We start from the raw sequence: 57,498 nt of genomic DNA, 5'->3' as shown, positions 1-57,498 counted from the left end.
GCACGCAGTGCATCCAGGTGGGCCCGGTCGGCGGCCAGCGTGATCAGGACGGCCCGGGCCTCGGGTGATCCGTCGGTGAGCAGCGTGGCGAGGACCTCCACGAGGACGGGCTCCGGCACGGGCAGCCCACCCGCGGCGAACCGGCCGACGTCCGTGGAACCGCCGGGCGCCGCCCGCATCTCCGCGATGAACTCCTCCGGGGTCCCGGCCCGCTCGAACTGCCAGCCGACGACGGCCTGACGCGACGGGGTGCCCATCCCCGTGGTCATGGTGTTCCGGTCCAGTCCCGCGGCGGGCCGTTCGGCCGCGAGGTAGGCGACGAGGCCGGTCCAGGTCGGCACCAGGCCACGGCGCCCGTTCTGGAAGATCCCGGTCCGCAGCAGCAATGTTGTCACCGGCTCCCGCCAGCGCCCGGGCCGGGAGCCGGGCAGCTGCTCGCCGATCCAGGCGAGGGTGCCGGTCACGACGTCCTTGCCGTCCACGGACGACTTAGCGGCGGCGACGAGCAGGTCGCGGCGGTGCCGGCTCAGCCATTCGGTGTCCGGCCCGATGTCGTGCGGGTCGGCGAACAGGGCGTCGAGGGCGGTGCGGCGGGCACCGAGCAGCAGCCCGACGAAGGCCTCCATGAGTTCGGCGGGGCGCGGCGCCGATCCGTGCATGCCGTTCTCCCAGAGCACGGCGGCGACCGTGACCAGCAGCGGGCTGCGGGCCTTCGCGGAGGCGGGATCGCTGCCCAGCCAGGCGAGGAAGGGCCCGGGGCGGGTGAGCCACTTGGCGGCCAGCGCCGTGACGTCGTCCTCGGTGAACGGCATCAGGTGGTACGCGTCGAACGTGCCGAGCGTCTCGAGCTCCCTGTCGCCGAGCGGCCGGGTGGTCACGACGAGCCGCCAGTGCTCCGGCGGTGTCCCGGCCTCCCGGGCGAGCATGTTGATCACGGCGCTGCGCTGCTGCGGGTCGACCAGCGCGTCGAGCCCGTCGACGAGGATCACCATCCGGCGGTGCGGCAGCGGCTCCTGGTCGAGCTCCGGCGCCCACGGATCGGCTGCCTCGGCGACCGCGCGCTGGAGCGTCTGGCCCACCAGCGCGGCGGCCGTCAGCCGGATCACGAGCGGGCCGTCCGGTGCGCGGCGCAGCCGGCCGGAGCTGGTCAGCCACCGCTGCGCCGACGCGGCGGCGGCCTGCCGGACCAGCGCGGTCTTGCCGCTGCCCGGAGGGCCGATCAGCAGGGCGTGCGGGCCGTCGCCGAGGACCAGCCGGTCCGTCGGCACGGCGGCAGCGGCCGGTCGTTCCCGGGGCTTGGCGGTGCGCGGCACATAGACCTTCAGCAGGGGCGGGACGTGCGCGTCGAGCGGGTAGCCGTCCTCCTCGCCGGTGTCGAACTGCGCGTTCCAGTAGCGGGTGAGGTCGCGCCACCACGATTGGCGGCTCTGCCGGTAGAAGGTGACCAGCGTGGCGACGGCGATGATCGCGGTGAGGATGCCCGACACGTCGTTCGCGACGTTGATGCCGTCGAGGAGCATCGTCATCATCCGGCCCTGTCGTAGCGCACGCCGCACCTGCCGCAGAAGCGCCCGGTCCACGTCGTGTCGTGATGCCGCCACGCCTCAATCTCGTCCGTGCCGCCGGCCGCCGCGGCTTCGGGCTTGCGCCATGCCGAGGTCTGCGGCCCGTGCGCGGTCAGCGGGGGCAGCATCCGCGGGTTCACGTCGCCGCGGATCCGGACCTTGCCCGCCGCGGCGTCGTCGATGTGGACCACCCGCGCCAGCAGGTCCAGTTTGGCGGTGGTGCCCGCGGCGTGCGCGAGGGCGGCCGCGATGCCGAACTTCCGCGCGGCCTCCTCGCGGTCACCGGACTCCAGAGCGGCCAGGCCCCGCCGGATCGCCTCGGCGAGATCCTGCTGGCTGGTGTAGTGCGCCACGGTCGGGTGCACGGCGGTGAACAGCGGGAACTCGTCCGTCCACTCCACGGTGATGCCCGCCTCGTCGATGCCCGCCTCGTCGGGGCCGGCGTCACCCGGGGAGGAGAACGCGCTGAACCAGGCGATCCGGCGGCGCTGACCGGCCGCCATCGGATCCACGTCGAGGGCCACGTGGTAGTCCCGCTTATCGCCGGGGCTCCACGCGCCGGTGGGGAACTCGGCGGCGGTGTCGCGGCCGGTGAGATCGGCGATCACCGGGTGGACCTGTTTGACGAACCGGATCCGGGCGACCTCGGCGTGGCGCACCCGCAGGCGTACGTCCCCCGCGCGGCTCGCCATCGAATGCGCCAGCACCCGGGTGAAGTCGGCGGCCAGGGTGCTGGTGTCCTCGACCGGCACCACCGGGTTGGCGCCGAGCGCGTCCGCGATGCGCAACAGCTCGTCGCCGTCCCAGTCGTGGCTGCCCTCTGCCGACCCGATGCCCCGGCAGTCGACGGTGAAAGCGCCGTCGCAGGCCTCGAGCGCGGCGCTCAGCTCCGTGGCCTGTTCGCTCTCGTTACGCCCGTCGGTGAGCAGGACGGCGTGGCCGATGGCGTCCGGCCGCTGGGCGACCAGCTCGCGGGCCAGGCGCAGCCACGTCCCGATCGCCGTGCCGCCGTGCGGGGTGGCCCGGCGCACGGCCTTGCGCGCGTCCGCCCGGGTGCTCTCGTCCGCGACGGCCGGCTCGCGCCCCGCCGGGTAGATCATCTCGGCGACGTGGCTGCCGCCGACCACGGCGAACGCGACACCGTCGGGCAGCACGTCGATCGCCGCGATCGTGGCGAGCTGGGCGGCGCGCATCTTCGTCTGCGGCGCCCCCATCGAACCCGAGCAGTCCAGCAGGATCACCTCGGCCAGCCCCATGCCGGCCGGCCCCATGCCGGCCGGCCCCATGCCGGCCGGGCCGGGGCCGGCCGCGGAGCCGTCGTCGTCGGCGCGGACGGTCACGATGATGTCGACGGTGGCGTCGCCCGCCGGAAGGTATTCGTTGTGGTGCGCGGTCACGCTGAACTTCACGTCGGCGGCCTCTCCATGAGCGATCTCACCACCACGACACCGGGCGGAGGCGGTTGGCGGCGTCGACGAGCCGGACCCGGTGACGCCGGTCCGAGGTGCGCGCCGCGAGCCGCCGGCAGCGCTGCTCGAACGCGGCGCCGAGCGCGTCGCCGGTCATCGCCACCCCGAACATGGCGCCCTCGGCGGGCAACCGGTCGCCGAAGTGCCCGAGGGTGAACCGGATGGTGTCCAGTTCGGCGGCCGTCCGGTCGTCGGAGGCGGGCAACTGCTCGACGACCCGTGCCGCCCGCCCGACGGCATCGAGCCCGTCGGCAGCCGTGGCCAGCAGGCAGCGCGCGTATCCGTACCCCGCGGCAACGACCCCGCGGTCCGCCGCCCAGACCCCGCCGTAGTGCTCGGTCGCGGTGGCCACGTCGTCGCAGAGCTCGGCCGCCACGGCGTACGCCAGCCGCGCCGACACCTCGCCCGGCACCCACCCGAACGCCTGGTCGAACTGGCGCCGCGCGTCGCCGGCGCGCCCGGCGGCGAGCGCGATCAGCCCCCGGTGCCACCACAGCGCCCAGTCCTGGTGCTCCTCGGGTCGGTCCGCCAGCAGCTCCTCGGCCTGCGCGATCTCGGCCCCGGCGCGGTGCGCGCGGATCGACGACCGGTCCGTGGACGCGGCCACGGCGACCGCGAGATGGGCGCGTACGGTGCGGAAGAAGACGCCGTCGGACGGCCCGGGCGCCTCCCGCAGCTGGGTGAGCACCTCCTCGGAGTCCGGGCCGAGCGAGGCGAGGAACGCGGCGGCGGGGTCGCTGCGGTTGACCAGCGGCATCGGCAGTTGCCGCAGCAGGCCGGTGAGGTCCAGGGCCCGGTGGTCGACGTGCAGGGCGAACGCGCAGGCCGACGGGCTGAAGACGGTGGAGCGGGCGGGTTCCGGCTCCCCGGTGGCCGCGGCCCGCAACTGACGGCGTACGCCCTGGAGCTGCTCGCGCATCTCCGCGGCCGACGCGAACCGGTGTCCGGGGTCGGGCGCCGTGGCCCGGTCCAGGAACCGCAGGTACACCTCGGAGGGCAGCTTCGCCCCGGCGACCCGGCCGAGGAGGCGCTGCCCCGCCGGGAACCGCGTCGGGAGCCCCGCCGTGTCATCGGTGAGGGTCAGGGCGAGCAGCGTACGCCCGACGGAGTAGAGGTCCGAACGCACGCCGGTGCCCCACGGCCCGCGCTGCTCGACCTCCGGGGCGACCAGGCCGGGGGTGTACCAGGGCGGGTTCACCCGGTCGTCGATCCGGCGGACCGCGCCGAAGTCGATGAGCTTGATCGGGTCCGGGTCGTGGTTCTGCACCGCGGGGACCCGCATGACGTTCTCCGGTTTGAGGTCGCAGTAGAGCAGCCCGCGCTCGTGCAGGAACTCGAACGCGTCGAGGATCTGGTCGCCGAAACCGAGCGCCTGCACGATGTTCACGGCCTTCGGCACCCGCGGCGTGCCGGGCCGGCCGCGCGCGTCCTCGAGGGTGCCGCCGGGGATGTACTCCATCACCAGGTAGGGCCCGCCGGCGGCATGCTCACCGGCGACCACGTCGAGGATGGCGACGATCCGGCGGTGGTTGTGGCTGATCAGCGTCCTGCGCTCGCCGAAGAACGCCTCGGCGGCGGCCTTGTCGTCCGGGTTGCGCAGCCCTTTGAGGACCCGCCACGCGTTGTCCATCGTCCGGTCACGGGCGAGGAAGACCCAGCCGACGCCGCCGTAGCCCAGGCAGCCCTCGATCAGGTAGCGGCCGTTGACCAGGGAGCCCGGTTCGAGCGGCGGCCAGAACGAGTAGCCGGTGCCGCAGTTCTCGCAGAAGCCCTCCGTCTCGCGTACGGGCTTCGCGCACTTCGCGCAGACCCGGGCGGACGGCGCGACCGGCCCGGGCTGCAGCGCGTCGAGGGGATCGCGCACCCGGGTCGCGGGCAGCAGCACGGCCTGCTCCCACGGGTATTCGCTGGTCCGCTCCCAATGCCTCTCCCGCTGCGGCGGCAGCTCTTCTTCCGCCTCTTTGACCAGCGGGGCGTCGGGCGTGCATTCGTGGCCCCACTTGCGGCAGAAACCGTCCCGGTCGACCACCCCGGGGCACTGCCGGGCCGCGCACCGGCCGCTCACGCTCACCGTCATGGCAGGTCACCGTTCACGGCCCGCTGATAGGCGAGCACCGCCGCGCCCGCCACCGCCAGGTCGAACCCGTCGGGTCTCAGCGCCCGCCGGGCGGCCTGGTAGAACGGATCGAGGGTGAGCAGCTCGCCCAGGCCGTCATCGGCGGCCTTCTGCCGGTACGCCGCGAGCCGCCCGGTGAGCTCCGCGTAGTACCCCTGCCGCAGCGCCCGCCGCTGGACGATCACCCCCTCGGTGGCCCGGACGACGTCCGCCTGCAGGTCGCCGGTCGGCAGCTCGCGCCAGCGACCGCTTCCGGCCGCCTTCTCCCAGAGCGCGAGCCGGTCGAGCACCGCGAGGGCCTCGGGGCTGATCTGCGGGCGGCCGTGCCCGAGCCCGGCGCTCAGGGCGTCGGCGATCAGCGTCTCCAGCTTCGCGAGTTGCTCCCGCAGCGCGACTCCCGGCCCGGCCAGGGCTTCGCCGAGCCGCACCGCACGAACCGCCAGGCGGATCTCGCGCTCCCGCTCCTGCGCCTCGGCGACGATCCGGGCGACCGGCATCGTCTCCGAGCGCGGTGGCACCCCCGTCGCCGCGGTGAACACCACCCGGCACGGCGTGGACGCGAGCCGCAGCAACTCCGCCCGCAGCGCCGGGTCGCCGCCGTGCTCCTCGATCCGCCGGTCCAGGGCCACCAGCTCGTCGACCCGGTTCTCCAGAGTCTGGGCGAGACACCCGAGCTGGTGCAGCAGGTCGAGCGCGTCCTGCGCGGCGATACCGCGCCCGGGCTGCCCGGTGACGAACCGGTCCAATTCCAGATAGGTACGCGCCACCGCGCGGCACGCCTCGCGGGTGTCCTCGTAAGCGCTGGTCATCACCATGGCCACACCGTCACACTCGGCCCCGCGGCGGGCATCCCCTCGTCCGGGTGCGTGGGCAGCCATTCGTCGTGCGCCCGTCCCCACTCCCCGGACTTGTCGGTGTCACGCATGCCCTGGAGCACGTAGTTGAAGTAGCGGACCAGCGCCTCGTCGCCGCGGCCGAACGCGAAGGAGTGCGGCTCGTCGGTGAACCAGGTGCAGTCCTTCTTCTTCGCGTTGAAGGCGCAGGACGGCTCGCGCGGCGGATCCGTGACCAGCATGGTGTCGGGCGCCATCGCCGCGAAGCCCCGCAGGATGTTCTCGTCGGTGCTGGCCGCGTCGACCTGGCCCTGGCGCAGCATCACCAGGCAGTCGATGGAGTGCTCGGTCTGCACCGGCACCAGCGCCCGGCCGGACGCCGTGCGGTAACGCCGGATCGCGGTCAGCGACGTCGTCTCCCGTGGCGCGCAGACCCGGCGCCCGCCCAGCTCCTCCATGCCCGCGAACTCGGGGCGCAAGGCGGGCGAGCCGATGCCGGGTACGCGCCTGACCAGCGCGGTCTGCCCGGAGTCCAGATAGTCGCTGGAGAAATACGCCAGCGCCGCCCGTTCACAGGTCGCCGTCAGCGACGTCGCCACCACGTCGACGTGCTGCTTGTGGAGCGGATCGAGCTGCTTGAGCGCCCCGGTGCCCGGTGGCACGGCCCGGAACGTGATCTTGCTCCGCGGGTCGGCGCCCGGCCAGAGCGAACGGGCCACGGCGAGCAGCAGGTCGATGTTGAACCCCTCGAACTGGTGCGAGGCGGCGTTCCAGTGGCTCATCGTGGTGTCGGAGAGGTCGACCCCGGCGACCAGCTTGCCCCCGGCGAGCTTCGGGGGCCGGACGTCGCTCGGCGGGAAACTCCTGCGGACCAGGCAGGACAGCGCGTCGTTGTCCTTCTCACCCGGCGGCCCCACCCCCTCGGGCCGCGCGGGAGCCGCACCCGTGGCATCGCCGGCCGCCGCACACCCGGAGAGAGCCAGCAGGACGGCCGCCGCCCACGCCGTGGTTCGTCGTAGCATCGCCGCCTCCTCTCAGTAGTACTCGCTCAGCCGTGCCCACAGCCCCGCCACCGCGGCGATCGCCGCGATGAGCAATAGCGCCGGCATCAGCAACCGGTGCTGCACCGGCGTTGCGGGCAGCCACCCCACCGCCGCGTCGACCTCCCGCTCGCCCTGGTCCTGCCGATCGGTGAGCTGCTGCGCCGCCGAGTCGAACGCCCGGGCGACGGCCCCGCTCGCCAGCACCAGGTCGACCGCGGCGTTGTAGTCGTCGGCATCGCCGCTCTGCCGTGCCGTCCACACGTTCGTCAGCGCCGTGCAGTTCACCCGCCCGGCCCCCGTACCGCAGAGATCACGGGCGAGGAAGTCGAGCCGATGCTTCTCGGGGTCGACACTGGCCCCCAGCGCCAGATACACGTCGGCCCGCCCGCTCAACAGAGAGCCGAGCTGTTCCTGGGTCACGGCCTCACTGTCCATCCGCGACGCGAGCGCCGTGAACCCCACGTCGGCCCGCGCGTAATGCGACCACGACGAGACCAGCAACCCGAGCACCACCACGACAGCCGCACCCGCGGCGACCAGCCCCGCGTTGAGCCGCCGCCGGGTCCGCCGCCACAACCACCACTGCACCGCGCCCAGCACGAGCAGCACCACCACGGGCAGACCGAGAGCGGCGACCCGCCACCGCTGCCCGTCCCGCTGCGCCCGCGCCAGCCGCGCCCGGTCGTCCGTGCCGAGCCGCATCACCGACGGCAGCACCACACCGGACATGTAGAAAGAGGCCTCCCTGGCGTACGCGGACGCGAGCACAGCCTGCTTCGCAAAGTCGTCACCCAGCCCCGCCGTCCGCCCGTCATCCACCACCCTGCGATACACCCGCACCGCATCGGCGATCGTGGTGAGCTGCGCCAGCCGAGCCGGATCGCCGTACGCCCGCACCATCGCCGCACTCAACGCCCGCTGCGCCCGATCCACGGCCGCGACGTAGGCCGTCGTCAGCTCGGTCCGCCGGACCCGGTCCGGAGCCAGGAACAGCGCACTCGCGGCCACATCGGTATCGGCAAGCCCGCCGTAGATGTCCCGCGCGCTCGCACTGTTACTAGCGGTCGCCGCCGCAGCATCCTTCCCCAGCGCCTCCGCAGCCCCCGGCGACACCACCGTGACCCCGGCCAGCGCCCCCAGCAGCAGCACCACAACGCCGACAGCCACCATCAACCGGCCCGGCGTGTCCAACCGGCCCAGCATCCCGGCCCGCCGCGACCCCGCCGGCCCGATCCCGGCATCCACCGGCCCTGTCTCCGGACGCATCCCCCCGAGCGTGGAAGCACCAGCCACGCGAAACATCCCTTTCGGACCCCGACCCGATCACACAGGACCCGTCATCATGACGCCCAGACGTTTCGCGATCACGATCAGTGTCCAAGATCTGACTCGCCGAAAGCCTGCGCTGTATGACCGCCTACCCGACTGGGGTCACGGAAGGTGAACTCGCCGCGGTGCTCGCCCGGCCCGCTTCAGAGTTGTCGACCCGTGGCTGGGCCGGGCGGCGCAGCACCCCACGCCCCCGCCCAGCAATCATCGCCGTCCCGGAACCCACCCACCACTGAATTCCGGCTACCCAATTACTCGCCATCTGCTATTCGCATTCCTATGATCTATCTCAACCCGGCAATGGCACGCTCACCCCTTCCGATCATGCCGTTCCCCGACAAGTACCAAGTAGTGCAATACATGCAGCTGGAAATTTTCACGGCAGTCGAATTGGCCTGGCTACGCGACCCCACCAAGCGCCGAAATTACTCCGCGGCAACCGAGGTGTTCCGGCGTGAACACCGGGTCCGGCGCGCTTTCGGGAAGGCACTGGGCCATACCGCCCGCCTGCGACGCGACTCTCCTGAGGCGCGGACACCGGACGGCAAGGTCATGTGGATCGAGGCGGCACGTGCATTGTTCCGTGCAGCAAACACCACGCAGGCGTGCGCCGACGCCACAGCTGAGCGTGACCGCAGGCGCGCTGCGGGTGAGCTGTTTGACTGGACCCGTTTTGCCACCCGCTGGCAGGTGACGCACGCCGCCGTCTGCTGACCCGCCGGCCCCGCACCTCCCCGGCAACACGCCGATGACGCCGCGCATTCACACAAGACTCTGCTCGAGGACCGGTCCACTCAGAGAGTGTTGTGATACCTCGATGGGATTTTTGCTGACTATGTCAGCGAAGATCACGTGTGTGTCGTTGCGTCTGCAAACCGGTGTATGAGTCCTCACGGACCGACGGGCAGTGGGCGGTCCTAGAACCGCTTTTCCCGCAACGGAATCCGTGCCGGGGCGGGCGGCCGTTGCGCTATCCACGCCGGCTGATCATCGACAGGATCCTCTACGTACTGCGCACCGGAACGGCCTGGCGGCATGTCCCGCACGACCTCGCGCCGTGGGACGCCGCCTATCGCTGGTTTCGCTGCCGGCGCGCCGATGGCACCTGGGACCGGGGCCACGACCAGTTACGTGACCTGGTCCGGGTGGCTGAGGGACGTGATCCGCAGCCGTCGGCCGCAGTGCTGGACTCGCAGACCGCGCACAGCCATGAGGGCGGTGAGGCGATCGGCTGGGACGCCGGTAAACGCACTCGCGGTCGTAAGCGCCATCTGCTCGTCAATACCAGCGGGCTCCTGCTGAAGGCCATGGTCCACGCGGCGTCGGTGCAGGAGCGGGCCGGGGCCAAACTGGTCCTTGCCGGGATCACGACCGTGTTTCCGCTGCTCGGGCTGGTCTGGGCTGATGCCGGTTACGCCAACCGTATTAATCAGGGTTTACTGGCCGGCGACGACATCGAACCGCAAGGCCCGATTGAAACCGAAGCGGCCCCACGTCTTCAGGACGAACTCAATCGGGACCCCATGTAGTCACCCGGTAACCCAACACTCTCTCACTGGACGTTTTATTAGCCCCGATGGTGTTATGGGGCATCTGAAGACAAGCGATCATGGCCCCGTCTGGCCGATATAACCGGATCACGCATTATCGGCGGCTTCACATCTGTGCAGGACGCGGCTTTTCATCCCTCGATCGTGTTTCATTTACTTTCACCACGGTATCGACGGACATGCTGTCCCCGCCACGAGCCGGCAGCACCGTAAGCCACCACTATGACCGAACGCCGCGCATACCCCTCCGACCTGTCCGATGCCTGCTGGTCCCTGATCGCGCCCCGGCTGACCGCGTGGCGTCAGGCCCGCACCGACGCCCGCACCGAGATCGGTATCAAGGGCCGTACCCCCACCCACGATCTGCGGGAGATCTTCAACGCGATCCTCTACGTCAACCGCACCGGTATCGCCTGGCGCTACCTGCCTCATGACTTTCCTCCACATGCGACGGTGTACGGCTACTTCGTCTTATGGAGTAGGGAAGGGATCTTCACCGAGCTGAATTACACCCTCACCGGACTCGTCCGTGACCACCGCGGCCGCACCACCGAACCCACCGCGTCCATCATGGACACCCAGAGCGTCAAAACCTCCACCAACGTGCCCCTCGAGACCCAGGGCATCGACGCTGGCAAGAAGATCGCCGGCCGTAAACGCGGCATCATCACCGACACCCTCGGCCTGCTGCTCGCCGTGATCGTCACCGCCGCCAGCGTCAGCGACAACGTGATCGGCAACGACCTGCTCGACCGGGCCACCACCCTGCACCCCACCCTGACCAAGACGTGGGTCGATGCCGGATTCAAGGTCAAAACCGTCGAGCACGGCGCCACCCTCGGTGTCGATGTCGAGGTCGTCACCAAGGATCCCCAGGTCAAAGGGTTCAGCGTCGTCAAACGCCGGTGGGTCGTCGAACGCACCATCGGCTGGCTCATGCACCACCGCCGCCTCGCCCGAGACTACGAAACCAGGCCCGCCAACTCCGCAGCAATGATCACCCTCGCCATGATCGACAACCTCGCCCGGCGAATCACCGACGAGACCACCCCAACCTGGCGAGACCCCCAAACCACATAACACCAAAAAATACGTTAATCAGACGTCCTCTCAGGCGAAGCAACCGAATTCTCGCCGACGGTTATTGAGCCTTTTTCATCGTGACGGTGCAGGTCACGGCCGGGTTCGAGGGCCTGGTGCCGACATAGGACGAGACTGCCGGTAAGACAGCAATCGATCAAGATCAGATGCCCCAACCGGGAGCCTCGCTGTGCTGTCTCACCCCGCCGCGATTCCGTTGTCCGCCGCAGCCTGAACCACCTCGCCGGCCTCATCCGGGCCCACCGCACCCAGCGCCGCTCCCGCTGGCGGCGCCCCGACCCCGGCCGGCAAGCCCTACTCGCCCTGGCCCACCAGCGTAACGGTGACACCCTGACCCGCCTGGCTTACGGATTCGAGATCGGCGTGGCCACCGCCTGGAGATACGTCCGCGAAGCCATCAATCTGCTCGCCGCCACCGCCGACGGCCTGAACACCGCGATGACCCGGATCCGCCGGCTCGCGTACGCGATCCTCGACGGCACCCTGATCCCGATCGACCGGGTCGCTGACCAGAAGCCTTACTACTCCGGCAAACACCACCGCCACGGCGTGAACGTGCAAGTGATCGCCGACCCGGCAGGCCGACTGGTCTGGGCCTCAGTCGCACTTCCCGGCTCCACCCACGACCTGTCCGCCGCCCGCACCCACACCATCATCAACGCCTCGACCAGCGCAAACGTGATGACCTTTGCCGACAAGGCCTCCTCACGAAGTTGCGCTGCTGCCCACGCCGCGCCACTGCGATCGTGCAGGCCATCCTCGTCCTGCACCACGTCGAAAACCCGCCCTACGCAGGACGAAAAAGGCTCATTGGCCGACCCGGTATAGAGGACATCCGGGAGGCCCTCCTTTGCCGCGATCCGCGCGCCAAGCAGCCTCACGACGAGGCGAGCGGCTGGCGCACGGATATGCCGACGCGAGGGGGTGACCTTGAGCACCTGATCAGTGCCGCGGCTCCCGGGCGCTACTGAAAAAGAGGGTGCAAAAGTCCCGCCGTGGCCATCGAAATCGATTATTGACAGCACGTTCCCCATTTATTCACGGTTGCGCCCAAAGGCGTACCGAAGGATCACACCGGTGCCGCCACCTCAAAGAATACGCCGTTGACTTCGGATGCCCGGAGAAGTCAATCCCGCTGATTTCCACCGGATTTGTGGCTTCGAGGCGATTACGGTCTGGCACTGCAGGACTTTCGGTGAGCGTGCACCGGCACATCCTGAGGGGATGCACATCTATCCGCATCGGGCTCTCCCGCCGGTATTCGCTGCGGTCATTCTTGGTGACGTAGCTGCCTTGGCCGCAGCAACGCTGAACCTCAGCCGGGAGGTTGAACGACAAGCTAGTGTCGCGTGTCTGAACTGATTTGACGGTGTGGGTGGGTGACAATGAGATATGTCGGTTGCCGCGCCGTTGGTTCTGCGTCCTGGTGATGGTGCTCGCCTTCGGGAGCTGACGCGTTCGTCGTCGGCGCCGGCGGGTCATGTGCAGCGAGCCCGGATGGTGTTGCTGGCGGCGGAAGGCTTGCCGAACGCTGAGATCGGGCGGCAGGTCGGGATGACCCGGCAGACGGTGATCGCCTGGCGGGCCCGGTACGAAACCGGCGGGATGGGTGCCCTGGCCGATCTGCCTCGATCGGGCCGGCCGCCGGTCATTGACGAGTCCTCGGTAATCACTTCGACGCTGAACCCACCACCGGACGTGCTCGGGGTGACGCATTGGTCAGCACGGCTGCTTTCGGATTACCTGACCCGCGGCGGAAAGCCAGTCAGCTTCGCCGAGGTCGCCCGGATCTGGCGGGACTGGGGCCTGCAACCGCATCGGGCCGAGACGTTCAAGTTCTCCACCGACCCGCAACTGGAAGCCAAGATCCGTGACGTCGTCGGCCTTTACCTCGATCCGCCGGCGAACGCGGTCGTCGTGTGCGTGGACGAGAAGTCGCAGATCCAGGCCCTCGACCGGACCGCACCCTTGCTGCCGATGCGGTTCGACCAGGCCGAGAAACGCACGCACGACTACAAGCGGCACGGCACCACCACCTTGTTCGCCGCCTTGGAGGTCGCCACCGGGAAAATCACGGCGGACGCCTGCTACCAGCGGCACCGCAACGGCGAATTTCTGGCTTTCCTCAAGCAGGTCGCCAAGGCTCACCAGCGCGTGAAGCTGCACGTGGTGGCCGACAACTACTCGACTCATAACCATCCGAACGTCAAAGCCTGGCTGGCCAAGAACCCGCGGATCACCATGCACTTCACCCCGACCAGCGCGTCGTGGATGAACATGGTCGAAATCTTCTTCGGCATCATCACCCGCCAAGCCATCCGCCGCGGCACCTTCACCAGCGTCAGCGACCTGATCGGCGCGATCCGCACCTTCATCGACGCCTACAACCAACGCTGCGAACCGTTCCGCTGGACCAAGACCGCCGACCAGATCCTCACCAAAGCCAACCGTCAAAAGACCTCAGACACACGACACTAGAGGTGGAAAGCGGCCGTGACGACGTCGGCGCAGGTCAAGGTGATGAGGCCGGTGGGGGGTGGGGCGATGCGGAAGGTGCCGTCGGGGTCGACGGGGACGCTGTAGGCGGCGCTGCCTTCGCGGTGGACGGTGACCTCGGTGGGGCCGGGTGGGACGAGTTGGCCGAGCAGGGCGGTGGTGGAGACGCCGAGCTCGATGGTGAGGGTGGACGATTCGAAGCTGAGGGTGCGCAGGTCGGCCTCTTCGGCGCGCAGGCCGGCCATGGCGAGTTCGTCGACCCGCGAGTCGTGGACGAGTTCGGCCAGCTCCGCCTCGATCGTGCGCCAGGTGTAGACGGCGCGCGCTGCTTCGCGTACCGATGCTGGGGTGGGGTCTGGGGTGTGGAGGGCCTGGGTCAGGACCTGGAGCAGGGCCTCGTCGCTCTCCTGCCAGTCGTTGCTGGTCATGGTCATCTCCTCACGGCGTGGCCGGCGTCGGCGATCAGGGTCTGCAGGGCCGCGCTGCGGCGCAGGCGGTCCAGGCAGCGGGAGCGGGTGGGGCCGATCGCCCCGCAGGGCATGGCGAGCCGGGTGCTGATCTCGGTGTACGCCGCCGGCGGATCGGTCATCAGCAGGCTGAACAGGGTGCGGCAGCGCTCCGGCAGCTCCGCGAACGCGACCCGCATCGCGGCGTGGAGCTCGTCGCGGATCAGGCCCGCGTCGATCGGGTCGGTGTCGTCGGCGGGGGTGCGGTCGAGGAGTGTGGTCAGGTCGTCGGGGCGTTCGCGCCGGCGGGATCGGTAGAAGCGGGTGCACTCGTGGGCCGCGGTGGTCATCAGCCAGCCGGGCAGCGCCTTCGGTTCGCGCAGTTTCGGCAGGTTCTCGACCAGGCGCAGCCAGACCGTCTGGCTCACGTCGGCCGCGTCGGCGGCGTCCAGGCGCCAGCGGCGGCACGTCGCGTAGACCAGTGGGGCGTACCGCTCCACCAGTGCGTTCCATGCCTGCGTGTCGCCGCCCGCCGCGGCGGTCACGAGGGCGGTGGGGTCGCCGTCGGCCATTGTCAGTTCCTCTCGCCAAAAACCATATTTTAGTAGGGCGAAACGGTCAGTCTCGGTGTTTGGGGAGCAGCGCCGACGTGGCGCCGTGCCGGGCGTCGTGCAGCAACCGGCGCAGGGCGGCGGGCGCGTCGGCCCCGCCCCGGCGCACGCGCGCGGCGATCAGACCCGACACCCAGGCCGAGGCGAAGGAGGTCCCGCTCCAGGCAGCAACCCCTTCATAGGTACGCGAGGAGCGCGCGTCCCCCGGATCGGTGATCGTCACACCGGGGCCGAAGTAGTTGCTGACCACGTTGACGCCGGGCGCGAGCAGATCGACCCACGGGGCGTCCGGGCTGAACGCGGCGGGCGTACCCGTGGCAGTGACCGCGCCGACCGCGAGCACCTCGTCGGAGGCAGCCGGCCAGAGCGGGCGCCGCGGGCCGTGATCGTCCTCGCCGTGGTTACCGGCTGAGGCCACCACGACCGTGCCCGGGCCGACGCGCTGCAGCGCGGTGCTGACCGCGAGCGACGGCTGGTTGTCGCCGGTGAAGTAGCCCGCCGACACGTTGATCACGTCGGCGCCGCGGGCCGCGCACTCCACCAGGTCGTTGGCGAGCTGCCACGTGGTGCCGCGGGCCCGGTCGTCCAGCGTGGCGCAGGCGAGGACGGCCGCGCCGGGAGCGTTGCGCAGGATGGTGCCGGTGATGAAGGTGGCGTGTCCCGCGGTGAACGGCAGCCCCTCCGGTCCGGGGGAGGGGTGCAGGGCGGACGGAGTGGCGAGGTACGCGCCGGCGAGCTCGCCGTGGTCCCACAGCCGGGTGTCGCAGACGGCGACGGTCGCACCCCGGCCGAGCGTGCCGTGCGGGCGGGGCAGGCCGCCGTCGAGCGCGTACCGCCCGCCTGGGGTGCCCTCGGGCGCGGGCAGTACGTACGTGTCCTCGGACAGTGACCGGCCGCCCCACCCGCCGTGCAGGATGTCGATCTCGCCGTCCACGCTCGCGGGCATCGCGCTCGTGCCGCCGCCGCTGATCACGTGCGCGCCGCCGACGGTCTCGACCTCGCGGTTCTTGCCGAGCACGGGCGTCCAGCCGTCGTAGTCGCGCCGGAAGTAGGCGCGCAGGTCCGCGAGCAGCGCGTCGACGGGGGAGTCCCCGCCGTCGACCGCGGTCCTGGAGTCCGTGGCGCGGCCCGTCAGCTCCAGCAGGGCGAGGCCGAGCGCGGGGCTGCGGCGCGGGTCGCGGACCGGCTCGATGCCGAGGACGCCCAGGCGGTCGAGGACCAGGTCGAGGTGTGCGAGCGTGACGATCAGTTCGTTGACCCGGTGCGCCGCGCCGCGCCCGGTGGTGGCCGTGCTCATGGTTCCCCCTTTCGATCGGGCCCTTCCCGATCCATGTTGCGGAGGGAGTACGGGCGGATTTGATACATAATGTGCCTGAGAGATCGGGCCGGGAGGGCGGATGACGCGGGACACCACCGCTCGCACGCTCGGCACCGGGGCGCTGGCCATCGCCGACGCCCAGCCACGCCGGGCCTGGGGCCTGGCCGGGCAGGCCCTGGAGCTGGCCCGCGTGGCGCACGACCCGGAGTCCGCCGCGATCGCCGAGCGGGCGCGCGGGCTCGCCGCCCTGCACCTCGCCGACCTGGACACCGCGCTGCGGTGCGAACGCGCGGCCGTGCGCCTGGCCCGCCGTGCCCGCAACCCCACGCTCGCCGCCGAGGCCCGGATGACCCTCGCGTACGTGCTGAGCTGCCGCGGCCGTCCGGGCCGTGCCATCGGCGTCATCGACCGGGCGTGCGCCGACCTCGACGGCCTCCAGCGGTTGCGGGCCGACGCCCAGCGCGGCGCGATCCTGCAGCAACTCGGGCGGCTCGGGGAGGCCCTCGACGCGTACCGGGACGTACTGCCCCGGCTGCGCGCCGCCGGCGACTGGGTGTGGACGTGGCGGGTGCTCAACAACCGCGGCGTGCTGCAGGTCTTCCGCTATCACTTCGCCGAGGCGCTCACCGATCTGCGCGAGGCCGAGCAGCTCAGCGAGCGCGAAGGACTCGGCCTGCTCGCCGCGCAGGTGCAGGAGAACCTCGGCTTCGCCCACAGCCGCCAGGGGGCGATCCCCGAGGCGCTGCGCCATTTCCAGGAGGCCGAGCGGCGCTACCGGGTGCTCGGCGTGGGCGTCAGCTCGCTGCTGCTCGACCGGGCCGAGACGCTGCTGTCGGTACGGCTCGCCCGCGAGGCCCGGGCAACCGCCGAGCAGGCCGTCGAGGAGCTGACCCGCACGCGCGGCGGTTTCAAGCTGCCCGAGGGCCATCTGCTGGTGGCGACCGCGGCCCTGCTCGCCGGCGACTGCGGCACCGCGCTGCCGGCCGCCCGCCAGGCCGCTACCGCGTTCACCCGCCAGCACCGCGGCGGCTGGAGTGCCCTCGCGCGGCTGGTCGGGCTGCGCTGCCGGCTCGGTCAGAACCTGCCCGTCGCGGTGTCGGAGGTGGTGCGCATCGCCGCGGCACTGGACGCCGCCGGCTGGCGGCTGCCCGCCCTCGACGCCCGGATCATCGCGGCCCGCCTCGCCCTGTCCCGCGGCCGTCCCGCGCAGGCCAGGACGCTGCTCGCCGACGGAATCCCCAGAACCGGCCCGGCCGAGCTGCGGATCCGGGCCTGCCAGGCGGTCGCGCTACGGCACCTGATCGACGGCCACCGCCGGGCTGCCAGCGCGGCGATCACGGCCGGCCTGCGCATCGCCGAGCAGTACCGCGCCACACTCGGCGCCCCCGACCTGCTGGCACACGTCTCCGGCCAGCGCACGGAACTGGCGGAGATGGGACTGCGAATGGCGATCGAGGCCCGCTCGGCCCGCCGGGTCCTCGCCTGGGCCGAACGCGGCCGGGCCAGCCACCTGCTGCTCACCCGCGCCCGCCCACCCGCGGACCCGGCCCTGGCCACCGCCCTGACCGAGGTACGCGCCGTGGTCGCCGAACTGGCGGACGCCCGCCGCGCGGGCCGCCCCGTCGCCGCCCTGGAACGCCGCCAGACGACCCTGGAGAACCGGGTCCGCGACCACCTGCACTCCCGCCGCGGCGACTACGCGGACGTAGCGGCACCCGCCACGGTGGACCAGCTCACCGCAGCGCTCGGCGACGCCGTCCTGCTCGAATACGTCGAGAGCGACAACCACCTCTACGTCCTGCTGGTCGCCGACGGCCGCGTACGCCTGCGCCCCCTGGGCCCGGTGGCCGCGATGACCGGCCTCCTGGAACACCTGCCGTTCGCCATGCGCCGGGCCGCGGCCGGGACAGGCCGCAGCGCGGAAGCAGCCGGCACGCTGCTCGTCTCACTCGGCACAAAACTCGACAACCTCTTGATCCGCCCGGTACGCCCGGACCTCGCCGGCCGCCCCCTCGTCGTAGTCCCCACCGGCCCGCTCCAGTCCCTGCCCTGGGCACTGCTCCCCTCCTGCACCGACCGCCCGGTCACGGTCTCCCCCTCCGCCACCCTCTGGCACCAGGCCGCCCACTCCCAGGCCGCCCGCTCCCAGGCCGCCCACTCCCAGGCCGTCGGCGGTACGGCCGCCGCATCGCCCGGTGCTGCTGGTGCTGCCGGTTCGGCGCAAACCGGTTCGGCTCAGCTCGGTTCGGCTCAGCTCGGCTCGGTTCAGGCCGGCTCGGTTCAGGCCGGATCTGATCAGGCCGGATCTGATCAGGCCGGATCTGATCGGGCCGGTTCGGTGCGGGCCGGTGGCATACGGAGCGCGAGGTGGCTTGCGGTGGCTGGGCCGGATCTGCCCGGGGCCGGGGCGGAGATCGAGGCCCTGCGCCGGCTGAACCCCGAGGCCGGGGTGCTCACCGGCGAGGCTGCGACGGCGGGTGCGGTGCTGGCGGCGCTGCCCGGCGCGGGGCTGGCTCATCTGGCAGCGCACGGCACGTTCCGGCGGGACAACCCGTTGTTCTCGTCGCTGCGGCTCGCGGACGGGCCGCTGACCGTCCATGATCTGCAGACGCTCGACGGCGTACCCGAGGTGGTGATTCTCGCGGCCTGCGACAGTGGGCTGTCGCTGGTCTGCCCGGGCGACGAACTCCTGGGGTTCTCCGCCGCGCTGCTGGCCATGGGCTCCCGAGCCCTGATCGCCGCGATGCTGCCGGTCCCCGACGGGCCGTCGGCGGTCCTGATGACGACCCTGCACCGGGAGCTCGCGGCCGGGGCCCCTCCGGCGACGGCCCTCACGACCGCCCGCCGCGACCTTCTCACCGACGGCGGCCCCGCCGAGCGCGTAGCCGCCGCCGGCTTCGTCTGCATCGGCGCCGGCCTCACCTGATCAAGCCGCAAGCCCGTGCAGAACCGGCACCACCGCACCCGGCCCGGCAGCACCCGGCACCGCCGCACCCAGCTCGGCAGCAGCAGGTACAGCAGCGGTGGCAGCGGGCACCCTGGGCCGGGTGCCGGTGGCGAAGCGGCTTTCGGGCGCGAGCAACAGTTCCAGGCGCTCGAGGTCGGCGCACGCGCGGGCGGCGGCGACCCGTTCGAGATGCTCCTGGAAATGCGCGACCATCCGGATCTGCCCGGCGGCGAGCGTGTGATGGCCTCCCGAGACCAGCCGATCGGCCCAGCTCAGCAGTGGATGCGACGTATCGCAGGGCAGCGCCGTCACCTGCGAGACCTCGTCGAGCAACCGCCGCAGCGCACCCAGGTCGCGCCTTTCCGGGGCGCTGAGCACGGCGAACAGGTCCATCCGGTGGACGTCGTCCCAGGCGGTGAGCGTGCCCTCGAACCACATCCGGTCCAACCGGCTCAGCGCGAGGGCGGCCCGCCCGAGGATCGAGGTTTCCGCCAGGTCGCGTTCGGCGAGGATGCCCGCGATGTTCTCCTCCAGGAACGGGCCGTGGAAGCCGGTGTCGGGGTCCATGTAGCGCAGGATCTGCGCGCCGCCGACCCCGACGCCGTCGACACCGGTGCAGACGGCGCCGGCGAGGTTGTGCAGGCGGAAACCCGCGGAGAAGTACGTCAGCAGCCCCCGTTCGTGCGCCCGGTGCACGAGCGTGACGGCTTCGGCGTACGACAGCTGCTCCAGCACGCACCTGCTCGGGTACGTGTTCGCCGTGCCGTCCCAGGTGACCTTGTCGAAGCCGCCCGCGCGGGTCAGGGCGATGCCGAGCAGCCCGATCTCGAGCCGGTCGACGATCATCCGGCCGTCGAGCAGGCCCCCGGCGCGGTCGTCGAAGAACGGCGTGTTCACGTTGAACGCGGCGGACAGCACCTGCGTGAAGCGGTCCCGGGTGACGCCGGCACGAACCGCTCGCATGAACCGGACGGCCTGCCGCGCGGTCATCCCCTCGATGGCGATCTTGCATTCGGCGATGCCCTGCGCGAACAGCGCCGAACAGGCCGCGGCGACGGTCCGGCTGGTCTTCAGCATCGACGGCTCGACGGGACCCTCGAAGACGGGCCGCCCCACGTACGACGAGACCGGCGCGTCGTCACCGACCAGCAGACGTACCTGCGCCACCGTCCGCGGGTCCGGGATCCGGTACGGCTCGACGTGCGTGCGGTCCTGGTGCCCGCCGCGTTCGAGATGTTCGATGTGGACGATGACGCCGTCGAGGTTGCCGAGCGCGCGCACCGTACCGTCGAGATGGCCTTCACCCGGGTCGGTGACCGACATGTACGTCTGGTGGTCCCGGAACCCCGAGGTGCCCCACGTGCGCGCCGATCCGGCACCCCGGGCCAGCGTCTCGAAGGCGAACCGCTCCGCGACGAGGTGCTCGGCGGTGGGCCGGTGCCCGTCCCGGCGGGCCGTCGCGGTGAGGTCCCGGAGCGAGTCCAGCAGGGAGGCGCCGCCGAGCCGCAGCTCCAGGGCGCCGTCCACCGCCGTGATGAGCGAGCCGGCCCCGCCCGGCCCGAGCCGCAGCGTGTCGGCGAGCGCGGTCAGCACCGCCGAGTAGGCCGCCCAGACCTCGGCGACCGTGGCGGACGGATCCAGCACGACGCCGAGCCCGCGCACCACCTCGGCGAGGGCACCGCCCCGGCCGGGGAACTCGTCTGCCAGCCGCCGGCCCTGCTCGACCAGCTCCGCGTAGCTCTCGTCCAGGCTCATCGCCTCGGCGAGCGCCGCCCCCTGCAACTGCCGGTACTCCGCGTCGACCGGGACCGTCGCCTTGACCCACCGTGCGCCGGCCTGGCGCAGCAGGTCCCTCGCGTGGGCCACGGCCACGGCCCGCACGGTCCCGTCAGGAATGCGGAAAACATCCATCAGTCTTTCCCCCGTTGTGCGGCCGGCGAAGGTGCCGGCTGGTTGCTCGTTACGCAGATCGGAGCAGCCCACCGGCACCTTGATACGGCGGGATTCGCCACACTGTCAGTGCTCGTGCCCGCCGGGCATGCCGGGGACACCGGCGGGCATCACGAGGAACGGCCGCATCATCCCGGCGTCCTCGTGCTCGAGGAGGTGGCAGTGGTAGACGTAGCGCCCGCTGTGCCCGGTGAAGCGCGCGGCGACCACGGCCATCTCGTTCGGGTTGACGCGAACGGTGTCCTTCCAGCCCTGCTCCAGCGGCGGGGTCTCGATCGTGCGCAGATATCGGACAGCCGGGTTCGCCTCGCCGGTGGCCGGGTCGAAGCCGCTCGCGTCGTACACCTCGCGCCGCAGGATCTGGAACTGCACGAGATGCAGGTGGATGGGGTGCATCTGGCCGCTGAGGTTGAGCACCCGCCAGATCTCCCACGAGTCCTGGACGACGTGGATCGTCGCGGCGTCGGCCCAGGTCCCGGCCGCCACCCGGTATCCGGTGCTCGCCCCGCTGACATCGCTCACCTGCACGATGCCGGGACCGGCGGCGGACTCCTGCATCTCGCGCAGGGGCTTCGTGGATTTGACCAGCATGATCATGCGATGCCCGTGCTCGTGGGGGAGGTCGTCGTGGGTGAGGCGGCGGAAGGTCGGTGACAGCGCACCTGGTACGCGTACCCGCGGGATCGGACCTTGGGCACGCTCGACCCGCAGCTGCATGACCTGGGGGAACGCCAGTCGGTGCGCGGCATCGGGTTGTCCCGGCGGCACCTCCGCGGGCCTGCCCAGATAGGGTGCCGCCGCCGTGTTCACCAGGGTCAGGGTCCGGCCCGCCTGCGCCTGCAGGTCGATCAGGACGTCGGCGCGTTCCGCGGGTGCCAGGACCAGGCCTTCCACGGGTACGGGCACCGGGGCCCCGAGCAGACCGCCGTCCGTCCCGATCACGTGCAGCACATCGGGAACGGGATCGCCGCACTCGTCGAGCAGCACCAGCCGGTACGTGCGGGCGTTCGACGCGTTGACCAGCCGCAACCGGTGCAGCGCGGGCCGCATCCTCGCGTAGGGCCAGATCCGCCCGTTGACGCACGTGTACGGCCCGAAGAACTCGTTCGCCCCGGTCTCCGTCTTGTGCAGCAGCCGCCCGGTGAACAGCCCGTCCTCGTCCAGGTCGAGGTTCACGTCCCGGATCGTCAGCGCCAGCTCGCGCCGTCCCGACGGCAGGTGCAGCCCGGCCTCCTCCTCGTCGCGGATCAGATACTGCCCGGCGAGCCCGGCGTACACCTGGTAGGCCGTGAGGTTCATGGCGTGGTCGTGATACCACAGCCCGCTCGCGCGCTGCCGGTTCGGATACGTGTAGATCGACCGCTCTCCCGGCGAGACGCCGTTTTCGGGCCACCCGTCGCTGTCGCCCCCGACCGCCGCCCCGTGCACATGCACCGCGGTCCAGGCAGGGACGTCGGACAGATCCTTGGGTACGCCACCCGAGCGGCCCGGCTCGTTCTGGCTCCCGGGCGGCGCGGCGACCGACGCGAACGGCAGCGGTCCGGTCAGCTCGTTGATCCAGTGCACGCGCAGGGTCTGATCGCGCGACACCTCGATGGTCGGGCCGGGCAGATGGCCCTCGTACGCCCACACCGGGGTCAGCGGTAACGCCCGGTGCAGGCTCACCTCGGCGGAGCGGGCGCGGATCTTCAGGACGCCGGCGCGCCGTCCGGTCCGCGGTGGTCGTAGCACCGGTGCGACCGGCAGCTCGTCGACGAACGGGGTCAGCGTGGCGCCGGTGCGGACGGGTGCGGGTGTGCTCATGGTCATGGTCATGGAACACATTGTGGCGACCTTGGATGCAACAAACCTGCAAATCCAATTCATTGACTGATGTATATCTCTGGTGGGACATTCGGCTAGCGGCATTCAGTCACATTCCCGACAAGGAGAAATTGCTATGGCGCCATCTTTGCGGGCCCGCACACTGCGCCGGGCGGCCGGCGCCGGAGGGCTGATAGCCCTGGTGACAGCGGGTCTGGTGATATCGGTGGCGACCGCGCAGGCGGCTACGGTCTTCACCGCAGACTTCGAATCGGGCAGCACCAGCGCGTGGTCGAAATCGGGCGGCACATGGTCGATCGTCGCCGATGGATCACCGACTCTCCGGCAGACCGTCGCCACCGGTGAGAATGCCCGGGAATTCGCCGGCGACACCGCCTGGACCGACTACACGGTCTCGGCGCGGGTCAAGCCGCTCTCGTTCGCGTCGAACGGATTCGCCGGACTGCTGGCGCGGGCCGGCAGCGCGACCACGTTCTACCGGCTGGCGCTGCTGCCCGGCAACCAGGCGCAGCTGCAGGCCGTCAACAGTGGCGCGGTCACCGTCCTCGGCACGGCGTCCCGCACCGTCGCCACGGGCACCTGGTACACGCTGAGTCTCACCGTCTCCGGCTCCACGATCACCGGCAGCGTCGACGGCGCCGCGGTCGGGTCCGCCACGAACTCGTCCGTCTCCGCGGGGCGGATCGGGCTGCAGACGGCGTACGCGACAGCCGGTTTCGACGACGTCACGGTGAACACCACCGGCGGGTCCACCCCCTCGTCCCCGGCGACTACCAGCCCAACCCCCAGCACGACGCCCACGACGCCTCCGCCCACCGGTGACGCGATCTACGCGTCGCCAACAGGAAGTGCGAGCGCTGCTGGCACGATCTCCGCGCCCACGACCCTCGTCTCGGCGCTCACCCGGGTCGCGGCCGGCGGCACGATCTACCTGCGCGGCGGCACCTACAGCTCCACGGCGACCGTCACGATCGCGGCCGGGAACAACGGCACGTCGAGCGCCCGCAAGACGCTCTCGGCGTACCCGGGCGAAACTCCGGTCTTGAACTTCTCCGCGCAGACCGAGGACCCGGCCAACCGCGGCCTGGCACTCAACGGCAACTACTGGCGCCTCTACGGCCTGGTCGTCGAACGCGCCGGGGACAACGGGATCTTCGTCGGCGGCAGCAACAACATCGTCGAGCGGACCATCACCCGCTACAACCGCGACTCCGGCCTGCAGCTGTCCCGGATCGCGTCGGACACCCCGAACAGCCAGTGGCCGGCGAACAACCTGGTCCTGAGCGCCGAATCGCACGACAACGCCGACTCGGACGGCGAGGACGCGGACGGTTTCGCCGCGAAGCTCACCATCGGCACCGGCAACGTCTTCCGCTACGACGTGTCGCACAACAACATCGACGACGGGTGGGACCTCTACACGAAGACCGACACCGGCGCGATCGGCCCGGTGACGATCGAGGACTCGCTGTCCTACACCAACGGCACGCTGAGCAACGGCACGGTCAACGCGAACGGCGACCGCAACGGCTACAAGCTCGGCGGCGACGACATCGCGGTCAACCACATCGTCCGGCGCAACGTGGCGTACAACAACGGCCACCACGGGTTCACGTACAACAGCAACCCCGGCACGATGACGATCTCGAACAACGTCGGCGTCAACAACGCCGAGCGCAACTTCTCGTTCGACGCGGGCACCTCGGTCTTCCGCAACAACACGTCGTGCCGCAGCAGCAGCGGCTCCAACGACAAGACGGTCGGCGACGCGGACAGCTCCAACCAGTTCTGGACCGGCACCAACGGCTCCCGCTGCGCGAACCTCACCGGCGCCCTCGGCTGGTCGTTCGCCTCCGACGGCAGGCTGGTCGTCACCTTCGGCGGAAAGGTCGTCACCCCATGATCGCTCCACTGCTGCTCGTCGCCTCGCTGTTCGTCGCGCCCACCTCCCTGGCCGCCACGATCACCGTCGCGGCGGACGGCTCCGGCAACTACACCACCATCCAGGCGGCGATCAGCGCCGCGACCACCGGCACGATCATCACCGTCAAGCCCGGCACCTATCAGGGTCAGGTGCAGATCCCGGCCAGCAAATCGGGCATCACCATCCAGGGCTCGACCGGCACGTCCGGCGACATCGTCATCACGGGCAACAAACCCCAGTCCACCGCGGGTACGGCCGGGAGCGCGACGGTCTACAACCTCGCCGCGAACACCACCATCAAGGGCCTGACGATGCAGAACACGTACGGCGAGGGCAGCCAGGCCCTCGCGCTGTACGCCGCCGGCGACCGTCAGACGTACCGCAACGTCCAGATGAAGGGCTACCAGGACACGTTCCTGTCCTGGGGCGGCACGGGCAGTTCCCAGATCCGCCAGTACGTCTACAAGTCCTACATCGAGGGTGCCGTCGACTTCATCTACGGCAACGGCGCGGTCGTCATCGACTCCACGACCATCAAGTCCCTCGACCGCAACAGCACCAACAACGGCTACATCACCGCCGCGGCGACCAACGCCTCCAACGCGTACGGCATCCTCATCACCCGCTCGACCCTGCAGGGCCCGTCCGCCACGCAGACCGTCGCCCTGGGCCGCTGCTGGCACGCGGGCGGCGCGGCCGACGCCATCGGTCAGGTCCTGGTCCGCGAGTCCACCCTCGGCGGCCACATCCGCCAGGCCGGCGCGTGGCAGGACATGAGCGGCTTCTCCTGGAAGACCTGCAGATTCAACGAGTACGCGAACACGGGCTCGGGTGCTTCCACCGGCACCAGCGACCGCCCGCAGATGTCCGCCTCCACCGCGGCGAACTACACCTCCCAGAAGTACCTGGCCGGCTCCGACGGCTGGAACCCCGTCGTTTCGTAAAGAGGCTCTGTGAAAACCTCCGTCCGTACGATCATCGTCCTGCTCGTCGCCGCGCTCACCGCTCTGATCGGGGCACCGGCCCAGGCAGCCGTCTGGTCGTCCACCGACCGCTGGGGCACCTGGACCAGCAACGGCTACACGCTCTACAACAACGTCTGGGGCTCCGGCTACGGCCCGCAGACCATCTGGGCCAACTCGGCGTCGAACTGGGGCGTCTGGGCGAACCACCCGAACACCGGCGGCATCAAGAGCTACCCCAACGCCACGAAGTACGTCGGTAAGAAGGTCAGCGCCCTCGGTACCACCACGAGCAGCTTCAACGTCACGGTGCCGACCAGCGGGGTCGCGTTCACCACGGCGTACGACATCTGGAGCTCCGACAACGCCCACGAGATCATGCTCTGGATGAACAAGTACGGCGCGGTCGGCCCGCTCGGCACGCTGCAGACCACCACGTCGGTGGGCGGCCACACGTGGGCCATCTACCGCGGCTCCAACGGGAGCAACCAGGTGTACTCGTTCGTGCGTACCAGCAACACGAGCTCCGGCACGGTCGACATCCGAGCCATCGCCCAGTGGATCCGCACCCAGGGCTGGTTCGGCGACGTCACCATCGGCAACGTCCAGCTCGGCTACGAGATCACGTCGTCGGCGGGCGGGAAGGACTTCGTCACGAACTCCTTCTCAGTGACTGCTTCATAAGTACGGCCGGCACAGCTTCGTTCAACATCTTCTTCCTGACCGTACGCAACAGACGCGACATGAAGAACCCACCGGCACCCGAGAACCCTGTGTGCTCCCAGGTGAACCGGGTGCCGGTCGGCGTCGCCTCCAACCGGTACGCCACGAACGACGGCGCCTCACCCTCATCCCCGACCCACGTGTACCGCAGCAGCCGAGGCTCCTCGACCTCCAGAACCTCGCAGTCGACGATCCCGCGCCACCCCATCACGGGCTTCGCGACCAGCCGGAACCGCGTCCCCGCCACGGCCGCGAACCCCTCCGGCCGCCCACCCTGCCCGGTCACGGTCCACTGCGCGACCAGCTCGGGCTCGGTCAGCACCCGCCAGACCTCCTCGATCGGGTACGCGTACTCACACACGATCCGGAACTCACTCATGAGATCTCCTTTTACGGTCGCCAGAAATTTACAGTAGCAGTAATTTTCCTGGCACCATACTAAGCTCGTCCTCATGACCGAAGGCCTCCGCGAACGCAAGAAGCGCGAGATGCGCCGCCAGCTGTCCGACGCGGCGGCGCGCATGTTTCTGGAGAAGGGCTTCGACGCCTTCCGCGTGGCCGACGTCGCGGAAGCCTGCGGCGTCTCGGAAAAAACGGTCTTCAACTACTTCCCGACCAAGGAATCCCTGGTCCTGGACCGCCTGGAAACCACGATGTCAGCGCTACGCACCGGCCTGGCCGACTCCTCGGTGCCCCCGGTCCAAGCGGCCCTCCGCATCCTCGCCGAAGAACTCACGGGGATGACCTCAGCCCTGACGGACCCCGAGGCCATCGCCGGCCACCGCCGCTTCGGCGCCCTGATCGGCTCCACCCCGTCCCTCCGCGCCTACCAGAGCAACACCATGGACCGCTTCGTCACGGTGGCCGCCGAGCTGCTCGCCGCCCGCACCGGCCTCGCCCCCACCGATCCGGAACCCACCATCGCCGCCACGGCCCTCCTGGGCCTCTGGCGAGTCCAATACCAATCCCTCCACCGCCACCTGACCACCACATCGGACCCCGTCACGCTCCAGACCGAGGTGACGGCCGACGTCCACCGCGCCGCCCACCTGCTCGAAACCGGCCTCACCCACTGGCCGTCCCCGTGACCTCGGGTTATCTCCTGGAGTCGCCGGTCGCCCTGTCGGCCCGAGCCGTCCGCTTCCTGCGCTCCGGATCGCACCGGGTAACGGTCGACCGAGGCCTCACCGGCGACCGCCTGCGCCGCGAGATCAACCGGGTCCACGGCCGCCCGGACGACGACATCGTGACCCTCCTGGCCCAACTTCAGACGCGCTACAGCGGACTGACCTACACCAGCGGCTTCTTCCAATCAAAGGTGACATTCGCCCCCGTCTGCGAACCCGAGCACCCCGACGAAGAGCTGGAGATCCTCTACGCCGTGGAGACCGGCAGCATCGCCGGCGCTTCCGTGAAGCCCACCGGCCAGGTCGAGATCGGCATCGACGCGCTGTCCACCATCGAGTTCGGCAATCTCGACGCCCTGATCGAATGCGACGCCCTGTACGCCGAAGCCTCCCGCAGCGGGCCCGAGCGCCGCAGCTACTCAACCCCCGGTGCAGTGGGGGAGCTGCTCGACCACCTGATGTCCGACCCCTCCCTCAGCCTCCGCCCGGCCCCCGAAGCAACCGGCCACCACACCCACTGGCTCACTGCCGACGACACCATGGTCGCGCTCGAAGGCGCGTGGTCCGAGGTCAGCACGATGCCCCCGATGATCCGTTCCTGGCCCCGCCACGACCACGCAGCCTCCCGCCTCGACGCTGTCCTGCGGAGCTTTCGCGCTGAGCGAGTGGGGGATCGCTGATGGACATCATCCTGGACCCGCCGCGCGGGGCCGCGGGTATCCACCTCGGCGTCCCTGTCGCCGAGGCGGAGCGGGTGCTGGCAAACCTCCCAGGATTCCTGGGGCCCGGGGTGGCCAGGGGCGTCCGGGGAGCCGCGCATTTCTCGGGTGGCCTGACGATCCGGGCCCACGAGGACGGAGCCGGCCGAGTGGACGCGGTGGAGGTGTACCGCCCCTCCGACCCGTCCTTGAACGTCATCTATAAAGGAGTGTCGATATTCGGCGACGGCGCCGAGAGGGTGGAAGCCGCTCTCGCGCGGCACCTTCGTCTGGAAACCGTCGATGACAGGCTGACCGTCGTAGCTCCGGATGCATTCCTGGCATTGGGAAAGTCCCTGTCCGTTTACGGCAATGCGATTGATTCGGGGTTCTTCGAGTCAGTCGTCGTCGCAGCGCCCGGCTATTACGACGATGTCAAGCAGTCGCAGTCGCCAGTTGTCTGCGGTGGGCCGGTCGCCGCCCCTGACCCAGACGGACAGGGGGCCCTGTTCTGAGGTCAGATAATGTGGAGCGCGACTTCAGGAGGGTCTCGGCCATGAAATACTCTGATTGGGGCGGCCTTGGATTACGCCAGTTCCAACTGGTGCAATGCAGGGTCTCCGGCCATCGTGGACGATTTGGTGTGGAAGTAATAATCGAGCGTCCCGTGCCGGGTGTTCCTGCCTTCATCGACTTCGTCCTGCTCTCGGACAACGGACAGGTCGGCCCGGACGACTACCCCGCCGTCGGACAGCTCCTCGACGCGGTGACCATCGACATCATGCCGAACGACGAGCTGAGGCTCTCCTCCAGCCCATCCTCGGTGGCGAGAGCCCAAAGGCTGGCCGACGACGAGAAAGATGCCGGCTCCGATGGTCTTGGATGATCGGGACACTCGTCGGAACAGGCAGGTCCTGGGCCCCTGACGTATCTGATGTTCTGCGATTATGAATACAATTTCAACGGCTTTGTCGAGGTCGGTATGAGCGTCGAGGAAGTCGCTGCTGTCGCCGATGTGGCGCTGAACTGAGGTTGCGTGGAGTATCTCGATCTTTCGCCGTACGAATACATGCCGCATCCGCTCCCGCTGGTCAACATCGGGTGGCTGGGGTCGGAGCGCGGGTTGCAGAGCGTCACAGGCTCAGCACCGCTGACGGATGAGGACATCGAGCGGGTTCGGGCTGCCTCGCCGCGGGTGGGGAGCATGCATCTCGGGTTTCATGACTGCGAGTTCTGTACGGACTATGCGCCGTTCGATGGCAACGGTGAGTATCGGTACTACGCCGGCAACGGGGTGGTCTATGCCGCGCCGGTGATGATCCTGCATTACATGGAGGTGCATCGGTATCGGCCGCCGCAGGTGTTTCTGGATCAGCTGCCGACGGGTGACGTGCTGGCCTGGGACGGCCGGGCCGAGCGGCTGGTCGAGGTGGCCCGTGACCCGGCCGGGGATCTGGAGGATCGGGTCCTGGCGGTGGTCGATCTGGCCAACTGGAAGGATCCCCGCGCCCTGGAGGTGATCATGGTCGCGGCCCACGACGAGGAGATCGCCGATTGTGCCGGCGACAAAGTCGGCAAGTCGCTCGCGGCTTACCTGGACAGCGGCCTGGCGATCGACGACCTTCACCCCATGGTCCGGTACGGCATCGAGGACTCCCGCGTCGTCTGGCCCAGCGTGCTCCGGGAGAGGCAGGTCCGGCGGTGGCTCAAGGAGACCTGGGATCGCGCCCGGAAGGTGGTCATCGCGGACGGCGGGGAGGATGGGCAACCGGTTGCCGGGCGGGAGGTGCTTGCCACCGTTGAGGACGAGACCGCGTTGCGGCAGTTGCGGGAATGGACCACGTCCGGGAATTTGCGGGGTGATGTCTGCCGGTGTCCCGGGGATCTGACGGTGGCGGTCTATGACGCTGAGGACGTGCTGCTCGGGTCGGGGACCCTGCATCCGGGGAGGGTTTCCTGGGAGCGGGAACGGTTCCGGAATGATCTGCTCGTCGACGACATCGGCCTTCGGCTTTTCCTGTCCGGGCTTGGCGTCGGTGGAAGCTCGAGCGCTTTGCTGAGCGATCTTCTGACCAAGCTGGACCTGGTCGACGACGGAGCTGAATGCCGGCAGGCCGGGGACGTCGCCGCCCTTGAGGCGAGTCGCGTGCCGCCCGTGTTGTTCGACCATCTGCGAGACCACTCGGGGCTGGAGGCGGCCGGGTTCGGGGCGGACACGATCGGGGTGATGGTCGGGGACCTCGTGAGGTCGGCGGGGCAGAGAGGCGCGGTGCGGCAGGTGCTGGCATGGCTCGGGTCCGTGGTGTGGCCGACCGAGGCGCTCGGTGGGGATGGGCAGGTCGCCAAGCGGATGCTGGAGAGCCTGGGCGGCGTGGAGCGCGAGCTGGCCGGGCTCACCGAGCCGGCGGAGGTCATGGGTGCCGTGGTCTGGGCGATTTTCCGGGGTGGGGACGACACCGACGTCATGAACGCGGTGGGGCCGGCCGTCGGGCGGGTGCTCAGATCAGGGACAGGCCGCTGATCGCGGCTTTCTGGGACGTTTTCGAGGCGAAGGCGCTGACGGACGAGCCCTGCGCGGAGACCTGCACCGAGATCCAGCCCGCCTCGAAAAGCAGCGTGGTGGTTGACGAGCCCTGCTGGTTGACGCAGCTGGTCGCGTAGCCCGCGCCGTCCGGTGGGGACGGGAGGTCGGTGGTGCAGTCGCCGGTGCGGCGTTTTACCTGGTCGAGCATGGACGCCGGGGTGTCGGTGCCGGGGCGGCGGAGCAGGTAGGTGACCTGGATCAGCGCCGGCGGCGTGGACGCGGTCGAGGAGGCTTCGCCCGAGCACTGGTGGATGCCGGGTTCTGCCCGGTCGGCGGGGCCTTGGCTCAGCTTCCAGGGGGCGTCCGTCGCGGTGGCCATCAGGGCGATGACGTCCGTGCAGGTCTGCTCGACCGGCTGCAGCGACGGCTCAGGCGACGATGAGGGCGAGGGCGCAACCGAAGGTGCCGGCTTGGCGACGGGTGAGGAGCTGGTGCAGCCACCGGAAAGAAAGACCAAGGCGAAAAAGGGCGCTGCTGTGCGTACGGTGAAAGGTGTCATGCGGTCATCCTGATGTCATCGACCTTGACGTTGACGTTCTCGACGTGCAGGCCGTAGTTCTCCACCGCCTCGATGACCGCGGTCCGGACGGCGACCGTGACGTCGGAGACGACCTCGCCCGCCGCGATGACCAGGACCACCGTGATCGCGACCTTGGTGCCCTCGACGCGGGCCGAGACGCCGCGGGTGGCGTCGCCGACCTCGTCGAGGCCGATCTTGTCGAGGACGGAGTTCATGAAGCGGGCGACGTCACCGCCGAGCTCGGCGACGCCCGGGACCGATCGGGCCGCCGCGCCGGCGATCTTCTCGACCACCTCGCGGCCGACCGAGGTGCTGCCGCGGTAGGCGGGGACCTCGACCACGCCGGCGCCGCCCTGGTCGGGGATCGGGGCCTGGATGACGGCCGGGAGGAACATCTCCAGCGTACGGTCGCCGGGGGCGGTGGCCTCGTCGCTCAATTTTCTACCCTCGATAGTTCCACTGGCGGAAAGTCGTGCGCGGCGAGACTACTAGCCAAAGGCGTGCAACCGTTCGGCGGTCCGGCTCCGTGCTTAACGGGACCGAACGGATAGGGGTGGGGATGAGCGATCGCGATGTGGCGTTCGCCGAGTACTTCGCGGCCCGGTCAGGGGCCATGCGGGGAACGGCGTTTCTGCTCTGCGGTGACTGGCACCGGGCGGAGGACCTGGTGCAGACCGCGTTCACCAAGCTCTACAGGCACTGGAACCGGGTCTCACACCACGAGGCGCTGGATCCGTACGTGCGGCAGGTGCTGATCCGCACCTACATCGACGACGGGCGCCGGGGGTGGTGGCGGCGTGAACGGCCGTCCGACACGCCCGCGGACCGGCCCGCGCCGGCGGCGTCCTCCGACGATCGGCTGGTGCTGTTGCAGGCGCTGGCCGAGGTGCCGCCCCGGCAGCGGGCGGTGCTGGTCCTGCGCTACTGGGAGGACATGACGGTCGACGAGACCGCGGCCGCCCTGGGGTGCTCGGCCGGCACCGTCAAGAGCCAGGCGTCGCGTGGCCTGGACGCCCTGCGGGCGCTGATGACCCCACCCGTCACTGTGGAACGAGGAGCAACCCGATGAACGAGAACGACTTCCGCGCGGCCCTGCGCGACACCATGACCCTCAGCCCCCCGCCCCCGATGGACTCGGCCACGGCGGTCGGTGCGGGACGCCGGTCCGTACGCCGCCGCAACTCGGCGGTCGGCGCCGGCGCGGCCGCCGTCCTCGTCGCCGCGACCGCCCTCGCGGTGAATCCCGGGATATGGTTGAGCAGCGAAAACGCCCCGGCGGCCCCGGCGGCGGCGGTGCCCTCGGTGCTGGCGAGCCCGGCCGCGGCCGGGGACAAGACCGAGCCCGCGTGGCCGACCGACGGCGACGGAAAGCCGCAGACCGACGCCACCAGCCGCTCCGGTCCGCGCTACGAGAAGGGCAAGGCGCTGCTGGCCGGGCTCCTCGCCGTCGTCCCCGACGGCTGGACCGCCCCGACCGGCAACGTCGGCGAGGATGACGATGCCATTCCGCTGCAGTACCACCAGGCCGCCGTCGACGACATCAAGAAGGACATCTGGACCTACAGCGCCAACGCGGCGGTGGCCAAGGACGGCAGGACCGGGCAGCTGGCCGTGGAGGTGCACACGGCGAACAGCGGCCTCCCGCAGGATCCGTGCCAGCTCGCCAAGTCCCTCTGGGGCCTGGGCGGCAACTGCACGGTGGTCACGGTCGGCGGGCTGAAGGTCGGCACGGCGACCCCGGGGCCTGGCGACGGAGGCCCGGAGCAGTGGGCGGCCTACCGCCACCCGGACGGCGTCGCGGTCTTCGTCATGCAGCAGCGCACGGCCACCAACGGCTCGGACAACCCGCCGGCGCTCAAGGACCTGCCGCTGCCGGTGGCCGGGCTCGCGGCCCTCGCCGTCGACGAGCGTTTCCACGTCACCGATAACTGAGACCGGTCACCGATAAATGAGATCATATTTACCTGATCAAATATCTGCCATTGTGCGCGGCCGTGCTGCTCTGTAACACTGTGGACCGGGGACAGTTATAAATACAATGTGATCTCAGGGTACGGAATGGGGTCGTGAGTTGGCGCGGAAACGATCGATATCGGCCGTCGACGCGTCCGGCACAGATCGATTCCCACGATGGCGCCATAACCGCCCCGCCGTCCCGGCCGCCTGAGGTGGAGCCGTCGTCAGCAGGCCGCCATGAGCGACCGGCCGTGCCCGAAGGTGATGTCTGGTCCGATGTGACGATCGGGATCATCGCCGCGAAATCGGTCGAGGGGGCCGCGATGCGAGCCTTGATGACCGGCCCGCGGGTCGCGCGTCTCGAGAGCGACCCTAACGAATACCGGGTCGGGCATCTCGACAGCCTGGAACCGGGCCGGCCGCACCGGGTCGTGCTGGTCACCCTGCCCGAGGACAACAACCGCAACGCCGCCTCGACCTGCACCGACATGCTGCGCAGCTTCCCCCGGATCCGCTGCGTCGTCATGGCCGGGATCGCGGGCGGCGTGCCGGCCCCCGAGGACCCGCCCCGGCACGTACGCCTCGGCGACGTCGTCGTCGCGCTCGAGGGCATCGTCGACTACGGGCACCTGCGGCAAGGCCCTGAGGGCGCCGAGCCACGCCGCCCGATCAGCGGCATCTCGATGCACCTCAAGCGGGCCGCCCAGCACCTGGAACAGGGCCAGATGCTGGGGGAGGCGCTCCCCTGGCCGGGCCTGCTCGCGCCGCCCGGGGAGCGCCCGATGGCGGTCTTCGCCCGGCCGTCCGACGAGGCCGACCAGCTGCACCGGGGGCGCCGGGAGATCCCGCACCCGGACCGGGCGCTCTCCGGCCATCCCGACGGCGTCCCGAAGGTCCATTTCGGTGCCGTGGGCTGCGCCGACGTGCTGCTCAAGGATGCCGAGCTGCGTGACCAGCTCGCGGCCCGGCACGGGATCATCGCCTTCGAGATGGAGGCCGCGGGGGTGGCCACAGGGGTCGCCAACCGGGGCCTGAGCTGGTTCGTCGTCCGCGGGATCGTCGACTACTGCGACGGCTGGAAGAACGACCGCTGGCACGCGTACGCAGCCCTGGCCGCCGCCGGTTGCCTGCGCGCCGTGCTGGCCCAGTGCCCGCCGTTCCCGGTCGCCTGGCGGATGGCGCCCACCGGAGTGCGTACCCTGCTGCCGGAATGGGAGATGGACCGCCTGCACGCCCTGCTGGACCAGGCCCGGGGTGTCGACGGCAGAGCGGTGTGGCCGGCCGCCACCGGTGGCCTGATACCCCTGCCGGTCAGCCCCGCGACGCTGAACGAGCTCGCCGTCCTGCTGGCCCGGCAGAACGCCCGCCCGGACCTCGTTCCACCGCTGCTGGCCTTCGCGGAGCACGTCGCCGCCCGGGTCCCGCACCGCCTCGCGGGGGAGTTGCGGGCCTGGACCGACCTGGTCGCCGAGCAGATCCTGCACCTCGACGACCGGATGCGCGCCTACCGTCAGCGGCTCGAGGAGTCGCGCGGCCACGAGCTCCCGGCCGGGACCCGCGCCGTGCCGATCCGGCCCTGCCTGCTGATCCAGATCGAACGGGACGACATCGACAGCGAGCGGTGCGAGGTCCGCTACTGGATTCAGCGCCGCAGCGACCGGTGGCAGCCGGAGCCGAGCAACCCCGGGCAGACCACGTTCCGCCAGATCGAACGCGTGTTGCAGGGCGCGATCCAGCACGCGGAGACGAGCTGGCGTGACTCCGCCGACGGTGAACCGGTCGAGATCGAGCTCCTGCTCCCCGGCGACCTGCTGCGCCAGGCCGTCGAATGGTGGAACACGGAGCTGGAGGCGCCGGCACCCACACCGCTGTGCCTCGACTACCCGGTCGTGGTGCGCAGCCTGGACCGGATGCGCGCGCCGTACAGGCACCGGATCTGGAACCAGCGGTGGCGTGCGATGTGGCAGCAACCGGCCCGGCACCAGGTCTACCGGGGCCGCGAGGACCCGGTCAAGGAGGAGCTGGGGCCCTGGAACGCGCGCCTGCGGGAACGCCGCGACGTCACGACCGTCGTGCTCGGCAGTTCCCCGGATCACGAGTCCGGCAGCCACGAGCTGGAGTCGGCGCTCAACGCCGGGATCCCGGTGATTCTCTGGGACCGCCGGCCGGGCTCGCCGGCCCCGGAGATCGCCGAGCTGCTGACCGAGGCCACCGACGGATCCCCCGCAGACCTGCTCGCGAGCATCCGGACCCTGCGGGTGCAGGCGGCCCTGCTGCCGGAGGGCCCGGACACCCGCGAGCGGCATCCCGGCCGGCATCTGGCCCTGCTCTGGGACGACCCCGACCGCAACGTCTACGAACCAGGGGAGCAGCCATGACGAGCGCCGCAGTGGGAGCGGGTACGACCGGTGACCAGCCGCCGCCCTGGTGGTTGTACCGCGGCGACGGCATCCCGGCGGGCGACGACTCGCGCCGCCGGCTGCCGGACCCGCCGCCGTGGCGCAGCTTCCACGGCGAGCCGCTCCAGCCGCCGCCGGACGAGCGGGACGAGGAGATCGACCGCAAGCTCGGCCGGCCCGACACGCACGCGGTGCGCCGCGCCGACCGGGCCGAGTGCGACATGGTCAACGCCGCGGTCATGCTGCGCCGCCCGCTGCTCGTGACCGGCAGCCCCGGCAGCGGGAAGTCCAGCATCGCGTTCCGGCTGGCCCGGGAGCTGCGGCTCGGCCGGGTGCTGGAATGGCCGATCACCAGCCGGACCACGCTGCGCTCCGGACTGTACGAGTACGACGCGATCGGCCGCGCCCAGGCGGCGATGGCCGCGCCCGGCTCCGAGCCCCGCACCGGGGACTTCGTGCGGCTCGGGCCGCTGGGGACGGCGCTGCTGGCGTACGAGCGGCCCCGGGTCCTGCTCGTCGACGAGCTCGACAAGAGCGACATCGACCTGCCCAACGACCTGCTGCACATCTTCGAGAACGGCCAGTTCACGATCCCCGAGCTGGTGCGGGTGAGCCGGCGCGAGGCCACGACGTCGGTCTACACCGACGATCCCGACCGGGTCGCGGAGATCCACGACGGCCGGGTACGGTGCCGCGCCTTCCCGATCGTGGTGATCACCAGCAACGGCGAGCGCGAGTTCCCGCCCGCGTTCCTGCGCCGCTGCCTGCGACTGGACCTGTTCATGCCGGGCGCCGACGACCTCGCCGCGATGGTCCGGGCCCAGCTGCCGCTGCTCGTCGACGGCCAGCGCCAGCTGATCGACGACTTCCTCAACCGCCCGGCCGGCGACTCGCTCGCCCGCGACCAGCTGCTCAACGCGGTGTTCCTGACCACCGGTGGCGCGTACGCCGAGGACCGCGAGGCCTGGCAGCGCCTCATCACGGGCATCTGGCACTCGCTCTCCCTGGAACGGTAGGAATGGACAGCCCTGGCCTCGTGCCGGACGGCGCCCGGCCCGACTGGAGCCAGGTCGCCGACGCGGTGTGGCTGGCCGCGACGATCGCCGCCGGCGGCGGCCCGGTCCCTGTCCCGGAGCCACGCCACAGCGCCGCCACAGCGGAATCCGCGGGCGGCGAGGCGGGCCCGGGGCCTGTCCCGCGACCGGAGCCGGGGGAGTCCGCACCCCTGCCCCCGCTGGGCCCGTCCCGCGCACCGGGCAGCCGTCCCGGGCCGCACCTCGGGGGCCCCGCCGAGATCGAGGACACCGCGGACCTCAGCCTGCAGGGCGCCCTCCCGGCCGGCCAGCGCATCGCCCGGGTGCTCAACCCCTTCAAACGCCGGGTGTGGTCGGTCACCGAGAACGAGCCGGACGAGGAGGCCACCGCCGAGTACGCCGCCGACACCCGGGTGCTGCTACCCCGGTACCGCCCGGTGCACGAACGCTGGCTGAGCCTCGCGGTGATCGTCGACGACAGCCCCTCGATGGCGGTGTGGCGCCCGACGGTTGCGGCGTTGCGGCTGCTGCTCGAACGGCACGGGGCTTTCCGCTCGGTCCGCGCGTTCACCCTCTCCGGGACGAGCACACCGCGGCTACGCGCTCCCAGCGGCGGCTCGCGCAGCCCGGCTGAGCTCCTCGACCCGGCGGGACGCCAGCTGTTCCTGGTCCTCACCGACGGCCACGGTGAGCTATGGCGCGAACCGGCCGTGGACGCGATGCTGCGGCGGTGGGGCAGCTCCGGGCCGCTCGTGATCGTCAATCCGTGCCCGCGGCGGCAATGGCGCTCGGGCAACCTCGTGCCCCGCCGCTGCCGGCTGCGCGCGCCCCGCACGGTCGCCCCGAACAGCGACCTGCAGGTGAGCTTTCCCGGGGAGCTGCAGAACCCGTTCGACCCGCCCGTGCCGCCCGGCTCGCTCGCGGTGCCCATGGTGGAGCTGAGCCCGCGCTGGCTGAGCTGGTGGACCGGGCTCGTCACCGGACCGCCCGGCTGGCGTGACGGGCTCGCCTGCGTCGTGGACCCGGGCACCCCACCGGCTCCGGGGGAACCCGCCGAGCCGGCCGACCCCGTCACCACCGTCCTGCGGTTCCAGCGCACCGCGACACCGCCGGCGTTCCGCCTCGCGACGCTGCTCGCCGCCGCTCCGCTGGAGTTGCCGCTGCTGCACCACGTGCAACGGGTGCTGCTCCCCGGCTCCGCGCCGCACCATCTCGCCGAGGTGCTGAACGGGCCGCTGGTGCGTCGTGCCGACGCGGGCGGTACGTCGTTCGAGTTCGCGGACGGCGTACGCCAGGCACTGCTCTCCTGCGCCAGCCGCGACGACTCCGCCCGCGTGCTGCGGGCCACCGCCTCGTTCCAGCCCCACCGCGGCCGCGCCACCCTGGTGCTGTCCCAGGTCATCGACGCCCCCGACGCGGTGCCCGACATCGTGATCACCGATGCCACACTCCCCATGGCCCGCATCGAGCTGGCCGTCCTGAAAGCACTGTCCGGCCCGTACGCGATCCGCGCCGGTCAGCTCAGCGACGCCATCGACGCGTTCGAGATCCCGGACCGGCCGCCCCCGGCCGACGCAGAACCGGACCACACCGTTGGCGTGCCCGCCACGGACGCGGAAGGCGGTGACACCGTGGCAGCACCAGACGAGCCCGGCCGGTACCTCGGCGATCTGGACCTCGGCATCACGTCCGGCGAGGACCCGTTGTCCCTCGACGACATCTTCGAGGGGCACAGCTCCGACGAGGCGCCGATGGTCTGGGGCAACGTCCCGACCCGCAACCCGGTCTTCACCGGCCGCCGCGCGCTGCTCGAACAACTGGAACGCCGGCTGCAGACCCAGCACGTCGCGGCGGTGCTCCCGCAGGCCCTGCACGGCGAGGGCGGGGTCGGAAAATCCCAGATCGCCATCGAGTACGCCCACCGCCACCGCTCCGACTACGACGTCATCTGGTGGATCCCCTCGGAACGCCCCGCCCAGATCCTCGCGTCCCTGATCGAGCTCGGCGACCGCCTCGGCCTCGACGTCGGCAACGAGGTCGTCACCGCCATCCCGAAGGTGCGCGCGGCGTTGCGGGCAGGCACCCCGTACAGCAACTGGCTCCTGGTCTTCGACAACGCGGAGACCCCCGACACCGTCCGCGACTACCTGCCCGAGGCCGGCAGCGGCAAGGTCCTGGTCACCTCGCGCAACCAGGAGTGGAGCACGATCGCGGAGTCGCTCGAGGTGGACGTCTTCACCCGGGCGGAGAGCGTACGCCTGCTGAAGCTGCGCAACAGCAACCTCCCCGACACCGAGGCCGACCGTCTCGCCGACGCCCTCGGCGACCTTCCGCTGGCCATCGAGCACGGCTCGGCCTGGCTGCACGCCACGGGCATGTCGGTCGGCGACTACCTGCGCCTGCTCGACGAGAAACGCACCGAACTCAACCCCCGGGACCTGACCGCAGGGTACGAGATGCCGGTCGCCGCCGCCGCCAACGTGGCCCTCGACCGCCTGGCCACCGAGAACCCGGCCGCCCTGCAACTGCTGCAGGTCTGCTCCTTCTTCGCCCCGGAACCGATCGACCGCGACCTGTTCGCGGGCGTCCGCGACGCGATGGGCGCCGGCGAACTCGACGAGGTCCTGAAGAACCCCACCCGCCTCAACCAGGCCATCCGCGACATCCAGCGCTACGTCCTCGCCCGCATCGACCACCGCGGCAACAGCCTGCAACTCCACCGCCTGGTCCGCCGGGTCCTGCAGGACAGCATCCCTGACGAACAGCGGTCATTGATGGAGCATGGCGCGCACCTGCTGCTCGCTGGCGCCGGCGTAAAGCTGGGAGATCCCGCCGACCCCACCCAGTGGCTGCGCTACCAGGGCCTCGCCTCCCACCTGATCGCCTCCGGCGCCTGGGCCTGCGAGGACGACTGGACCCGCAGCGTCGTCGTCACCCTCGTGGAGTTCTACTTCCGCTGGGGCGACTACCCCAGCGGGCAGGAGCTCTCCCGCCGGGTCGTCGACGACTGGACTGTCCGGCTGGGCGCCGACCATGCCCAGACCCTGGCAGCGGCGAAGTGGCTCGGCTACTACTTGTGGCTGGAGGGCAGGTTCGCCGACGCTGCCACGATTCAGGAGGAGAGTCTGCGGCGCTATCTCAATACGGTCGGTCCTGAGGACGAGGGTTCGATCGACGCCATGAGTATGGTGACGACGACCCTACGGGCATCGGGCCTGTTCGCCGAGGCCCGGAACATGGACCTGAATGCTTTTCAGACCGCCCAGCGAACCCTCGGCAAAGACGACCCCGTCACGCTGCGGGCCGCGCACAATCTCGGGTGCAGCCTGCGGTTGACCGGCGAGTTCCGTACCGCACGCCAGCTCGATGCCGACACCTACCGGCGACGGATGGTGGTACTCGGCAACGATCATCCTGACACCCTGCGAACCCTGAACAATTTAACGATCGACGAACGCGAATGTGGAGAATATATCCGCTCCTGGCGGATGGTCGAGCGCGCCTACGTCCGTTATGTTCATCTGTTGGGTGTCGGTCATCGGGAGACCATCCGGGTCGCGCGCAATCTTGCGGTGGCGCGGCGCCGGGCCGGCGATCATGAAGGCGCTTACAAGCTTGCCGAGGACACCATGAACAGGTTCCGGGAACGGTTCGGGCCGACCCAGCCCGACACCCTCGCCGCGGCCCTCAATTTCGCCGTGGATCTGCGCGAGGCCGACGACCTGGTCCGGGCGCTGGACCTGGCCGACAGGACGGTGGAGGACTACCAGGAGACGCTCGGTGCGGAACATCCCTACACGCTCTATGCCCGGACGAATCTCGGGATCGTGCAACGGTTGCTCGGCCGGGTCGGGGAGGCCGAGCGCAACAACCGGGTCGCGTGGGAAACGCTTGAGCGGATCCTGGGGTCGAATCATGTCCTCACGCTGACGTGCGGCATCAACCTCGCCAGCGACCTGGCCGCGCTCGGCGATCACCAGGGCGCCTACGACCTCGACTCGACGCTGCTGGAACAGTGCCGGCAGCTGATCGGTGCCGATCATCCATCCACGCTCGCCTGTTCGCTCAATCTCTCGTTCGACCTGGAGCCACTGGGCCGGACTGAGGAGGGCGCCCGGCTGTATGGCGAGACGCTTGCCGCCTACGCCCGGGTGCTGGGGGACCACCATCCGGCCATCGTGGCGGCTCGTGCCCGGGTGCGGGCGAACTGCGACGTGGACCCGATGCAGTTCTGACCCGCCGGCGGCGGGGTCTCAGGCGGGTGGGGTCAGTGGTGGCCGGCGAGCGCCGGCGCGAGCCAGGTGGCGACGTCGGCGGGGTCGGCGTCCGCGTGCAGGCCGGCGTAGACCGCACGCACCAGATCGGGGCGCCGGCTGAGCGCGGTGGCGGCAGGGGTGTCGCCTGCCGCGGCCAGGCTGATGGCCAGCCCGGCCCACGCCCGCGCCTCGTCGTCGGGCACGTCGGTCCCGCTATCGAGGGCCGGGGCGGTCCGGCCGATCGCGCTGACGAACGCGGCCCGGGCGCTCGGCGCGTCCTGGGCGAGGAGGGCGTTCTCCCCGGCGATCAGGGGATCGGGGGACGTGCTCCCGCCGGCGGCCGCGGTGGTGAAGACCCGCCTGCGGGCCACCGCGGGGATGCGCTGGTCCCAGCGAAGACCGGCGTGTGGCCTGATCGCCGCGGGAACGGGGCTGAGCGGCTCGGCCGGCTCCCGTTCGGCCATCCGGCTGACCAGCTCGGTGACATCCTCCTGCCGGGGCCGGAAGTGCCGCAGCCGCCAGCCGATGCGGTGACTGTCCGCGGTGATCTCCGCCAGCCGGTCGATGCCGGGGTCGACGGCGTCGGCGGGTTCGCCCGACCATTGGTCGAGGCGGCTGCGCAGCCCCTCGAACAGCTGACGGCCCTGCGGTGTCAGGCCGGTCGAGGAGAGGGCGATCTCCACCGACTCGGCGGTCTGCCGGCGGGCGTACGCGTATTCGAAGGCGGCGAGGGCACGCTCGTCGCCGGTGGTGGTGTCGCGCCGGATCCGCCAGAACTTGGCAATGCCGAAGAAGGCGTAGATGCCCTGAACGAGCCCGGCCAGTGGCCGCGGATCGTCACGCCACGGCGCGTAGTAGAGCGAGCCGTCATCGGGCTTCGTCAGCGGGAGCAGATGGAGCAGGGCGCCGAGCGTGATGTGCTGGTACTCGTGGACGAGGGACACCGCCATCTCGACCACGTCGCGGGGAATGGAGAGCATGATGCTGCCGAACGCCTCGCCGTTCGACGCGCTGCGCGTCTCCCATCCGGGCTCGTGCTTGAGCGGCACGATCGAGACGACGCCCCCGGCCATCGCCTCGGCCTCGTGCCGGTAGTCGCGGCACAGCAACTCCCATGCGCCGACGATCAGCTCGCGCCACCGCTCGACGCCCGCGGTGTCCAGCCGGAGCGGGGGCACGGGATCCGCGAGGTCGCGCAGCGGATCGAGATCGTCGAGCCGCACCGTCAGCGGTAGATCACCACCGGTCCGGATGAGTCGCAGGGACCACCAGCCGACCGGCCCGGGCTCTGCATCGGATTCGTCGGAGGGAACGGTCAACTCGCGCCCGTCATCGCGCAGGCGGATGGTTCCACCCTCGGTGTGCGCTTCGACCGTGGGGGCCGTTGTGCCGTCGCCGAAACGCGCCATGCCGTGCGCCGGGATCATCACGTTGCCGTCGCGCAGTGGTAGCCGGGTCGACCAGGTGAGACCGGCTTTCGCCGTGGCGGCCAGGGCCAGGGCGTGCACCACGCCGAGGTCCAGCCATAGTGGTGCTTCGCTGCTGGTGCCGCCGCGCAGCCGCCTGAGGGCATAGGCGCAGCCGCTGCCGACCTGGGGGTCCAGCAGCAGCTCGCGAATCTTCTCCGGTGCTCTGCGCTGTGCCTCGGCCAGCGCCGCGAGAGCTCCGGTGATCTCGGGCAGTGGCCCGAGCTGATCCGGCCTCTTCTCGATCTCGGTCAGCAGAGTGCTGACCAGCAGCAGGCGCCGGCTTTCCTCGGTGGTCCAGAAATCCCGCGTTATCTGCGGCGAGCCCTCACCCCGGGCCAGGACAGCGAACGACGCCGCGGACAAGCTGTGCCGGACAACGTCGTCCGGCGCGTGGGACCGATCCATCTGGGATTGATCTTCTTCCGATAAATAGGGTGCCGTGGTCGAAGGAGTGGTCAGTCGGCGCGGCCGGGGGGACCGGAGCCGAGATTGATCCGGGGGCGCTCGACCTGGTTCATCAGGTCCTCCCGGAAAGGCTCCAGGGCATCGCGTGTTCGTCGCCGACACAGTTCATCGAGACCGAGCCCTCGCAGATCGGCGAGAACGGTCTCGATGGTGTCCGGAGTGATGTCCAAGGCCGTCCTCGAAACGGGAAAATTTGCGTATTGTACAAGGGTGATCCTAGATCAGTCCATTACGATCTTGGACAGACACGGCGGAGAAAACACAGGGAGTCTTCCGTGTCCGGGGGTGGCCAGCAAGCGACCCTGAATTCGCGCGTCGGCGTGCGCCGCGGGCAATTTCAGGGTCATTGAGCTGCTCGGTACGGCCAACGCCTCATGGGCGTTCGCAGTGATTCCAGAACGCATGATGAGTGATGTGACATATACCACTCGGTCGCCATGGCTGGGCGATGCGTCCGGTTCAGCGCTGTTTCCCCGGTGGCGTGGAGCGTGCCGCCATCACCGCGCGACCGCGTTCGGATCCGGGGAAACGGGCGATCATCGCGGCCAGGGTGGTGGCGTCGACGTTGGCGCCGAAGGGTTCTGTGCCGGGTTCGAGGCGGATGCCTTCGGGGAGGTTGCCGGCGGGGACCGGGTCGAAGCCGAGGTGGTCGATCAGGCCGGCGACGGTGGTGAGGTCGTCCGGGTTGTTGCCGGCGATGGCGATGGCCTTGCGCTTGGGGTCGCCGGCGGGGCGGGATTCCTGTTCGAGGTCGTGGTAGCCCATGTGGTTGAAGCCCTTGACGACCCGTGACTCCGGGAGGAAGGCCTGGACGAGTTCGCTCGACGACGTACGCGGGTCGGTCAGGTCGTCGCGGGGCCCGTCGACCTCCCACCAGTAGTTCATGGCGTCCACGACGATTTTGCCGCGCAGCTCGGCCACGGGGATCGTGCGGTACTTGCCCAGCGGCAGCGCCAGCACGACGAGGTCGGCCTGGGTGGCGGCTTCCGCGGCGGTGGCGACCACGGCGCCCGGCACCAGGACCTCGACGATCAGGGAGATCTTGGTGGCCGGGCCGGAGCCGGCGATGAGGACGCGGTATCCGGCTGCGACGGCGAGCCGGGCCAGTGCCGTGCCCACCTTGCCGGCGCCGAGGATGCCGATGGTGCTGATGGCTGTCACGGTCACCGAGGGTAGCAAGATGGCGGGCATGGACGATCAGCGAACGACGGTGGCCGTGGTGAGCCCGGGGTACATGGGTGCGGGGCTCGGCGGGGCTCTGCGGGCGGGTGGTGCCCGGGTGGTGGCGACGGTGGCGGGGCGGTCCGCGCGGACGGGGCGGCTGGCGGGGCGGGCCGGGCTGGAGTTGCTGCCGACGCTCGACGATGTCGTTGCCGTGGCGGACGTGGTGCTGTCGGTGACGCCGCCGGGCGATGCGATCGATGCTGCCGTGGCGATCCGGGCCGCCGCGGATCGGGCCGGGGTGGCGCCGGTGGTGGCTGATCTGAACGCGGTGTCGCCGGCGACGATGGGGCGGATCGCGGCTGAGCTGAAGGGTCTGGTTCTGGTCGACGGGTCGATCTCGGGGCCGCCGCCGAGCGCGAGGCCCGGTGCGCGGGTCTATCTCGCCGGGGAGGGTGCGGACGTGGTTGCCGGGCTGCCGTGGGCGGGGCAGGTCGAGCCGGTGGTGCTGGCGGGCGCGGTGGGGACGGCGAGTGCGCTCAAGATGTGTACGGGTGGCGTCTACAAGGGTCTGACCGCGCTGATCACCCAGGCTATGCGGACTGCGGGCGCTTACGGCGTACTCGACGCTGTGGTTGATGATCTGGCCCGTAACGGCCTTGCGCAGACCGCAGGGGTTGCGCGGTCGGCGACCAAGGCGGGGCGTTTTGTGGACGAGATGCTGGAGATCTCCGCGACCCAGGAATCGGCCGGGCTCACTCCTGATGTGTACGCCGCCATAGCGGCCGTCTACCGAGATGTCGCAGGCACTCGGCTGGCCGGCGCCGACCCGGAGCAGGAGCGTGAGCTGACCGCCGCCGAGGTGGTGGCGCTGCTCAGCCGGCCGGTGGGGGATCGCCCAGCTTGACCAGGACGACGCCGGCGATGATGAGCAGGCCGCCGGCGACCTGGGCGGTGCCGGGGAGCTGGTCGCGCAGCAGCCAGGCGAACAGCACGCCGGCGACGACCTCCAGCAGGGCCACGAACGACGCGACCCGGGAGCCGAGGCGGCGGCTGGCGACGATGCCGGCGATGTAGGCGAGGGCCGCGGTGACGAAACCCAGCAGCAGCAACGGGATCCACCAGGCGACACTGCCGGTCGCGTACGCCGCGGGCCGGGTGCTGGCGTGCATCGGCAGGACGCCGATCAGGGCGAGGGCGCCGAGGGCCAGCGCTCCGATCGTCAGGCCGGCCCCGGCGAGGGCGACCGGTGGCAGGCCGTTGCCGGTGTCCGCCGAGATCAGGAAGTACGACGTGGCGCCGACCATCGCGGCCAGCGACCAGGCGACGCCGGCCCACGCCAGGTCGGCGCCGGAGAGCAGGTCGAGCACGAGGACCAGGCCGAGCGCGGCGAGGCCGGCGCCGGCCACGGTGAGCCGGGTGGGCCGCTGCCCCTGGCGGATCCACAGCCAGGCGACCACGGCGGCGGGTGCGGTGTACTCGATGAGCAGCGCCGGTGCGACGTCCATCGTGGCGACCGCGGCGAAGTAGCAGAACTGCGCGCCGGCCGTTGCGAGCAGGCCGTAGAGCAGCACCTGACGGGCATGGGTGCGCAGCTTGTGCCACTGCCCGCGCATCGCCAGGGCCCCGAACGGCGCGACGACGACGGCGGCGATGCCGATCCGGGCCAGGACGACCGCGCCGGGACTCCAGCCGGTGGCGAACATTCCGCTGGCGAGCGGCCCGGACAGCCCGAAGGAGGCCGCCGAGACGACGGCGAGCAGCAGCCCGGCCGCCGTACGGCTGCGGTGTGCGGAGGTGATGTCATCGGCCAACTGCGTCATAGACCATGACGCTAGGAGTCGTCGGCGTAATATGTCAAGGTGCTCTTTGCCTATGACACCGAGTGCTCCCTGCGAGCGGCCGTCACACTGGTCAACACCGCCTTCGCCACGACCGCCGACGTGGACACCTGGTACGCCCACCACGAATACACCGGCCGCCGCGACCGCGACGCCGCCGAGCTCGCCGCCCTGAACGCCCTGCGACCCGCCCTGCGCGACCTGCTGACCAGCGACCGCGACCGCGCCGCGACCCTGGTCAACGACCTGCTCGCCCAGGCCCCGGCCAGCCCCCGCCTGGTCCGCCACGGCGACCTCGACTGGCACGTCCACGCCATCGCCGACAATGCCCCCCTCGCCGCCCGCGTCACCGTCGAGACCGCCATGGCGATGATCGACCTCGTCCGCGCCGACGAGGTCTCCCGCCTGTCACAGTGCACCGACGACACCTGCGACAACCTCGTCATCGACCTCACCCGCAACCGCTCCCGCCGCTTCTGCAGCACCGCCTGCGCCAACCGCAACGCCGTCGCCGCCTACCGCGCCCGGGCCAAAAAGGGCTAGCCGGAACGAGGGCGCCGAGCCGTTAGGGGATCGGCCCGAACGCCGCATGCCGTCCGCGTCGCACCTCGAAATAATCGACGGCGTGGCGGACATCGGATCGATCATCGTAGGAGTTCTCGTCGGTGCGGCAGGAAATTATGCCGCCGCCGAGGTGTACGGATTACGGAAGAAGCTCGCGGAAAGACTTCAGGGGGACAGTGCCTGGGAGGACTTCGCGGCCGACCCCGCCAATGGCATGGCTCAGCAGCGTCTCGTCGCCACGATCAACCGGGTCGCCGGCACGGATCAGGGGTTCGCCAGGAGCCTCTCGGCGTGGACCGGCACGGGTTCCGGGACAACCGCGACGAGCGGCGGGATCGCGTTCGGCGGCAACGTCGGTGACCACGCCACGGTTGTCAGCCACAGCAAGCGCGTGCATATCGGCAACAGGACCTACCCGCTTGGCGGCGTAATCGGAGGGGTGCTCATCGCCCTCGCAGTCTTCGCCGGGCTGATCTACGGCGGGTATCGCGCGGTTGGCGGCGTCATGGCGGACGTGACCGGTGGGTCGCTCTCAGCCGGGTCCACGTGCCAGGAGTTCATGGAGAGCGCGCCGGAGGTCCGCGATCAGGCCGTCCGCAGTATTGCCACCGAAATGGGGAAGAAGCTGCGCACCTTCGATCGGTTGAACGTCGAGTCCACGTGCGGTGAGGTGCCCGCCCAGACCCTCGGCGACGCGATCGACCGCACGATGCCGGACGCCTGATCAGCCCGCCACCTGCCGCGCCCGCGCGAAAGAGCGCTAGCCCGCTGCCCAGAGCAGGCCGCGTTCGGTGATGGTGCGGGTCTGGGGTAGCTGGAGGTCGGCGGGGGAGTGGCCGAGGGTGTTGACGAAGACGCGGCCGTGGCCGAAGTGGCGCAGCCAGACGACCGGCATCACCGCGCCCGCGGTTTCCGGGGCGTCGTGGGCGCCGGTGAACGTGGTGGTGGCGAGGACCTCGAGGGTGGGGTCGACGTGGCAGTAGTACTGCTCCGTGCGTACGGAGAAGTCGGTGATGTCCTTCATGATGGGGTGGGCGGCGGTGACGTTGACGTCGTAGTCGACGAATTCGCCGGGGTGGCACAGGAAGCGGCCGCCGATCATGAACTGGTAGTCGCGGGCCTCGTAGGCGGTGGCGACGATGCCGCCGTGCCAGCCCGCGAAGCCCGCTCCCGTGCGTACGCGATGGACCAGGTTGTGTTCCTGCTCCTCGGTGAGGGTGCCGCCGGTCCAGCACTGCACGATCAGGTCCGCACGATCCAGAAGACCTTCATCCTCGTACGCCGTGAGCGTCTCCGCCACCTCGACGCTCGCGCCGTGCCCGCGCAGGAAGCCGATGAACAGTTCCGTGCAGGCGACCGGTTCGTGCCCTGCCCAGCCGCCGCGAACCACGAGTGCCCTCATGATCCGGGGAGCCTAGTCGTTGCGGGGGAGTGCCGCTCCCATGATGAGTGCTCCGCTGCCGCGCGGGCCGGGGCGGGCGCATCGTGAGGGGAACCGCGACGACAGGAGGCAGCTCATGCAGTACCGCACGCTCGGGCGTACCGGGATCAGGGTCAGCCCTTATGCTCTCGGCGCCATGATGTTCGGCAGGGCGGCCGGGGTCGGCAACCCCGACCACGACGACGCGATCCGCATCATCCACAAGGCCCTCGACGCGGGGATCAACGTCATCGACACGTCGGACGTGTATTCGTACGGCGAGTCCGAGGAGATCGTGGGGGAGGCGCTGCGGGGGCGCCGGGACAAGGTGGTGATCGCTACCAAGTTCGGGCGGCCGATGAGTGACGATCCCAACGAGCAGGGCATGTCCCGGCGGTGGATCATGGCCGCTGTCGAGGGGTCGCTGCGCCGGCTGGGGACCGACTACATCGACGTCTTCCAGGTGCACCGGCTCGATCCCGGAACCGACATCGAGGAGACGCTCTCCGCGCTGACCGACCTGGTGCGCAGCGGGAAGGTCCGGGCGGCCGGCTCGTCCAACACGCCCGTGTCCGAGATCGTCGAGGCGCAGTGGTCGGCCGAGCGCCGCGGTCTCGAGCGGTTCCGCACCGAACAGGTCGCGTATTCGATCCTGAACCGCGGCGTCGAGAGCGAGGTGCTGCCGGTCGCGCAGCGCTACGGGATGGGGACGCTGATCTGGGGTCCGCTCGCGCAGGGCACGCTTACCGGGCGCATCCGCAAGGGACAGGAGACCGACCTGCGCCGGGGTGCCTTCTTCAAGCACATCGCCGACGAGCGCCGCCTCGACGTCGTGGAGCAGCTCGTCCCGCTCGCCGAGAAGGCGGGCCTGCCGCTCACGCATCTCGCCATGGCGTTCGTGACCGCCCATCCCGGTGTCACGAGTGCCCTGCTCGGTGCGCGGACGATGGAGCAGCTCGACGATCTGATCGCCGGCTTCGACGTCACCCTGACCGGCGAGATCCTCGACCGGATCGACGAGATCGTCCCGCCGGGCACCGACGTCGGCCGCCTCGACCAGGACTACCGCACACCGCCGCTGCTGGACGCGGGGCTACGGCGCCGGGCGTAATGCCGGCGGAAGGACGAACGTGATCGTCTCCTCGCTCGTGCGGTGCTCGGTCACGGTGAGCGGGCCGAGTCCGGCCAGGGCGGTGACGAGCTCATCGACCAGGTGCGGGGGCGCGGACGCACCCGCGGTCACGCCGATCGTCCGGGCATTCACCAGCCATTCCGGGCGTACGCGGGAAGCGTCCTCCACCAGGTGAGCGGGAGTGCCACGCCGGGCAGCGACCTCGACGAGCCGTTGCGAGTTGGACGAGTTCGCCGAGCCGACCACGAGCACGAGGTCGCACCGGTCGGCGATCGCGGTGACAGCTTCCTGACGGTTCGTGGTGGCGTAACAGATGTCGTCGGTGTCCGGGCCGGCCAGCCGGGGGAAACGGTCCCGCAGGGCGTCGATCACGGTGCTGGTCTCGTCGGCGGCGAGCGTGGTCTGGGTCAGGTAGGAGACGCGGCCGGGATCGGCGACGGCGACGGCGCGTGCCTCGGCGGCGTCCTGGACGAGCCGGATCTGCCCGGGGATCTGGCCCAGGGTGCCCTCCACCTCGTCGTGCCCGTCGTGGCCGATCAGCAGCACGGTGTCGCCGCGGGCGGCGTACCGGCGGGCCTCGCTGTGGACCTTGGTGACCAGGGGGCAGGTCGCGTCGACGACGTCGAGGTCGCGCCGGCCCGCCTCGGTCCGGACGGCGGGGGCCACGCCGTGCGCGGAGAACACCACCGTTGAGCCGTCGGGTACGTCGTCCAGCTCGTCGACGAAGATCGCGCCGCGGTCCTGCAGGCCGGCGACGACGTGGGCGTTGTGGACGATCTGACGGCGTACGTAGACCGGGGCGCCGCGCTGCCGCAGCACCTGGTCGACCATGTCGATCGCGCGTTCGACGCCGGCGCAGAACGAGCGGGGTGCGGCCATGACGACCGTGCGGGCGATGCCGTCGGGAACCAGGGCTTCCATGATCAGGAGCCTAGGTGCTGAAACGGCTCAATTTACGCGAAACCCGACAAACGGCTGAGAAGGGTGGGATAGAACTGGCCTTGATCAAGACAAACCCGACGAAACGGGGTTTTCATCCGTGGTCAGTCCAGTGAAGTCCGAGATCCGTGACGAAGAAGTCGACAAGAAGCACAAGCAGAGCCTGAGCACGGCCGCCGCCCGGAACCTGACGCACACCACCAAATCCGTCCCGCAGATGCAGGAGATCAGCTCCCGGTGGCTGCTGCGCTCGCTGCCGTGGGTGCAGGTGTCCGGCGGCACCTACCGGGTGAACCGGCGGATGACCTACCGCCTCGGCGACGGCCGGCTCACGTTCACCAACACCGGCTCGGTCGTCCAGGTCGTCCCGGCCGAACTGCGCGAGATCCCGGTCTTCGCCGGCGTCGAGGACGACGAGATCCTGCGCTCCATCGCCGACCGGTTCCAGCAGCAGGAGTACGAACCTGGCCAGGTCCTGGTCGAGTTCGGCTCAGTCGCCGACCACCTCTGCCTGATCGCGCACGGCAAGGTCGACAAGATCGGCGTCGGCTCGTACGGCGACCCGGTCAGCCTCGGCGTCCTCGCCGACGGGGAGAAGTTCGGCGAGCAGGTCCTCGTCGAGGACCAGGCCATCTGGAACTACACGGCCAAGGCGATGACCGCGGTCACGCTGCTCGTCCTGCCCCGCAGCGCGTTCACGGAGCTGACGGCCCGCAGCGAGTCACTGCGGTCGCACGTCGAGCAGTTCCAGGCCAAGTCGCGCCGGCCGCAGAACAAGCACGGCGAGGCGGAGATCGCGGTGGCGGCGGGCCACACCGGCGAGCCGGTCCTCAACGGCACGTACGTCGACTACGAACTCACCCCGCGTGAGTACGAGCTGAGCGTCGCCCAGACCGTCCTGCGCGTCCACACCCGGGTCGCAGACCTCTACAACGAGCCGATCAACCAGATGGAGCAGCAGCTGCGGCTCACCATCGAGGCACTGCGCGAACGCCAGGAGTACGAGCTCGTCAACAACCCCGAGTTCGGTCTGTTGCACAACGCCGACCTGCGCCAGCGCATCCACACCCGCAGCGGCCCGCCCACCCCCGACGACTTCGACGAGCTGCTCAGCATGCGTCGGGGCACCCGCTTCTTCCTGGCCCACCCCAAGGCGATCGCCGCGTTCGGCCGGGAATGCACCAAACGGGGCATCTACCCGCCACCGGTCGAGAAGGACGGTCACACCGTCCCCTCGTGGCGCGGCGTGCCGATCCTGCCGTGCGGCAAGATCCCGGTGAACGCCAACCACACCACGTCGATCATGGCCATGCGGATCGGCGAGGACAACCAGGGCGTCGTCGGCCTGCACCAGACCGGGCTGCCCGACGAGTACCAGCCCGGCCTCAACGTACGGTTCATGGGCATCACCGAGCAGGCGCTCATGTCGTACCTCGTCAGTGCCTACTACTCGGCCGCGGTGATGGTCCCGGACGCGCTCGGCATCCTCGACCATGTCGAGCTGTCCCACTAGCGGGCCCTCGTGAGCCTTTCGCACACGATCATCGCGGATCTGCGCGGTGCCCCACCTGGCGACCTGGGGCGTCTGCTTCCCACCGGTCTGGGTACGTCAGCCGCGCGCGCGTTCCTGAAACCGTTCCACGCCGCCGACGACGAGCTGTTCTGCCCCGGGGCACTGCGCGAGGACGTCGCCCTCGGGGATTTCGTCAACGAGCAGGTCGTCGCGTGGGCGGACCAGGTCGGCATCTACTCCGGACGCCTGGAGAAGCTGCGCGCCTGCGGCTTCGGGCGGTTCATGATGCTCGCCCACCCCGGGGCCCTCGACGCCGACCGCCTGGTCGCCGCCGCCAAGTGCCTCGTCGCCGAATGGGCGGCCGACGACTACTACGTCGACGAGGTGGAACTCGGCGCCGACCCGATGCAGGTCGGCTCGCGGCTGGCGAACCTGCACGCCGTCACCGACCCCGCGCAGCTGCCCCGGCGCTACGCCGCCGACATGGACGACCACCACCGGCTCCAGCCGATCTCGGTGGCGTTCCGCACCGCGATGGAACACCTTTCCCGGTACGCGTCGATCACGCAGATGGGCCGCTTCCAGCACCAGATGGCGACGCTGTTCCTCGCCTGGACCCAGGAAGCGGACTGGCACGCCAACCGCCGCACCCCACCGGTCTGGGAATACCTCGTGCAACGGCACCTCAACAACTACCTCCCGCCGATGATCCTCGTCGACGTCCTGGCCGGTTACGAGGTCCCGGCGCAGGAGTTCTACCAGCCCCTGGTCCGCCAGGCGTTCACCACCGCGGGCAACGCCGCAGTCCTGATCAACGACCTGTACTCGGGCGCCCAGGAATCCGAGAACGACTTCAACCTGCCCACCGTCCTCGTCGCCAACGAGGGCCTGACCCGCCACGAAGCCGTCCTGCGCACCGTCGAGATCCACAACGAACTCATGCACACGTTCGTCGGCCTCGCCACCCAGCTCAGCGCGACCGGCAGCCCGATGCTCCGGCGCTTCCTCGCGGACACCTGGGCCTGGCTCGGCGGCAGCCGCCAATGGCACGCCACCTCCGGCCGTTACCACTCGGCACCGTCGTCACCCACGTCACCGTCGTCACCCACGTCACCTTCGTCATCCACGTCACCTTCGTCAGCAAGGAGCTGATCATGACCACCACGTTCGAGACGCCCGTCCTGCGTACGCACTTCGAGAAGTCCGTCGCCGCCTACTGGAACACCAACCAGGAAGACCCGGTCAACCTGCGCCTCGGCGAGGTCGACGGCCTGTTCCACCACCACTACGGCGTCGGCGGCTACGACCCGTCCGTCCTCGAAGGCCCCGCCGAGACCCGCGACCAGCGAATCATCAACGAACTCCACCGCCTCGAAAGCGCCCAGGCCGACCTCCTCCTCGACCACCTGGGCCCCCTCGGCCCCGACGACAAGGTCCTCGACGGCGGCTCAGGCCGGGGCGGCACCAGCATCATGGCCAACCGCCGCTTCGGCTGCGAGGCCGACGGCGTCTCCATCTCCGAATACCAGGTAGGTTTCGCCAACGACCAGGCCGCCCGCCGCGGCGTCTCCGACAAGGTCCGCTTCCACTTCCGCAACATGCTGCAAACAGAATTGCCCACGGCCTCCCGCCAGGCAATCTGGACGAACGAGACGACAATGTACGTCGACCTCGGCGACCTCTACCGTGAATTCGCCCGCGTCCTCGACTTCGGCGGCCGCTACGTCTGCATCACCGGCTGCGCCAACGACGTCACCGGCCTCCGCTCCAAAGCGGTCAGCAAAATCAACGAGCACTACACCTGCGACATCCACCCCCGCAGCGCATACTTCAAGGCCCTCGCTGAAAACGGCCTCGTCCCGATCAACGTCGTGGACCTCACCGCCGCCACCATCCCGTACTGGCAACTCCGCGCCAAGTCCTCAGTAGCCACCGGCATCGAAGAGGCCTTCCTCACCGCCTACCAGGAAGGCAGCTTCCACTACCTCCTCATCGCCGCCGACCGGGCCTGACCCGCCCCTGAGAGCGTGGCCGGCCCGGACCGGCCGGCCACGCTCATCCTTCGGATCGGTTGCGGCTGATCAGGCCTATGGCTGAGTGCCGGAGCCAGGGGTGCCCGAGGGCGATAGCGCGCCCTGGCAGATGTCGGCCTGACCGCACCCGGGCTGCGTGGCTCGATATTGCGTCGAGGTCCCTTTTGCCGCAGCTTCCTACGGCATTTCCTGTCAATTTCGGGTAGTTATTTCCCGGCCCGGAAGTTGTCGTATGACGTGTGGCTGAATGTTGCGGCGGAGTCTCTTTCTCGGCAGCTTCGTGCGGCCGATCCTGTCAAGCGCGCGGCAGTTATTGTCCAGCCCGTATGTTGTTTGACGGCGTGTGGCTCGATGTTGCGTCGGGCTCTCCTTTCCCGCAACTTTGTGCGGCGCGCCCCGTCAAACGCGAGGCAATCGTTCTTCAGCGCACGACACCCATCGGCTCCCCCATTCGACGTCCGCATGGGAAGCCTGTCGCCTAGCCTCCTAGGATGCCGCAGCGATGGTGATGGCGGGATCGTGATGGGGCGATCGGGAGGGGGCGATCGTGACGCAAGTGATCGTGGCGCGGCGGCTGCGGCGGTTGCGGCGGCCCGGCGGCCCGGCGGCGCAAGGCTTCGTGGGCTTCGTGGGCTTCGGTGGGCTTCGTGGGCTTCGTGGGCTTCGTGGCAGATTCTCGGGAAGAAGATTCACTCAGCAGTAATTCAGCGGCGGGCTCAGCGAGCTCGGCTCTGCGGCGGGTACCTCACCTCTGCGAAAAGCCCGTGGCAGCGCGGCCTTGGGGATCGCGGTCAGCGCGGGCTCGCAGGCAGCCCCTGAGCAGCTGAATTCCAGCCGCGACAGCCCGATCCCCACGAGCCGCCAGGACCTTTGACCTCCCGGCCCCAACGAACCCCAGCGTGACCTCCGAGCCGCACGAAGGTCTGGCCTCGTGAAGGTCTGGCCTCATGGAGATCTGGCCTCATGGAGATCTGGCCGGGAGTCTCAGGGCGGCCGGGAGCGTCGTGGTCCGAGGTTCGCGAGCGGGGAGGTCTGGCCGGGGTCTCGTGTGGCCAGGAGCGTCATGGTCTGGGGTTTGTGGCGGGTGAGGGGCCGGGTGGGCGGGAATTGGGGGTGGTGAGGGATTGGAGGGTGGTGAGGACGGTTTGGGTGGCGGGGGGTGGGGTGGGGGTGCCTCGGGTGGCGGCGTAGACGTGGCGGGTGAGGGGGGTGTGGAGGGGGCGGGGGGTTACCTGGTAGCGGTGGTCGATGGCCAGGGAGGGGAGGAGGGAGATGGAGAGGCCGGCTTCGACGTGGGCGAGGAGGAGTTCGTAGCTGGAGAAGCGGCCGGTGATGATGGGTTCGAAGCCGGCTCGGCGGCAGGTGCTGGTGACAAGGTTGGACAGGTAGGTGCCGGGCATGTCGATGGACCAGGCGGCGTCGGCGAGGTCGGCGATGTTGATGGGGGACAGGTCCGGGGCGGGGGAGGGCACGACCAGGACTACGTCGTCTGCGAGGAGCGGGTAGGTGTTCAGCGTCGGGTCCAGGGCGGTGGAGCCGTCGATGAAGTCCGCGGTGACGATGATGTCGTACTCGCCTCGGCGGAGGGCCTGGTGGGCGGCCATCGGGTCCAGTTCCGCGACGGTCAGGGTGATTGCCGGGTGGGTTTCGGCCAGGCGTTTGGCCAGGGGGATGGACAGGGCGCGGATGGCGCTGGAGAACGCTGCCATGCGTACGTGGCCGGCTGGTTCTCCGGTGGGGCTCTGGAGCTCCTGTTTGGCGGCGCGGAGCTGGTCGAGGATGATCCGGGCGTGGCGGGCGAGGGTGTGGCCGGCGGGGGTCAGGGCTACGCGGCGGCCGGTGCGGTGCAGGAGTTCGGCGCCGGCCTCGGTTTCGAGGACGGCCAGTTGGGCGGAGACCGCGGAGGGGCTCAGGTGCAGGGCTGCGGCGACGGCTCGTACGGTGCCCAGGCCGTCCAGGAGGCTGAGCATCTCCAGGCGGGTCGGGTTCAACGGAGTGGCTCCTTGTGCGGAATTTATGCACAGCGTAGCCGGATATCCATGCTTTAACGCACAGCAGCGGGTGCCTATCGTGAGGGCATGACGCAAAGCTTCTGGTCGGACGCGGAACGGCATCTTGTTCGGTACGGGGGGCCGTTCACGCCCGAGATCATCGAGCGGGCGGCGGGGAGCTTCGTCTACACCGCGGACGACCGGAAGATCCTCGACTTCACGTCGGGGCAGATGAGCGCGATCCTCGGGCACAGCCATCCGGCGGTGGTGCGGACGGTGCAGGAGCAGATCGCGAGCCTCGACCATCTGTTCAGCGGGATGTTGTCGCGGCCCGTTGTCGAGCTCGCGCGCCGGCTCGCCGAGTCGTTGCCGGAGCCGTTGACCAAGGCGATGCTGCTCACGACGGGTGCCGAGTCTAACGAGGCGGCGATCCGGATGGCCAAGCTCGTGACCGGCAAGCACGAGATCGTGGCCTTCGCGCGGTCGTGGCACGGCATGACGCAGGCGGCGGCCGCCGCGACCTACAGTGCCGGGCATCAGGGGTACGGCCCCGCGTCCCCGGGCAACTTCGCGATCCCGGCGCCGGACTCGTACCGTCCCGACTTTGTGACTTCCGATGGGGAGTTCGACTGGCGGCGGCAGCTGGACTTCGGGTTCTCCCTGGTGGACGCCCAGTCGACCGGGAGCCTCGCGGCCTGCATCGTCGAGCCGATCCTCAGCTCCGGTGGCATCCTCGAGCCGCCGCCGGGTTACCTCGCCGCCCTGGCGCAGAAGTGCCGCGAGCGGGGGATGCTGCTCATCGTCGACGAGGCGCAGACCGGGTTGTGCCGCACGGGGACGTGGTACGCGTTCGAGCGCGACGGCATCGTCCCCGACATGCTGACGCTGTCCAAGACGCTGGGCGCGGGCCTGCCCCTGGCTGCCGTCATCACCACCGACGAGATCGAGCAGCGCGCCCACGACCGCGGCTACCTGTTCTACACCACGCACGTCTCGGACCCGCTGGTCGCGGCCGTCGGCAACACCGTGCTCGATGTGCTTCAGGAACAGCAGATGGAGGTACGCGCTCAGCAGCTGGGCGCGTACCTGAGGGCTGGTCTGCTGGCTATCCAGGACCGGCACGACGTGGTCGGGGACGTCCGGGGTCGTGGCCTGATGCAGGGCATCGAGCTGGTCGTGGATCGCAAGACCAAGGAGGGCTCCGACGCGCTCGGCGCCGGCGTCACCCGGCGCTGTCTCGAGCTCGGCCTGCACGTCAACGTCGTCCAGCTGCCCGGAATGGGTGGAATATTTAGAATTGCGCCGCCGCTGACCGCGACCGTGGAGGAGCTGGCACTCGGCCTCGAGATGCTCGACCAGGCGATCGGGGACGTCGTGGCCGGGTAATGCGCAAAGGGGGTCGAAACGCGAGCGTGCACGCGCTTGCAAGGATCAGGTCATGTTGTCGTCCACCGCAGAGCCGCCCGACGCTCCCCGATCATGGCGCAGCCGGCGGCTGCGGCTGGCCGGGGTCGCCGTCTCGGTGCTCGTGCTGGCCGCGATCGGGCTGCGCGGCCGGCTGCCCGACCCGCACGAGTTCCTCGTCGCGCTGACCGGTGCCCACTGGGGCTGGGTGGCAGCCGCCGTCGTCCTCCAGATCGCCTCGATCGGGGCCTTCGCCTGCCAGCACCAGTACCTGCTCAACGCGCTCGGCGTCCGGATCCGCCGCCGCCGGGTCATGGCCATCACCGTCGCCGGGACCGCGATTTCGATCTCCGTCCCCGCCGGTGCCGCGGTCTCGGCCGGATATTCGATCCGCGAGTACGAGCGTGCCGGCGCCCCCCGCGAGATCGGCGCGGTCAGCGCGATCGTGAACGGCCTCGCATCCATCGGCGGCCTGGCACTCATCTACGTCGCCGGCGGCGCCGTCGTCCTGATGTACAGCTCGACGACATCGCTGACCTGGCGCCCGCTGGTCATCGTCGGCGTGCTGGCCGCCCTGACGTTCGCCGCGGTCGCCCTGGGCCGCCGCCTCGCCGAGGCACCCCCTGCGCCCTCGCCTTCTGCTTCGCCGGAGTCGGTGAAACAGCGCGGCCGGGTCGCGCTGTACGTGCACGGCCTGCTCGTCGCGGCCCGCGAGGCGTGGCGGGCAGGCGCGGGCCTCCGGATCCGGGACTGGTGCGCGGTGGTCGGGTACGCCGCCCTCAACT

At 70.2% G+C, this 57,498-nt stretch carries 48 protein-coding genes and 1 pseudogene (2 of these 49 only partly in view); 29 read left to right on the top strand and 20 right to left on the bottom strand.

What is annotated here, in order from left to right:
• The 6 genes in view from Ahu01nite_RS38900 to Ahu01nite_RS38875 are tightly spaced (at most 25 nt apart) and all read right to left on the bottom strand, a layout consistent with a single transcriptional unit that may run on beyond the window.
• Positions 1–1,601 carry the 5' portion of an NACHT domain-containing protein gene (locus Ahu01nite_RS38900; protein ID WP_203841746.1) on the bottom strand. Its footprint begins 97 nt before the window's first position, so 1,601 of the gene's 1,698 nt are visible here — the first part of the coding sequence; its start codon is at positions 1,599–1,601; its stop codon lies off the left edge, out of view.
• Positions 1,526–2,974 carry a vWA domain-containing protein gene (locus Ahu01nite_RS38895; protein ID WP_203841745.1) on the bottom strand — a complete coding sequence of 483 codons (1,449 nt, stop codon included), beginning with the start codon at positions 2,972–2,974 and terminating at the stop codon, positions 1,526–1,528. Before Ahu01nite_RS38895 ends, Ahu01nite_RS38900 begins: the two co-directional genes overlap by 76 nt.
• 25 nt (positions 2,975–2,999) lie before the next feature.
• A complete protein-coding gene (locus Ahu01nite_RS38890; RefSeq protein ID WP_203841744.1) occupies positions 3,000–5,111 on the bottom strand; it encodes a serine/threonine-protein kinase in 2,112 nt (703 codons plus the stop codon).
• Complete coding sequence (locus tag Ahu01nite_RS38885; RefSeq protein WP_203841743.1) at positions 5,108–5,965, bottom strand: hypothetical protein; 858 nt, start codon at positions 5,963–5,965, stop codon at positions 5,108–5,110. Before Ahu01nite_RS38885 ends, Ahu01nite_RS38890 begins: the two co-directional genes overlap by 4 nt.
• Positions 5,959–7,005, bottom strand: a complete 1,047-nt coding sequence (locus Ahu01nite_RS38880) for a transporter substrate-binding domain-containing protein (protein WP_203841742.1) — start codon at positions 7,003–7,005, stop codon at positions 5,959–5,961. The genes Ahu01nite_RS38885 and Ahu01nite_RS38880 overlap by 7 nt, the downstream gene beginning before the upstream one ends.
• A gap of 12 nt (positions 7,006–7,017) precedes the next feature.
• Positions 7,018–8,292 carry a GlnX family signal transduction membrane protein gene (locus Ahu01nite_RS38875; RefSeq protein ID WP_203841741.1) on the bottom strand — a complete coding sequence of 425 codons (1,275 nt, stop codon included), beginning with the start codon at positions 8,290–8,292 and terminating at the stop codon, positions 7,018–7,020.
• Positions 8,293–8,435: 143 nt separating this feature from the next.
• Between Ahu01nite_RS38875 and Ahu01nite_RS38870 the strand changes: the two genes are divergently transcribed.
• The 6 genes and pseudogenes from Ahu01nite_RS38870 to Ahu01nite_RS38845 all read left to right on the top strand — a co-directional run bounded on the left by Ahu01nite_RS38870 (position 8,436) and on the right by Ahu01nite_RS38845 (position 13,484).
• Positions 8,436–8,591 (top strand): hypothetical protein, encoded by a 156-nt coding sequence (locus Ahu01nite_RS38870; RefSeq protein WP_203841740.1) that lies wholly within the window; start codon positions 8,436–8,438, stop codon positions 8,589–8,591.
• Positions 8,592–8,634: 43 nt separating this feature from the next.
• Positions 8,635–9,069: a hypothetical protein gene (locus Ahu01nite_RS38865; RefSeq protein WP_203841739.1), complete on the top strand. Its 435-nt coding sequence runs from the start codon at positions 8,635–8,637 to the stop codon at positions 9,067–9,069.
• Between the two features lie 140 nt (positions 9,070–9,209).
• Positions 9,210–9,884 (top strand): IS5 family transposase, encoded by a 675-nt coding sequence (locus Ahu01nite_RS38860; protein WP_307794696.1) that lies wholly within the window; start codon positions 9,210–9,212, stop codon positions 9,882–9,884.
• A gap of 243 nt (positions 9,885–10,127) precedes the next feature.
• Positions 10,128–10,985, top strand: a complete 858-nt coding sequence (locus Ahu01nite_RS38855) for an IS5 family transposase (protein WP_203841737.1) — start codon at positions 10,128–10,130, stop codon at positions 10,983–10,985.
• Positions 10,986–11,175: 190 nt separating this feature from the next.
• Positions 11,176–11,803: pseudogene (locus tag Ahu01nite_RS38850) on the top strand (transposase family protein); the annotation flags it as partial.
• Between the two features lie 595 nt (positions 11,804–12,398).
• Positions 12,399–13,484, top strand: a complete 1,086-nt coding sequence (locus tag Ahu01nite_RS38845; RefSeq protein ID WP_203841736.1) for an IS630 family transposase — start codon at positions 12,399–12,401, stop codon at positions 13,482–13,484.
• On the opposite strand, the gene Ahu01nite_RS38840 is transcribed toward Ahu01nite_RS38845, so the two are convergent.
• The 3 genes from Ahu01nite_RS38840 to Ahu01nite_RS38830 are packed head-to-tail and all read right to left on the bottom strand — an operon-like array spanning position 13,481 to position 15,856.
• Positions 13,481–13,930: a hypothetical protein gene (locus Ahu01nite_RS38840; protein ID WP_203841735.1), complete on the bottom strand. Its 450-nt coding sequence runs from the start codon at positions 13,928–13,930 to the stop codon at positions 13,481–13,483. The two genes, Ahu01nite_RS38845 and Ahu01nite_RS38840, sit on opposite strands and share 4 nt — an antisense overlap.
• Before the next feature lie 2 nt (positions 13,931–13,932).
• Positions 13,933–14,520 carry an RNA polymerase sigma factor gene (locus tag Ahu01nite_RS38835; RefSeq protein ID WP_203841734.1) on the bottom strand — a complete coding sequence of 196 codons (588 nt, stop codon included), beginning with the start codon at positions 14,518–14,520 and terminating at the stop codon, positions 13,933–13,935.
• Positions 14,521–14,566: 46 nt separating this feature from the next.
• Positions 14,567–15,856, bottom strand: a complete 1,290-nt coding sequence (locus tag Ahu01nite_RS38830; protein WP_203841733.1) for a S8 family peptidase — start codon at positions 15,854–15,856, stop codon at positions 14,567–14,569.
• A 100-nt stretch (positions 15,857–15,956) separates the two neighbouring features.
• Between Ahu01nite_RS38830 and Ahu01nite_RS38825 the strand changes: the two genes are divergently transcribed.
• Complete coding sequence (locus Ahu01nite_RS38825; RefSeq protein WP_203841732.1) at positions 15,957–18,803, top strand: CHAT domain-containing protein; 2,847 nt, start codon at positions 15,957–15,959, stop codon at positions 18,801–18,803.
• On the opposite strand, the gene Ahu01nite_RS38820 is transcribed toward Ahu01nite_RS38825, so the two are convergent.
• Positions 18,804–20,735, bottom strand: coding sequence for a hypothetical protein (locus Ahu01nite_RS38820; RefSeq protein WP_203841731.1), 1,932 nt, complete (start codon positions 20,733–20,735; stop codon positions 18,804–18,806).
• 105 nt (positions 20,736–20,840) lie between these two features.
• Complete coding sequence (locus Ahu01nite_RS38815; protein WP_203841730.1) at positions 20,841–22,589, bottom strand: multicopper oxidase family protein; 1,749 nt, start codon at positions 22,587–22,589, stop codon at positions 20,841–20,843.
• A gap of 124 nt (positions 22,590–22,713) precedes the next feature.
• Between Ahu01nite_RS38815 and Ahu01nite_RS38810 the strand changes: the two genes are divergently transcribed.
• From Ahu01nite_RS38810 to Ahu01nite_RS38800, 3 genes are read left to right on the top strand one after another with little or no spacing between them, the layout of a single operon-like run.
• Complete coding sequence (locus Ahu01nite_RS38810; protein WP_203841729.1) at positions 22,714–24,501, top strand: right-handed parallel beta-helix repeat-containing protein; 1,788 nt, start codon at positions 22,714–22,716, stop codon at positions 24,499–24,501.
• A complete protein-coding gene (locus Ahu01nite_RS38805) occupies positions 24,498–25,466 on the top strand; it encodes a pectinesterase family protein (RefSeq protein ID WP_203841728.1) in 969 nt (322 codons plus the stop codon). Before Ahu01nite_RS38810 ends, Ahu01nite_RS38805 begins: the two co-directional genes overlap by 4 nt.
• A 9-nt stretch (positions 25,467–25,475) precedes the next feature.
• Complete coding sequence (locus tag Ahu01nite_RS38800; protein ID WP_203841727.1) at positions 25,476–26,168, top strand: glycoside hydrolase family 12 protein; 693 nt, start codon at positions 25,476–25,478, stop codon at positions 26,166–26,168.
• Here Ahu01nite_RS38800 and Ahu01nite_RS38795 read toward each other — a convergent pair.
• The gene (locus tag Ahu01nite_RS38795; protein ID WP_203841726.1) at positions 26,137–26,586 is read right to left on the bottom strand and encodes an SRPBCC family protein; all 450 of its coding nucleotides are present in this window, start codon (positions 26,584–26,586) and stop codon (positions 26,137–26,139) included. The genes Ahu01nite_RS38800 and Ahu01nite_RS38795 overlap by 32 nt on opposite strands.
• Before the next feature lie 73 nt (positions 26,587–26,659).
• Between Ahu01nite_RS38795 and Ahu01nite_RS38790 the strand changes: the two genes are divergently transcribed.
• From Ahu01nite_RS38790 to Ahu01nite_RS38770, 5 genes are all read left to right on the top strand, one after another.
• Complete coding sequence (locus Ahu01nite_RS38790) at positions 26,660–27,295, top strand: TetR family transcriptional regulator (RefSeq protein WP_203841725.1); 636 nt, start codon at positions 26,660–26,662, stop codon at positions 27,293–27,295.
• Complete coding sequence (locus Ahu01nite_RS38785) at positions 27,292–28,014, top strand: hypothetical protein (RefSeq protein WP_203841724.1); 723 nt, start codon at positions 27,292–27,294, stop codon at positions 28,012–28,014. Before Ahu01nite_RS38790 ends, Ahu01nite_RS38785 begins: the two co-directional genes overlap by 4 nt.
• Complete coding sequence (locus tag Ahu01nite_RS38780) at positions 28,014–28,547, top strand: hypothetical protein (protein WP_203841723.1); 534 nt, start codon at positions 28,014–28,016, stop codon at positions 28,545–28,547. Before Ahu01nite_RS38785 ends, Ahu01nite_RS38780 begins: the two co-directional genes overlap by 1 nt.
• Positions 28,548–28,588: 41 nt before the next feature.
• Positions 28,589–28,918 carry a hypothetical protein gene (locus Ahu01nite_RS38775; protein WP_203841722.1) on the top strand — a complete coding sequence of 110 codons (330 nt, stop codon included), beginning with the start codon at positions 28,589–28,591 and terminating at the stop codon, positions 28,916–28,918.
• 150 nt (positions 28,919–29,068) lie between these two features.
• Positions 29,069–30,553: a DUF7919 family protein gene (locus Ahu01nite_RS38770; RefSeq protein WP_203841721.1), complete on the top strand. Its 1,485-nt coding sequence runs from the start codon at positions 29,069–29,071 to the stop codon at positions 30,551–30,553.
• On the opposite strand, the gene Ahu01nite_RS38765 is transcribed toward Ahu01nite_RS38770, so the two are convergent.
• Both Ahu01nite_RS38765 and Ahu01nite_RS38760 read right to left on the bottom strand, forming a co-directional pair.
• Positions 30,531–31,115, bottom strand: a complete 585-nt coding sequence (locus Ahu01nite_RS38765) for a hypothetical protein (protein ID WP_203841720.1) — start codon at positions 31,113–31,115, stop codon at positions 30,531–30,533. The two genes, Ahu01nite_RS38770 and Ahu01nite_RS38765, sit on opposite strands and share 23 nt — an antisense overlap.
• Positions 31,112–31,531: an Asp23/Gls24 family envelope stress response protein gene (locus Ahu01nite_RS38760; protein WP_203841769.1), complete on the bottom strand. Its 420-nt coding sequence runs from the start codon at positions 31,529–31,531 to the stop codon at positions 31,112–31,114. The genes Ahu01nite_RS38765 and Ahu01nite_RS38760 overlap by 4 nt, the downstream gene beginning before the upstream one ends.
• Positions 31,532–31,695: 164 nt before the next feature.
• On the opposite strand from Ahu01nite_RS38760, the gene Ahu01nite_RS38755 reads away from it, so the two are divergent.
• The 5 genes from Ahu01nite_RS38755 (at position 31,696) to fxsT (ending at position 40,760) form a co-directional block, all read left to right on the top strand.
• The gene (locus tag Ahu01nite_RS38755) at positions 31,696–32,205 is read left to right on the top strand and encodes a SigE family RNA polymerase sigma factor (RefSeq protein WP_203841719.1); all 510 of its coding nucleotides are present in this window, start codon (positions 31,696–31,698) and stop codon (positions 32,203–32,205) included.
• Complete coding sequence (locus Ahu01nite_RS38750) at positions 32,202–33,068, top strand: hypothetical protein (RefSeq protein ID WP_203841718.1); 867 nt, start codon at positions 32,202–32,204, stop codon at positions 33,066–33,068. Before Ahu01nite_RS38755 ends, Ahu01nite_RS38750 begins: the two co-directional genes overlap by 4 nt.
• A gap of 275 nt (positions 33,069–33,343) precedes the next feature.
• A complete protein-coding gene (locus tag Ahu01nite_RS38745) occupies positions 33,344–35,470 on the top strand; it encodes a VMAP-C domain-containing protein (protein WP_203841717.1) in 2,127 nt (708 codons plus the stop codon).
• Complete coding sequence (locus Ahu01nite_RS38740) at positions 35,467–36,507, top strand: AAA family ATPase (RefSeq protein WP_203841716.1); 1,041 nt, start codon at positions 35,467–35,469, stop codon at positions 36,505–36,507. The genes Ahu01nite_RS38745 and Ahu01nite_RS38740 overlap by 4 nt, the downstream gene beginning before the upstream one ends.
• 2 nt (positions 36,508–36,509) lie before the next feature.
• Positions 36,510–40,760, top strand: a complete 4,251-nt coding sequence (gene fxsT, locus Ahu01nite_RS38735; RefSeq protein WP_203841715.1) for an FxSxx-COOH system tetratricopeptide repeat protein — start codon at positions 36,510–36,512, stop codon at positions 40,758–40,760.
• A gap of 32 nt (positions 40,761–40,792) precedes the next feature.
• Here the strand turns inward: fxsT and Ahu01nite_RS38730 are convergent, their stop codons facing one another.
• Positions 40,793–42,655 carry an aKG-HExxH-type peptide beta-hydroxylase gene (locus Ahu01nite_RS38730; protein WP_203841714.1) on the bottom strand — a complete coding sequence of 621 codons (1,863 nt, stop codon included), beginning with the start codon at positions 42,653–42,655 and terminating at the stop codon, positions 40,793–40,795.
• Positions 42,656–43,174: 519 nt separating this feature from the next.
• A complete protein-coding gene (locus tag Ahu01nite_RS38725; protein WP_239159489.1) occupies positions 43,175–43,876 on the bottom strand; it encodes an NADPH-dependent F420 reductase in 702 nt (233 codons plus the stop codon).
• Between the two features lie 28 nt (positions 43,877–43,904).
• Between Ahu01nite_RS38725 and Ahu01nite_RS38720 the strand changes: the two genes are divergently transcribed.
• On the top strand, positions 43,905–44,783 hold the full coding sequence (locus Ahu01nite_RS38720) for a DUF1932 domain-containing protein (protein ID WP_203841713.1): 879 nt from the start codon (positions 43,905–43,907) through the stop codon (positions 44,781–44,783).
• Here the strand turns inward: Ahu01nite_RS38720 and Ahu01nite_RS38715 are convergent.
• Positions 44,752–45,699: an EamA family transporter gene (locus Ahu01nite_RS38715; RefSeq protein ID WP_203841712.1), complete on the bottom strand. Its 948-nt coding sequence runs from the start codon at positions 45,697–45,699 to the stop codon at positions 44,752–44,754. The genes Ahu01nite_RS38720 and Ahu01nite_RS38715 overlap by 32 nt on opposite strands.
• A 39-nt stretch (positions 45,700–45,738) precedes the next feature.
• Here Ahu01nite_RS38715 and Ahu01nite_RS38710 point away from each other — a divergent pair, with 39 nt between their 5' ends.
• Entirely contained in the window at positions 45,739–46,260 is a 522-nt protein-coding gene (locus Ahu01nite_RS38710; RefSeq protein WP_203841711.1) for a CGNR zinc finger domain-containing protein, read from the top strand.
• Between the two features lie 82 nt (positions 46,261–46,342).
• Entirely contained in the window at positions 46,343–47,005 is a 663-nt protein-coding gene (locus Ahu01nite_RS38705; RefSeq protein WP_203841710.1) for a hypothetical protein, read from the top strand.
• A 36-nt stretch (positions 47,006–47,041) separates the two neighbouring features.
• Here Ahu01nite_RS38705 and Ahu01nite_RS38700 read toward each other — a convergent pair whose 3' ends face one another.
• A complete protein-coding gene (locus Ahu01nite_RS38700; RefSeq protein ID WP_203841709.1) occupies positions 47,042–47,683 on the bottom strand; it encodes a ThuA domain-containing protein in 642 nt (213 codons plus the stop codon).
• A gap of 115 nt (positions 47,684–47,798) precedes the next feature.
• On the opposite strand from Ahu01nite_RS38700, the gene Ahu01nite_RS38695 reads away from it, so the two are divergent.
• Positions 47,799–48,812, top strand: a complete 1,014-nt coding sequence (locus tag Ahu01nite_RS38695) for an aldo/keto reductase (RefSeq protein WP_203841708.1) — start codon at positions 47,799–47,801, stop codon at positions 48,810–48,812.
• Here the strand turns inward: Ahu01nite_RS38695 and ispH are convergent.
• Positions 48,795–49,754 (bottom strand): 4-hydroxy-3-methylbut-2-enyl diphosphate reductase, encoded by a 960-nt coding sequence (ispH, locus tag Ahu01nite_RS38690; protein ID WP_203841707.1) that lies wholly within the window; start codon positions 49,752–49,754, stop codon positions 48,795–48,797. The genes Ahu01nite_RS38695 and ispH overlap by 18 nt on opposite strands.
• Before the next feature lie 118 nt (positions 49,755–49,872).
• Here ispH and Ahu01nite_RS38685 point away from each other — a divergent pair, with 118 nt between their 5' ends.
• Genes Ahu01nite_RS38685 through Ahu01nite_RS38675 form a run of 3 tightly spaced genes read left to right on the top strand, consistent with a single transcriptional unit; the run spans position 49,873 to position 53,297 of the window.
• Positions 49,873–51,285, top strand: a complete 1,413-nt coding sequence (locus Ahu01nite_RS38685; RefSeq protein ID WP_239159488.1) for a family 2B encapsulin nanocompartment shell protein — start codon at positions 49,873–49,875, stop codon at positions 51,283–51,285.
• A 9-nt stretch (positions 51,286–51,294) separates the two neighbouring features.
• Positions 51,295–52,437, top strand: a complete 1,143-nt coding sequence (locus Ahu01nite_RS38680; protein WP_203841706.1) for a family 2 encapsulin nanocompartment cargo protein terpene cyclase — start codon at positions 51,295–51,297, stop codon at positions 52,435–52,437.
• Positions 52,329–53,297, top strand: coding sequence for a geranyl diphosphate 2-C-methyltransferase (locus tag Ahu01nite_RS38675; RefSeq protein WP_239159487.1), 969 nt, complete (start codon positions 52,329–52,331; stop codon positions 53,295–53,297). Before Ahu01nite_RS38680 ends, Ahu01nite_RS38675 begins: the two co-directional genes overlap by 109 nt.
• 1,082 nt (positions 53,298–54,379) lie before the next feature.
• On the opposite strand, the gene Ahu01nite_RS38670 is transcribed toward Ahu01nite_RS38675, so the two are convergent.
• A complete protein-coding gene (locus Ahu01nite_RS38670) occupies positions 54,380–55,309 on the bottom strand; it encodes a LysR family transcriptional regulator (RefSeq protein WP_203841705.1) in 930 nt (309 codons plus the stop codon).
• A gap of 87 nt (positions 55,310–55,396) precedes the next feature.
• Here Ahu01nite_RS38670 and Ahu01nite_RS38665 point away from each other — a divergent pair, with 87 nt between their 5' ends.
• Both Ahu01nite_RS38665 and Ahu01nite_RS38660 read left to right on the top strand, forming a co-directional pair.
• Entirely contained in the window at positions 55,397–56,695 is a 1,299-nt protein-coding gene (locus Ahu01nite_RS38665) for an aspartate aminotransferase family protein (protein WP_203841704.1), read from the top strand.
• Positions 56,696–56,747: 52 nt separating this feature from the next.
• Positions 56,748–57,498: the 5' portion of a lysylphosphatidylglycerol synthase transmembrane domain-containing protein gene (locus tag Ahu01nite_RS38660; RefSeq protein WP_203841703.1), read on the top strand. The gene runs 317 nt beyond the window's last position; 751 of the gene's 1,068 nt are visible here — the first part of the coding sequence; its start codon is at positions 56,748–56,750; its stop codon lies off the right edge, out of view.

This window comes from Winogradskya humida (genome assembly GCF_016862215.1).
Lineage (GTDB): Bacteria > Actinomycetota > Actinomycetes > Mycobacteriales > Micromonosporaceae > Actinoplanes > Actinoplanes humidus.
Note: the sequence above shows the minus strand (reverse complement) of the source record. Positions and strands in the feature narration are given on the sequence as shown.

Coding starts and splice junctions, on each gene's coding strand:
- Ahu01nite_RS38890 (WP_203841744.1), bottom strand. CDS start 5,111: ATGACGGTGAGCGTGAGCGGCCGGTGCGCGGCCCGGCAGTGCCCCGGG.
- Ahu01nite_RS38885 (WP_203841743.1), bottom strand. CDS start 5,965: ATGGTGATGACCAGCGCTTACGAGGACACCCGCGAGGCGTGCCGCGCG.
- Ahu01nite_RS38880 (WP_203841742.1), bottom strand. CDS start 7,005: ATGCTACGACGAACCACGGCGTGGGCGGCGGCCGTCCTGCTGGCTCTC.
- Ahu01nite_RS38875 (WP_203841741.1), bottom strand. CDS start 8,292: ATGCGTCCGGAGACAGGGCCGGTGGATGCCGGGATCGGGCCGGCGGGG.
- Ahu01nite_RS38870 (WP_203841740.1), top strand. CDS start 8,436: ATGACCGCCTACCCGACTGGGGTCACGGAAGGTGAACTCGCCGCGGTG.
- Ahu01nite_RS38865 (WP_203841739.1), top strand. CDS start 8,635: ATGATCTATCTCAACCCGGCAATGGCACGCTCACCCCTTCCGATCATG.
- Ahu01nite_RS38855 (WP_203841737.1), top strand. CDS start 10,128: ATGACCGAACGCCGCGCATACCCCTCCGACCTGTCCGATGCCTGCTGG.
- Ahu01nite_RS38845 (WP_203841736.1), top strand. CDS start 12,399: ATGTCGGTTGCCGCGCCGTTGGTTCTGCGTCCTGGTGATGGTGCTCGC.
- Ahu01nite_RS38840 (WP_203841735.1), bottom strand. CDS start 13,930: ATGACCAGCAACGACTGGCAGGAGAGCGACGAGGCCCTGCTCCAGGTC.
- Ahu01nite_RS38835 (WP_203841734.1), bottom strand. CDS start 14,520: ATGGCCGACGGCGACCCCACCGCCCTCGTGACCGCCGCGGCGGGCGGC.
- Ahu01nite_RS38830 (WP_203841733.1), bottom strand. CDS start 15,856: ATGAGCACGGCCACCACCGGGCGCGGCGCGGCGCACCGGGTCAACGAA.
- Ahu01nite_RS38825 (WP_203841732.1), top strand. CDS start 15,957: ATGACGCGGGACACCACCGCTCGCACGCTCGGCACCGGGGCGCTGGCC.
- Ahu01nite_RS38820 (WP_203841731.1), bottom strand. CDS start 20,735: ATGGATGTTTTCCGCATTCCTGACGGGACCGTGCGGGCCGTGGCCGTG.
- Ahu01nite_RS38815 (WP_203841730.1), bottom strand. CDS start 22,589: ATGACCATGACCATGAGCACACCCGCACCCGTCCGCACCGGCGCCACG.
- Ahu01nite_RS38810 (WP_203841729.1), top strand. CDS start 22,714: ATGGCGCCATCTTTGCGGGCCCGCACACTGCGCCGGGCGGCCGGCGCC.
- Ahu01nite_RS38805 (WP_203841728.1), top strand. CDS start 24,498: ATGATCGCTCCACTGCTGCTCGTCGCCTCGCTGTTCGTCGCGCCCACC.
- Ahu01nite_RS38795 (WP_203841726.1), bottom strand. CDS start 26,586: ATGAGTGAGTTCCGGATCGTGTGTGAGTACGCGTACCCGATCGAGGAG.
- Ahu01nite_RS38790 (WP_203841725.1), top strand. CDS start 26,660: ATGACCGAAGGCCTCCGCGAACGCAAGAAGCGCGAGATGCGCCGCCAG.
- Ahu01nite_RS38780 (WP_203841723.1), top strand. CDS start 28,014: ATGGACATCATCCTGGACCCGCCGCGCGGGGCCGCGGGTATCCACCTC.
- Ahu01nite_RS38775 (WP_203841722.1), top strand. CDS start 28,589: ATGAAATACTCTGATTGGGGCGGCCTTGGATTACGCCAGTTCCAACTG.
- Ahu01nite_RS38765 (WP_203841720.1), bottom strand. CDS start 31,115: ATGACACCTTTCACCGTACGCACAGCAGCGCCCTTTTTCGCCTTGGTC.
- Ahu01nite_RS38760 (WP_203841769.1), bottom strand. CDS start 31,531: ATGTTCCTCCCGGCCGTCATCCAGGCCCCGATCCCCGACCAGGGCGGC.
- Ahu01nite_RS38755 (WP_203841719.1), top strand. CDS start 31,696: ATGAGCGATCGCGATGTGGCGTTCGCCGAGTACTTCGCGGCCCGGTCA.
- Ahu01nite_RS38750 (WP_203841718.1), top strand. CDS start 32,202: ATGAACGAGAACGACTTCCGCGCGGCCCTGCGCGACACCATGACCCTC.
- Ahu01nite_RS38740 (WP_203841716.1), top strand. CDS start 35,467: ATGACGAGCGCCGCAGTGGGAGCGGGTACGACCGGTGACCAGCCGCCG.
- fxsT (WP_203841715.1), top strand. CDS start 36,510: ATGGACAGCCCTGGCCTCGTGCCGGACGGCGCCCGGCCCGACTGGAGC.
- Ahu01nite_RS38730 (WP_203841714.1), bottom strand. CDS start 42,655: ATGGATCGGTCCCACGCGCCGGACGACGTTGTCCGGCACAGCTTGTCC.
- Ahu01nite_RS38720 (WP_203841713.1), top strand. CDS start 43,905: ATGGACGATCAGCGAACGACGGTGGCCGTGGTGAGCCCGGGGTACATG.
- Ahu01nite_RS38715 (WP_203841712.1), bottom strand. CDS start 45,699: ATGACGCAGTTGGCCGATGACATCACCTCCGCACACCGCAGCCGTACG.
- Ahu01nite_RS38700 (WP_203841709.1), bottom strand. CDS start 47,683: ATGAGGGCACTCGTGGTTCGCGGCGGCTGGGCAGGGCACGAACCGGTC.
- Ahu01nite_RS38695 (WP_203841708.1), top strand. CDS start 47,799: ATGCAGTACCGCACGCTCGGGCGTACCGGGATCAGGGTCAGCCCTTAT.
- ispH (WP_203841707.1), bottom strand. CDS start 49,754: ATGGAAGCCCTGGTTCCCGACGGCATCGCCCGCACGGTCGTCATGGCC.
- Ahu01nite_RS38675 (WP_239159487.1), top strand. CDS start 52,329: ATGGCACGCCACCTCCGGCCGTTACCACTCGGCACCGTCGTCACCCAC.
- Ahu01nite_RS38665 (WP_203841704.1), top strand. CDS start 55,397: ATGACGCAAAGCTTCTGGTCGGACGCGGAACGGCATCTTGTTCGGTAC.